At 73.1% G+C, this 54694-nt stretch carries 58 protein-coding genes (2 of these 58 cut by a window edge); 32 read left to right on the forward strand and 26 right to left on the reverse strand.

All coding sequences use genetic code 11. The annotated features are described in order from the left end of the window. The 3 genes from ACZ7LV_RS00525 to ACZ7LV_RS00535 form a co-directional block, all read right to left on the reverse strand. A protein-coding gene (locus ACZ7LV_RS00525) for a VOC family protein (protein WP_471934599.1) crosses the window boundary here: on the reverse strand, positions 1 to 353 show its 5' portion. 121 nt of this gene lie to the left of the window's left edge; the window shows 353 of its 474 coding nt (coding positions 1–353); it begins with the start codon at positions 351 to 353; its stop codon lies beyond the left edge, outside the window. A gap of 770 nt (positions 354 to 1123) precedes the next feature. Next, positions 1124 to 2014, reverse strand: a complete 891-nt coding sequence (locus tag ACZ7LV_RS00530) for a LysR family transcriptional regulator (protein ID WP_471934600.1) — start codon at positions 2012 to 2014, stop codon at positions 1124 to 1126. 57 nt (positions 2015 to 2071) lie between these two features. Then, entirely contained in the window at positions 2072 to 2554 is a 483-nt protein-coding gene (locus tag ACZ7LV_RS00535) for an MEKHLA domain-containing protein (RefSeq protein WP_471934601.1), read from the reverse strand. 185 nt (positions 2555 to 2739) lie between these two features. Between ACZ7LV_RS00535 and ACZ7LV_RS00540 the strand changes: the two genes are divergently transcribed. The 5 genes from ACZ7LV_RS00540 (at position 2740) to ACZ7LV_RS00560 (ending at position 6574) form a co-directional block, all read left to right on the forward strand. Further along, on the forward strand, positions 2740 to 3846 hold the full coding sequence (locus tag ACZ7LV_RS00540) for a CapA family protein (RefSeq protein ID WP_471934602.1): 1107 nt from the start codon (positions 2740 to 2742) through the stop codon (positions 3844 to 3846). 69 nt (positions 3847 to 3915) lie between these two features. Continuing rightward, a complete protein-coding gene (locus ACZ7LV_RS00545) occupies positions 3916 to 4368 on the forward strand; it encodes a YbhB/YbcL family Raf kinase inhibitor-like protein (RefSeq protein WP_401666817.1) in 453 nt (150 codons plus the stop codon). A gap of 59 nt (positions 4369 to 4427) precedes the next feature. After that, positions 4428 to 5111, forward strand: a complete 684-nt coding sequence (locus ACZ7LV_RS00550) for a helix-turn-helix transcriptional regulator (protein WP_471934603.1) — start codon at positions 4428 to 4430, stop codon at positions 5109 to 5111. Then, positions 5108 to 6085 carry a pyridoxal-phosphate dependent enzyme gene (locus tag ACZ7LV_RS00555; RefSeq protein WP_471934604.1) on the forward strand — a complete coding sequence of 326 codons (978 nt, stop codon included), beginning with the start codon at positions 5108 to 5110 and terminating at the stop codon, positions 6083 to 6085. The genes ACZ7LV_RS00550 and ACZ7LV_RS00555 overlap by 4 nt, the downstream gene beginning before the upstream one ends. 129 nt (positions 6086 to 6214) lie before the next feature. Continuing rightward, positions 6215 to 6574, forward strand: a complete 360-nt coding sequence (locus ACZ7LV_RS00560) for a cupin domain-containing protein (RefSeq protein ID WP_471934605.1) — start codon at positions 6215 to 6217, stop codon at positions 6572 to 6574. Positions 6575 to 6631: 57 nt separating this feature from the next. Here ACZ7LV_RS00560 and ACZ7LV_RS00565 read toward each other — a convergent pair whose 3' ends face one another. After that, positions 6632 to 7606 carry an NAD(P)-dependent alcohol dehydrogenase gene (locus ACZ7LV_RS00565; protein WP_471934606.1) on the reverse strand — a complete coding sequence of 325 codons (975 nt, stop codon included), beginning with the start codon at positions 7604 to 7606 and terminating at the stop codon, positions 6632 to 6634. Between the two features lie 187 nt (positions 7607 to 7793). Here ACZ7LV_RS00565 and ACZ7LV_RS00570 point away from each other — a divergent pair, with 187 nt between their 5' ends. Beyond that, positions 7794 to 8495 carry an SDR family oxidoreductase gene (locus ACZ7LV_RS00570; RefSeq protein WP_471934607.1) on the forward strand — a complete coding sequence of 234 codons (702 nt, stop codon included), beginning with the start codon at positions 7794 to 7796 and terminating at the stop codon, positions 8493 to 8495. Here the strand turns inward: ACZ7LV_RS00570 and ACZ7LV_RS00575 are convergent, their stop codons facing one another. Continuing rightward, positions 8496 to 9848 carry a VWA domain-containing protein gene (locus tag ACZ7LV_RS00575; RefSeq protein ID WP_471934608.1) on the reverse strand — a complete coding sequence of 451 codons (1353 nt, stop codon included), beginning with the start codon at positions 9846 to 9848 and terminating at the stop codon, positions 8496 to 8498. Then, on the reverse strand, positions 9845 to 10702 hold the full coding sequence (locus ACZ7LV_RS00580; RefSeq protein WP_471934609.1) for an AAA family ATPase: 858 nt from the start codon (positions 10700 to 10702) through the stop codon (positions 9845 to 9847). Before ACZ7LV_RS00580 ends, ACZ7LV_RS00575 begins: the two co-directional genes overlap by 4 nt. Before the next feature lie 145 nt (positions 10703 to 10847). Between ACZ7LV_RS00580 and ACZ7LV_RS00585 the strand changes: the two genes are divergently transcribed. Next, the gene (locus ACZ7LV_RS00585; protein WP_471934610.1) at positions 10848 to 11420 is read left to right on the forward strand and encodes a TetR/AcrR family transcriptional regulator; all 573 of its coding nucleotides are present in this window, start codon (positions 10848 to 10850) and stop codon (positions 11418 to 11420) included. Between the two features lie 120 nt (positions 11421 to 11540). On the opposite strand, the gene ACZ7LV_RS00590 is transcribed toward ACZ7LV_RS00585, so the two are convergent. After that, positions 11541 to 12851, reverse strand: a complete 1311-nt coding sequence (locus ACZ7LV_RS00590; protein ID WP_471934611.1) for an FtsX-like permease family protein — start codon at positions 12849 to 12851, stop codon at positions 11541 to 11543. Positions 12852 to 12854: 3 nt separating this feature from the next. Next, entirely contained in the window at positions 12855 to 13640 is a 786-nt protein-coding gene (locus ACZ7LV_RS00595; RefSeq protein WP_471934612.1) for an ABC transporter ATP-binding protein, read from the reverse strand. A gap of 167 nt (positions 13641 to 13807) precedes the next feature. On the opposite strand from ACZ7LV_RS00595, the gene ACZ7LV_RS00600 reads away from it, so the two are divergent. Genes ACZ7LV_RS00600 through ACZ7LV_RS00610 form a run of 3 tightly spaced genes read left to right on the forward strand, consistent with a single transcriptional unit; the run spans position 13808 to position 16091 of the window. Then, positions 13808 to 14485: an ABC transporter permease gene (locus ACZ7LV_RS00600; protein ID WP_401666843.1), complete on the forward strand. Its 678-nt coding sequence runs from the start codon at positions 13808 to 13810 to the stop codon at positions 14483 to 14485. Further along, positions 14482 to 15153: an ABC transporter permease gene (locus ACZ7LV_RS00605; protein ID WP_471934613.1), complete on the forward strand. Its 672-nt coding sequence runs from the start codon at positions 14482 to 14484 to the stop codon at positions 15151 to 15153. The genes ACZ7LV_RS00600 and ACZ7LV_RS00605 overlap by 4 nt, the downstream gene beginning before the upstream one ends. Then, complete coding sequence (locus tag ACZ7LV_RS00610) at positions 15150 to 16091, forward strand: ABC transporter substrate-binding protein (RefSeq protein ID WP_471934614.1); 942 nt, start codon at positions 15150 to 15152, stop codon at positions 16089 to 16091. The genes ACZ7LV_RS00605 and ACZ7LV_RS00610 overlap by 4 nt, the downstream gene beginning before the upstream one ends. A gap of 7 nt (positions 16092 to 16098) precedes the next feature. On the opposite strand, the gene ACZ7LV_RS00615 is transcribed toward ACZ7LV_RS00610, so the two are convergent. From ACZ7LV_RS00615 to rhaI, 7 genes are all read right to left on the reverse strand, one after another. After that, on the reverse strand, positions 16099 to 17253 hold the full coding sequence (locus tag ACZ7LV_RS00615) for an ABC transporter ATP-binding protein (protein WP_471934615.1): 1155 nt from the start codon (positions 17251 to 17253) through the stop codon (positions 16099 to 16101). A 94-nt stretch (positions 17254 to 17347) separates the two neighbouring features. Further along, a complete protein-coding gene (locus tag ACZ7LV_RS00620; protein WP_471934616.1) occupies positions 17348 to 18016 on the reverse strand; it encodes a LutC/YkgG family protein in 669 nt (222 codons plus the stop codon). Beyond that, a complete protein-coding gene (locus tag ACZ7LV_RS00625) occupies positions 18013 to 19491 on the reverse strand; it encodes a LutB/LldF family L-lactate oxidation iron-sulfur protein (protein WP_471934617.1) in 1479 nt (492 codons plus the stop codon). Before ACZ7LV_RS00625 ends, ACZ7LV_RS00620 begins: the two co-directional genes overlap by 4 nt. After that, positions 19488 to 20243: a (Fe-S)-binding protein gene (locus ACZ7LV_RS00630; RefSeq protein WP_471934618.1), complete on the reverse strand. Its 756-nt coding sequence runs from the start codon at positions 20241 to 20243 to the stop codon at positions 19488 to 19490. Before ACZ7LV_RS00630 ends, ACZ7LV_RS00625 begins: the two co-directional genes overlap by 4 nt. 71 nt (positions 20244 to 20314) lie before the next feature. Continuing rightward, on the reverse strand, positions 20315 to 21703 hold the full coding sequence (locus ACZ7LV_RS00635; RefSeq protein ID WP_471936022.1) for a rhamnulokinase: 1389 nt from the start codon (positions 21701 to 21703) through the stop codon (positions 20315 to 20317). A 56-nt stretch (positions 21704 to 21759) separates the two neighbouring features. Next, positions 21760 to 23799, reverse strand: coding sequence for a bifunctional aldolase/short-chain dehydrogenase (locus ACZ7LV_RS00640; RefSeq protein ID WP_471934619.1), 2040 nt, complete (start codon positions 23797 to 23799; stop codon positions 21760 to 21762). Between the two features lie 116 nt (positions 23800 to 23915). Next, entirely contained in the window at positions 23916 to 25082 is a 1167-nt protein-coding gene (gene rhaI, locus ACZ7LV_RS00645; protein ID WP_471934620.1) for an L-rhamnose isomerase, read from the reverse strand. A 261-nt stretch (positions 25083 to 25343) separates the two neighbouring features. Between rhaI and ACZ7LV_RS00650 the strand changes: the two genes are divergently transcribed. The 10 genes from ACZ7LV_RS00650 to ACZ7LV_RS00695 all read left to right on the forward strand — a co-directional run bounded on the left by ACZ7LV_RS00650 (position 25344) and on the right by ACZ7LV_RS00695 (position 35513). Next, positions 25344 to 26858 carry a sugar ABC transporter ATP-binding protein gene (locus ACZ7LV_RS00650; RefSeq protein WP_471934621.1) on the forward strand — a complete coding sequence of 505 codons (1515 nt, stop codon included), beginning with the start codon at positions 25344 to 25346 and terminating at the stop codon, positions 26856 to 26858. Between the two features lie 91 nt (positions 26859 to 26949). Beyond that, positions 26950 to 27990 (forward strand): ABC transporter permease, encoded by a 1041-nt coding sequence (locus ACZ7LV_RS00655; protein ID WP_471934622.1) that lies wholly within the window; start codon positions 26950 to 26952, stop codon positions 27988 to 27990. Further along, complete coding sequence (locus ACZ7LV_RS00660) at positions 27983 to 28954, forward strand: ABC transporter permease (protein WP_471934623.1); 972 nt, start codon at positions 27983 to 27985, stop codon at positions 28952 to 28954. Before ACZ7LV_RS00655 ends, ACZ7LV_RS00660 begins: the two co-directional genes overlap by 8 nt. Before the next feature lie 82 nt (positions 28955 to 29036). Beyond that, positions 29037 to 30119, forward strand: coding sequence for a rhamnose ABC transporter substrate-binding protein (gene rhaS / locus ACZ7LV_RS00665; protein ID WP_471934624.1), 1083 nt, complete (start codon positions 29037 to 29039; stop codon positions 30117 to 30119). Between the two features lie 16 nt (positions 30120 to 30135). Next, positions 30136 to 30456: an L-rhamnose mutarotase gene (locus tag ACZ7LV_RS00670; RefSeq protein WP_471934625.1), complete on the forward strand. Its 321-nt coding sequence runs from the start codon at positions 30136 to 30138 to the stop codon at positions 30454 to 30456. 91 nt (positions 30457 to 30547) lie between these two features. Beyond that, entirely contained in the window at positions 30548 to 31585 is a 1038-nt protein-coding gene (locus ACZ7LV_RS00675) for a LacI family DNA-binding transcriptional regulator (protein WP_471934626.1), read from the forward strand. A 157-nt stretch (positions 31586 to 31742) separates the two neighbouring features. Next, on the forward strand, positions 31743 to 33044 hold the full coding sequence (locus ACZ7LV_RS00680; RefSeq protein WP_471934627.1) for an alpha/beta fold hydrolase: 1302 nt from the start codon (positions 31743 to 31745) through the stop codon (positions 33042 to 33044). Positions 33045 to 33080: 36 nt separating this feature from the next. Further along, positions 33081 to 33824: a PIG-L deacetylase family protein gene (locus ACZ7LV_RS00685; protein WP_471934628.1), complete on the forward strand. Its 744-nt coding sequence runs from the start codon at positions 33081 to 33083 to the stop codon at positions 33822 to 33824. A gap of 41 nt (positions 33825 to 33865) precedes the next feature. Next, positions 33866 to 34696, forward strand: a complete 831-nt coding sequence (locus tag ACZ7LV_RS00690) for a pentapeptide repeat-containing protein (RefSeq protein WP_471934629.1) — start codon at positions 33866 to 33868, stop codon at positions 34694 to 34696. A 91-nt stretch (positions 34697 to 34787) separates the two neighbouring features. After that, positions 34788 to 35513: a DUF2470 domain-containing protein gene (locus ACZ7LV_RS00695; protein ID WP_471934630.1), complete on the forward strand. Its 726-nt coding sequence runs from the start codon at positions 34788 to 34790 to the stop codon at positions 35511 to 35513. On the opposite strand, the gene ACZ7LV_RS00700 is transcribed toward ACZ7LV_RS00695, so the two are convergent. From ACZ7LV_RS00700 to ACZ7LV_RS00710, 3 genes are all read right to left on the reverse strand, one after another. Further along, positions 35481 to 36677, reverse strand: coding sequence for a lactonase family protein (locus ACZ7LV_RS00700; RefSeq protein ID WP_471934631.1), 1197 nt, complete (start codon positions 36675 to 36677; stop codon positions 35481 to 35483). The genes ACZ7LV_RS00695 and ACZ7LV_RS00700 overlap by 33 nt on opposite strands. A 157-nt stretch (positions 36678 to 36834) precedes the next feature. Continuing rightward, positions 36835 to 38088 (reverse strand): FUSC family protein, encoded by a 1254-nt coding sequence (locus ACZ7LV_RS00705; protein ID WP_471934632.1) that lies wholly within the window; start codon positions 38086 to 38088, stop codon positions 36835 to 36837. Positions 38089 to 38186: 98 nt separating this feature from the next. After that, positions 38187 to 38681, reverse strand: a complete 495-nt coding sequence (locus tag ACZ7LV_RS00710) for an FBP domain-containing protein (RefSeq protein ID WP_471934633.1) — start codon at positions 38679 to 38681, stop codon at positions 38187 to 38189. 238 nt (positions 38682 to 38919) lie between these two features. On the opposite strand from ACZ7LV_RS00710, the gene ACZ7LV_RS00715 reads away from it, so the two are divergent. The 3 genes from ACZ7LV_RS00715 to ACZ7LV_RS00725 all read left to right on the forward strand — a co-directional run bounded on the left by ACZ7LV_RS00715 (position 38920) and on the right by ACZ7LV_RS00725 (position 41123). Next, on the forward strand, positions 38920 to 39375 hold the full coding sequence (locus tag ACZ7LV_RS00715) for a PPOX class F420-dependent oxidoreductase (protein WP_471934634.1): 456 nt from the start codon (positions 38920 to 38922) through the stop codon (positions 39373 to 39375). A gap of 116 nt (positions 39376 to 39491) precedes the next feature. Beyond that, positions 39492 to 40778: an ROK family protein gene (locus ACZ7LV_RS00720; RefSeq protein WP_471934635.1), complete on the forward strand. Its 1287-nt coding sequence runs from the start codon at positions 39492 to 39494 to the stop codon at positions 40776 to 40778. A gap of 87 nt (positions 40779 to 40865) precedes the next feature. Beyond that, positions 40866 to 41123 (forward strand): hypothetical protein, encoded by a 258-nt coding sequence (locus ACZ7LV_RS00725; RefSeq protein ID WP_471934636.1) that lies wholly within the window; start codon positions 40866 to 40868, stop codon positions 41121 to 41123. A 161-nt stretch (positions 41124 to 41284) separates the two neighbouring features. On the opposite strand, the gene ACZ7LV_RS00730 is transcribed toward ACZ7LV_RS00725, so the two are convergent. The 3 genes from ACZ7LV_RS00730 to ACZ7LV_RS00740 all read right to left on the reverse strand — a co-directional run bounded on the left by ACZ7LV_RS00730 (position 41285) and on the right by ACZ7LV_RS00740 (position 44458). Continuing rightward, positions 41285 to 42313 carry an SDR family oxidoreductase gene (locus ACZ7LV_RS00730; RefSeq protein ID WP_471934637.1) on the reverse strand — a complete coding sequence of 343 codons (1029 nt, stop codon included), beginning with the start codon at positions 42311 to 42313 and terminating at the stop codon, positions 41285 to 41287. Between the two features lie 320 nt (positions 42314 to 42633). Then, the gene (locus ACZ7LV_RS00735) at positions 42634 to 43299 is read right to left on the reverse strand and encodes an HAD family hydrolase (protein ID WP_471934638.1); all 666 of its coding nucleotides are present in this window, start codon (positions 43297 to 43299) and stop codon (positions 42634 to 42636) included. Positions 43300 to 43423: 124 nt separating this feature from the next. Then, positions 43424 to 44458 (reverse strand): PHP domain-containing protein, encoded by a 1035-nt coding sequence (locus ACZ7LV_RS00740; protein ID WP_471934639.1) that lies wholly within the window; start codon positions 44456 to 44458, stop codon positions 43424 to 43426. A 192-nt stretch (positions 44459 to 44650) separates the two neighbouring features. On the opposite strand from ACZ7LV_RS00740, the gene ACZ7LV_RS00745 reads away from it, so the two are divergent. Continuing rightward, positions 44651 to 44887, forward strand: coding sequence for a hypothetical protein (locus ACZ7LV_RS00745; protein ID WP_471934640.1), 237 nt, complete (start codon positions 44651 to 44653; stop codon positions 44885 to 44887). Positions 44888 to 44903: 16 nt separating this feature from the next. On the opposite strand, the gene ACZ7LV_RS00750 is transcribed toward ACZ7LV_RS00745, so the two are convergent. Both ACZ7LV_RS00750 and ACZ7LV_RS00755 read right to left on the reverse strand, forming a co-directional pair. After that, on the reverse strand, positions 44904 to 46133 hold the full coding sequence (locus ACZ7LV_RS00750) for a ricin-type beta-trefoil lectin domain protein (RefSeq protein WP_471934641.1): 1230 nt from the start codon (positions 46131 to 46133) through the stop codon (positions 44904 to 44906). 129 nt (positions 46134 to 46262) lie between these two features. Continuing rightward, positions 46263 to 46709 (reverse strand): VanZ family protein, encoded by a 447-nt coding sequence (locus tag ACZ7LV_RS00755; RefSeq protein ID WP_471936024.1) that lies wholly within the window; start codon positions 46707 to 46709, stop codon positions 46263 to 46265. A 468-nt stretch (positions 46710 to 47177) separates the two neighbouring features. Between ACZ7LV_RS00755 and ACZ7LV_RS00760 the strand changes: the two genes are divergently transcribed. From ACZ7LV_RS00760 to ACZ7LV_RS00785, 6 genes are read left to right on the forward strand one after another with little or no spacing between them, the layout of a single operon-like run. Continuing rightward, positions 47178 to 47360 carry a hypothetical protein gene (locus ACZ7LV_RS00760; protein WP_471934642.1) on the forward strand — a complete coding sequence of 61 codons (183 nt, stop codon included), beginning with the start codon at positions 47178 to 47180 and terminating at the stop codon, positions 47358 to 47360. Then, positions 47357 to 47809, forward strand: coding sequence for an MrpF/PhaF family protein (locus tag ACZ7LV_RS00765; protein ID WP_471934643.1), 453 nt, complete (start codon positions 47357 to 47359; stop codon positions 47807 to 47809). Before ACZ7LV_RS00760 ends, ACZ7LV_RS00765 begins: the two co-directional genes overlap by 4 nt. Then, the gene (locus ACZ7LV_RS00770) at positions 47802 to 48062 is read left to right on the forward strand and encodes a hydrogenase subunit MbhD domain-containing protein (RefSeq protein ID WP_471934644.1); all 261 of its coding nucleotides are present in this window, start codon (positions 47802 to 47804) and stop codon (positions 48060 to 48062) included. The genes ACZ7LV_RS00765 and ACZ7LV_RS00770 overlap by 8 nt, the downstream gene beginning before the upstream one ends. Continuing rightward, on the forward strand, positions 48059 to 48796 hold the full coding sequence (gene mbhE, locus ACZ7LV_RS00775) for a hydrogen gas-evolving membrane-bound hydrogenase subunit E (protein ID WP_471934645.1): 738 nt from the start codon (positions 48059 to 48061) through the stop codon (positions 48794 to 48796). The genes ACZ7LV_RS00770 and mbhE overlap by 4 nt, the downstream gene beginning before the upstream one ends. A gap of 5 nt (positions 48797 to 48801) precedes the next feature. Further along, positions 48802 to 49152 carry a sodium:proton antiporter gene (locus tag ACZ7LV_RS00780; RefSeq protein WP_401668821.1) on the forward strand — a complete coding sequence of 117 codons (351 nt, stop codon included), beginning with the start codon at positions 48802 to 48804 and terminating at the stop codon, positions 49150 to 49152. Continuing rightward, the gene (locus ACZ7LV_RS00785; protein WP_471934646.1) at positions 49152 to 50912 is read left to right on the forward strand and encodes a complex I subunit 5 family protein; all 1761 of its coding nucleotides are present in this window, start codon (positions 49152 to 49154) and stop codon (positions 50910 to 50912) included. Before ACZ7LV_RS00780 ends, ACZ7LV_RS00785 begins: the two co-directional genes overlap by 1 nt. On the opposite strand, the gene ACZ7LV_RS00790 is transcribed toward ACZ7LV_RS00785, so the two are convergent. The 3 genes from ACZ7LV_RS00790 to ACZ7LV_RS00800 all read right to left on the reverse strand — a co-directional run bounded on the left by ACZ7LV_RS00790 (position 50913) and on the right by ACZ7LV_RS00800 (position 53211). Further along, on the reverse strand, positions 50913 to 51563 hold the full coding sequence (locus ACZ7LV_RS00790) for a DUF4230 domain-containing protein (RefSeq protein ID WP_471934647.1): 651 nt from the start codon (positions 51561 to 51563) through the stop codon (positions 50913 to 50915). Between the two features lie 118 nt (positions 51564 to 51681). Further along, positions 51682 to 52131 carry an anti-sigma factor antagonist gene (locus ACZ7LV_RS00795; protein WP_471934648.1) on the reverse strand — a complete coding sequence of 150 codons (450 nt, stop codon included), beginning with the start codon at positions 52129 to 52131 and terminating at the stop codon, positions 51682 to 51684. A 129-nt stretch (positions 52132 to 52260) separates the two neighbouring features. Then, positions 52261 to 53211 carry an NADP-dependent oxidoreductase gene (locus ACZ7LV_RS00800; RefSeq protein WP_471934649.1) on the reverse strand — a complete coding sequence of 317 codons (951 nt, stop codon included), beginning with the start codon at positions 53209 to 53211 and terminating at the stop codon, positions 52261 to 52263. Between the two features lie 71 nt (positions 53212 to 53282). Between ACZ7LV_RS00800 and ACZ7LV_RS00805 the strand changes: the two genes are divergently transcribed. Continuing rightward, positions 53283 to 54230: a GlxA family transcriptional regulator gene (locus ACZ7LV_RS00805; RefSeq protein WP_471934650.1), complete on the forward strand. Its 948-nt coding sequence runs from the start codon at positions 53283 to 53285 to the stop codon at positions 54228 to 54230. Positions 54231 to 54297: 67 nt separating this feature from the next. Next, positions 54298 to 54694, forward strand: the start of a protein-coding gene (locus ACZ7LV_RS00810; RefSeq protein ID WP_471934651.1) for a hypothetical protein. 455 nt of this gene lie beyond the right edge of the window; the window shows 397 of its 852 coding nt (coding positions 1–397); it begins with the start codon at positions 54298 to 54300; its stop codon lies beyond the right edge, outside the window.

Here is a 54694-nt window from a genome sequence, read left to right on the forward strand (position 1 = left end):
TGCCCGGCGCCGGTGTGCGTGGCGTCGCCGGCCTCGTGGCCGTGGTGGAGGAGTCCTCCGGCGTCGTGGAACACCTCGCTCACCTCGATGCCGCGGTCGACGAGTTCCGCGCGGGCCTGTTCGACGTCCGAGACGATGAGGTACAGGCCCTGGAACGAGCCGGGTTCGGCAGCGATCGTGCCTTTCCCGAAGATGACCGAGCACTGGGAGCCGGGCGGCGTGAGGTGCACCAGCCGGTAGTCCTCGCTGAACGTGTTGTCGACGTCCGTGCGGAACCCCAGCGACTCGTAGAACTCCTTGGACCGGTCGACGTCGGAGACGGGCAGCACGACGACTTCGAACTTCAGGTCCATCTCGATCACCTTCGGGAGCGGGGGGTCCGGGAGTCCGGGATCAGGTGGGTGACGCGGGGACGGGACCGCGCGGGCCGCCGGTCGACGGGTCGCCGCGGCGCGGTCGGCGAGCCGGTTCTCGACGAGACCCTCCAGATCCCCCGTAGTGCCTCGCCACTGCTGAAGGGGCCGGGAACGCGGCCGATGGTCGCCCTGTCAGTGTCTCTCCACCGCCAAAGGGGCGCACTCCGGGGCCCGTCAGCGTGCCGTGCCGCCCGAGGGGTCGCGCTGCCCGCCGCGTCCGGCGCCTTCTCGCTGAAGAGCACCTGTACCAGGAACTCCACCGGGACCGTGATCCGCGCGGCGTCCCCGCCCGAGGCCGAACGACCGGCAGGGGCCGGGTGGCACAGCCCGCTGCGATCCGCTCCCGGAGGCTCCCCACACTTCCGACCCCGGCCGCCGGGAGACCGCGCCCCCGAAGGGCGGCACACCCCCGCCCCTCGGACGCAGGTCAACTCGGCCCCGGACGGACCGGACACCCCCTTGCCCGAGGAGCCGGGTCCGCCCGCACCCACGGGCCTGGACGCGTCCGCACCCAAGGGCCTGGACGCCTCCGCTTCCGAGAGCCTTGGCCCGTCCGCTTCCGAGAGCCTTGGCCCGTCCGCTTCCGAGAGCCTTGGCCCGTCCGCTCCTGAGGAAGAGGAGCCGGACAGCTTCGCCGCCGTGGACCAGCCCTCGTTGATCTCCGACGCGGTCCGGCAGCTCGGCCACGTCGGTGCCGGCCCGGTGGGCTATCGGGGAGTATCGAGCTCGCCGGACGCGGTGAGTGTCATGACGAATTCGTCCAGGTCGGCCCCGAGAGGGGTCTCGCAGTCCCAGACGGCCTCGTACGCGATCTCGACGGGCTCCCCGGCCTGGAGCAGGGGGCGGCAGCCGGTGTGCTCATGGGTGATCTTGGAGCGGGGCAGGAGCGCCGCTCCGAGGCCCATCGCCGCCCACTCGTCCACCGCCCGGAAACTGGCGGCCTCCCCGGGGTACGTGATCAGCGGAAGGTCCTGGTCGCGGAAGAGGTCGGTGGTGAAGGTGGTCAGACCACAGGCGCGCGGTCCGAGGATGTAGGTCGCGTCCGCCACGTCCTTGAGCTCCACCGGGCTGTCGTTTCCGGCCGCGGCGGGGTCGACGACGATCATCGGCTCGCGGGCGATGACGCGGTGCCGGAACGTGGGCAGCCCGGGCACGGCGGGGACGAGGAGGATGTCCAGGCGGCCCGCCTGGAGGTCGCCGCTCAGCGGGCCGAGGTTCGCCTCCCTGAGGATCAGGTCGCGTGGGCGCGTCAGGGTGCGGGCGGCCTGGAAAGCCCGGGCGACCAGCTCGGGACCGATCAGCGGAGACACGCCCATGCGGATCGTCTCCGTGCCCGGGTGGGCCAGCCGTTGGGCCTCGGCGACCAGCTTGTCGAGGGCGTTCAGGACCTGGTCGATGAGCGGCAGGGTCTGCGCGCCGTGCGCGGTCGGACGCACGCCCCGGGGTGAGCGGTCGAAGAGCTTGACACCGAGTTCGTCCTCCAGCCGGGCGACGCCGTTCGACAGCGCCGGCTGGGTCACCCCGTAGGCCCGCGCGGCGGCGCTGAAGGACTTCGTGCGGGAGACGGCCTGGGCGTAGCGCAACGCCTCGATGTTCACGCTGACGATTATCCCCTCGGGGCGCACCCGGGGTCGACCCCCGCGGCGCCCCGCCCCTCAGGCGTCCGACCAGGAGCGGAACAGGGCCGCCTGGCCGTGGAGGGTGCCGTCCGCGTCGACCAGGTCCCACATCGTGACGTCCCTTATCCGGAACCGGTGTCCGGACCTGCTGATACGCACGCCCTGGTAACCGGTGACGTAGTGGTGGAGGGCGACCTGGTGCAGCAGGGCCTCGCGGTCCTCCTGGGCGGCCGGCTCGGCCGAGAGCCGGGAGGGGAGCCCGACGAACGCGTCCCAGTCGTACGCGAAGCACCGCAGGGCGGTCCGGTTCGCGTAGACGAACACGGGGTCGGCGGCGGTGTCGTGGGCCAACAGGCCGAACGGGGCGTCCTCGTAGAGCCACCGGGCGGCCTCCGCGTCGGACGACGCCCGGAGCGACGGCCAGGGATCGGCGCCGACGAGGCGGCGGTGGGTGTCGCGCAGGAGTACGGCGAACCCGGGGTCGCGGCGCGGATCGGGCGGCCGGGGCGGCTCGCTCATCGGCGTAGGCAGGGTCGGCGCGGTCGTCCGGACTCCCGTGTCCCCGCCCCACCGTCTTCGCTCATATGCACCATTCCTCCCGCTTCGTCAGGATAACAACGAGGGTGAAACGGCTCGGCGCTCGCGCTCCGCGGGGCTCCGGCGGCCGAGGCGGCAGCCGCGACCGCGGCACCTACGCTGGAGGTGTGGGCGGCGGTGTCGTGACGCTGTTCCTGTGCGGGGACGTGATGCTCGGGCGCGGCGTCGACCAGATCCTCGTGTACCCCGGCGACCCGGGGCTGCGGGAGGGGTACGTCAAGGACGCCCGCGACTACGTGGCGCTGGCCGAGGCGGTGAACGGCCCGATCCCCGTGCCGGTCGGTCCCGCGTGGCCGTGGGGCGAGGCGCTGCCGTCGCTGGACGCGGCGGCTCCGGACGTCCGGATCGTGAACCTGGAGACGGCCGTGACGAGCGGCGGCACGTTCGCGCCCGGCAAGCAGGTGCACTACCGCATGCACCCGGCCAACCTGCCCGCCCTGAGCGTCGCGCGCCCGGACGTCTGCGTGCTGGCCAACAACCACGTCCTGGACTTCGGCCCGTCCGGCCTGAACGAGACCCTGGACGTGCTCGAAGGCGCCGGTCTGCGGACGGCCGGCGCCGGCCGGGACGCCGAGGAGGCGCGGGCTCCCGCCGTGGTCCCGCTGGACTCCGGCGGGCGCGTCCTGGTCCTCGCCCTGGGCTTCCGCTCCAGCGGCATCCCGCCGGACTGGGCGGCGTCCGGGGAGGGCCGGCCGGGTGTGGCGTACGCCCCCGGCCCCTCACCGGGCGCGGCCCAAGCCCTCGTCCGGTGCGTACGACGGGTCAGGCGCGCCGGTGACCTCGTGGTCGTCTCCGTGCACTGGGGCTCGAACTGGGGCTATCTCGTCCCCCGAGACCAGGTCCGCTTCGCGCACGCCCTGGTGGACGGCGGTGTCGACCTCGTCCACGGTCACTCCTCGCACCACCCCCGCCCCGTGGAGGTCTACCGGGACCGGCTGATCCTCTACGGCTGCGGCGACTTCGTCGACGACTACGAGGGCATCCCCGGCCACGAGGAGTACCGCGACGACCTCCGCCTCGCCCACCTCGCCACGCTGGAGGCCGGCACCGGGCGGCTGACCGGCCTGCGCATGGTGCCGCTGCGGGCCCGGCGGATGCGGCTGGAGGCTGCGCCCCGGCGGGACCGCGGCTGGCTGTGCGGCGTCCTCGACCGGATCAGTCCGGGCGTCCACGTGGACCCGGCCCGCGACGGGACGCTCACGCTGGTGCCATGAGCCGGCGCGGGCCGTCGCGTGCCCCGGGCCGCATGTGAGGACCGGCTTCACCGCGGTTACTCGGGCCCCATGGCTGACATCGACATCAGAAGTAGCGCATTCGACGACCACTCCTTCATCGCGCGCCGCTACGCGTACGAGGGGGAGAACGTCTCGCCCCCGCTGGCGTGGAGCGGCGTCCCGGACGACGCGGCCGAGCTGGTGCTGCTGTGCGAGGACCCCGACGCCCCCTCCGGCACGTTCGCGCACTGGATCGTGGTCGGCATCGATCCCCGTAGCGAGGGAGTCGGCGCGGGCGAGGTCCCGCCCGGCGGCACCGAACTCGTCAACGGCTACGGCGAGCGCGGCTGGGGCGGACCGCATCCCCCGCCGGGCGACGACGCCCACCACTACGTCTTCCGGCTCTACGCCCTGTCGGAGCCGTGCGTGCTCCCCGACGCGCCGAACGCCGCCCAGGTGCACCGGACGCTCGGGGAACGGGAGGTCGCCGACGGGACGTTGGTGGGCCTGTACCGGCGCTGAACGGGATGGTCTTAGACTCGGAGTCCAAGTGCTGGATTTCGAGTCCAATGAGGTGGCCGATGCCCGAACAGGATCCGGAGGGTGAGCGGAACGCGATCCTGGCCGCGCTGGTCCCGGTCGCCGAGGGCATCGCCGCGACCTTCGGGCCGGTGTGCGAGGTGGTGCTGCACGACTACCGGCGGCCGGAGAACTCCGTGGTCGCCGTGGCCGGTTCGCTGACCGGGCGCGCGGTGGGCGGGGCGATGAGCGAGATCGGCATGCGCGTGCTCGCCCGCGGCGACGAGGCCCGCGACGAGCTGAACTACGTCACCCGCACCGGCGCCGGACAACTGCTCAAGTCGTCCACGATGGTGCTGCGCGACTCCACGGGCGCGGTCTTCGGCGCCCTGTGCGTCAACCTCGACGCCGGCGCGGTGCAGCAGGCGCAGGCGCTGCTCGCCGCGCTCGCCGGTACCGGCGAGTCGGTCCAGGCGCCCGTCACCACCTTCGGCAACGACATCGACTCGGTGGTCGACGCCATCCTCGACGCGCACCCGTCGCGCCGCCACCAGAACTGGGCCGGCCTCGGCCGCGCCGAGCGCCTCGCACTCTTCCGCGGCCTCGACGAGCAGGGGGTCTTCGCGGTCCGCCGCGCCGTCGAGCACGTCGCCGGGCGCCTCGGCATCTCCCGTGCCTCCGCGTACAGCTACCTCTCCCAGGCCCGCGCCACCTCAGCCCCCGCCTCCGAAGGAGCCTGCCCGTGACGACCTCCACCCCGCCCGTCACCCTGGACGACGTCCGGGACGCCGCCGTCCGGCTGAAGGGCGTCGCCCACCGCACGCCGGTCCTGCGCTCCCGCGCCCTCGACGCCCGGGTCGGCGCCGAAACGTTCCTGAAGTGCGAGAACTTCCAGCGGGTCGGCGCCTTCAAGTTCCGCGGTGCCTACCACACCGCCTCGCGGCTCTCTCCCGGTCGACTGGCCCGTGGCATCGCCGCCTACTCCTCCGGCAACCACGCCCAGGCCGTCGCCCTCGCCGCCCGTGAGCTCGGTACCACGGCGGTGATCGTGATGCCCGAGGACGCCCCCGCCTCGAAGCGGGCCGCCACCGAGGGATACGGCGCCGAGATCGTCACCTACGACCGCTACACCGGCGACCGGGTCGCCCTCACCGAGGCGCTGGCCGCGGAGCGAGGCCTCACCGTCATCCCGCCGTACGAGCATCCGCACGTGATCGCCGGGCAGGGCACGGCGGCACTCGAACTCCTCGAAGAAGTGGGGGAACTGGACGCGCTGATCGTCCCGGTCGGCGGCGGCGGGCTGATCGCCGGCAGCGCCACCGTGGCCAAGGGGCTGCGTCCCGGTATCCGGGTGATCGGTGTCGAGCCGGAGGCCGGCGACGACACCAAGCGGTCGCTGGAGGCGGGCCGGCGCGTCAGCATCCCGGTGCCGCACACCATCGCGGACGGGCAGGCGCTGCACACACCGGGGGAGTTGACCTTCTCCCTCAACCGGCGGCTGGTCGACGCCGTCACGCTCGTCTCGGACGACGAGATCCGGGCCGCCATGCGCTTCGCCTTCGAGCGGCTGAAGATCGTCGTCGAGCCCAGCGGCGCCACCCCGCTGGCCGCGCTGCTCTCCGGCCGCGTGGAGCGCCTGCCACGCCGGGTCGGCGTCATCGTCTCCGGCGGCAACGTCGACGCCGACCGCTTCGCCCGCCTGTGCGCGGGCGCCGCCTGAGCGCTGGGTGGCGGGGCGGGGCCGGGCGGGCGGACGATGAGAGGGAGGGTCCGGCCGTCGCCGGTGCCGCTCACGAACTCCCCGAGCGGGCCGCGCGGACCGGCACCCCGGCCGGAAGGAGGAGCGGTCATGCTAGAGGTGAAGACGATCGACAAGCCGGACGAGCGACGCGACTTCCCGCGTGGCCACCTGGAGGCGGTCCACCTCTCGGGGCTGGACTTCGCCGTGGCCACGTTCGAGCCGGGCTGGCACTGGACGGAGTCCGTCGGACCCCTCGCGGGCACCGACACCTGCCGGATCCACCACAACGGCTATGTCCTCCAGGGCAGGATGCGGCTGCGCATGGACGACGGCGCCGAGCAGGAGGTCGGCCCCGGTGACGTCTTCGTCTGCACGCCCGGGCACGACGCCTGGGTCGTCGGCGACGAGCAGGTCATCCTCTACGACTTCGCGGGCTCCATGGCCCGGGACTACGCGAAGGGCCAGTAGGGCGGACGGGGGCGGCGCGGTGGGCGCACGGACCTCGTGCGCCCGCCGCACCGGCCCTCACACCACCACGACTATCTTCGCGCGGGCGTGCTCCTCCTCCAGGTGCCGTATCGCGAGCGCGGCCTCGGACAGCGGATAGGTGCGCTCGACGACCGGCGTGAGCTGTCCCGACTCGACGAGGTCCCGTAGCGCCGCGAGGTTCTCCTTGGCCGCCTTCGCCGGGAGTTCGAGCAGCCGCTGCCCGACGAACGGCGCCACCAAGCGCCGCCTGAGGAAGAGGGTCATCGGGCCGAGGAGACTGCCGCCCTCGTAGAAGCCGCCGCCGGACAGGACGAGGGTGCCGTCCGGGGTCAGCGCGCGCCGGAGGTCGCCGAGGGACCGGTTGCCCACGAGGTCGAGCACGACGTCGTGGCGCCGTCCGGCGCGGGTGAAGTCCTCCCGTGTGTAGTCGACGACATGGTCCGCGCCGAGCGAGCGGACCAGCTCCGCGTTCCGCGTGCTGCAGACGCCGGTGACCTCCGCGCCGTACGCCTTGGCGATCTGCACGGCGAACGTGCCCACTCCGCCCGACGCGCCGTTGACCAGCACCGTCCCTCCCGCCCGCACCCCGGCCACGTCGCGCAGGCCGACGAGGGCGGTGTTCGCGGCCAGCGGCATCGCGGCGGCCTGCTCGAAGGTGAGGCGGGACGGCTTGCGGTCCACCGCGCCGTCCGCCACGCGGACGAACTCCGCGAAGGCCCCGTCGGCCTCGCCGTACACCTCGTCGCCGGGCGCGAGCCCGCTCACCGCGCCGCCGACGGCCTCCACCACGCCGGCGAAGTCCCGGCCCCGGACGGCCGCCTTCGGCCGGCGCAGCCCGAACGCCGCGCGGGCGATCTTCGGGTCGCCGTGCATGTAGTGCCAGTCGTAGGCGTTGACCGAGGCCGCGCGCACCCGCACCAGCACCTCGCCCGCCCCGGGCACCGGCCGCTCCACCTCCCGGAACTCCAGCGTGTCCCATCCGCCGTACCGGTCCTGGACCACTGCCTTCATGGGTCCCCCCTCCGTTGTGGCGAGCCTAGGGAAACCCGGGGCCGCGCACATCAGGGTCGCACCCGGAACTACTTCCGGGGGACCCAGGACTTGCCCCGGGAAACCGATCGGTTTACAGTCGTCGAGACGGAGGAAACCGATCGGTTTCCCCGTCGCCTCCTGACACCGAGACGGCAAGGACAGACCCATGACCTCCCTCGAAGGCTCCGTCGCCCTGGTCACCGGCGGCAGCCGTGGCATCGGCAAGGCACTGGTGGCGGCCCTGTACGAGCGCGGCGCGAAGAAGGTGTACGCCACCGCCCGCGACCCCCGTACGATCACCCACCCCGACGCCGTGCCGCTCGCCCTGGAGGTGAGCGACTCCGCGTCCGTCGCGGCCGCCGCGGCGCAGGCGCAGGACGTCACGGTCCTGATCAACAACGCGGGAGCCTCGGTGAACGCCAACTTCCTCGACTCGCCGGTGGAGGACGTCCGCCGCGAGTTCGAGACCAACTTCTACGGACCGCTCCTCGTCACCCGAGCCCTCGTCCCGGTCCTGGAGCGCAACGGCGGCGGCCACATCCTCAACTTCCACTCGGTGCTGTCGTGGATCGGCCTCGCGGGGTCCTACAGCGCCTCCAAGGCCGCCTTCTGGTCCCAGACCAACTCTCTGCGCCTGGACCTCAGGCCGCGCGGTATCGAGGTCACCGGCCTGCACGTCGGCTACGTCGACACCGACATGGCGGCCGAGGTCGACGCACCCAAGTCCACGCCCGAGAGCGTCGCGGCCCAGGCCCTCGACGGCATCGAGTCGGGCGCGTTCGAGGTGCTGGCCGACGACATCACCCGTCAGGTCAAGGCGGGCCTGTCGGCCGACCTCGCGGCGCTCTACCCGCAGCTCGCCGCCTGATCAGACCGGCAGCAGCCGGGCGATCAGCCCGCTGAGCTGCCGGGCGTTGCGGCACTCGTGCATCTCGACGAGTGCGGCGTAGGCGGGCGCGGCGGAGTCGCCGGTGCCCCACTGGGAGCGCGGCTCGGGGTTCAGCCAGTGGACGCGGCGCGCCCGCCCGCCGATCCGCCGCAGCGCGGCCACGTTCGGGTCGCTCATGTTCGTCCGGGCGTCGCCGAGGACGAACACCGTCGTGCGCGGGCCGACGGCGTCGCCGTACCGCTCGGCGAACTCGCCGAGCGCGACGCCGTAGTCGCTGCTGCCGTGCCAGCCGGTGAGTGTCGCCTCGGCGCGGATGCGCGCGCTCAGACCCTCCGCGTCGGCGGCGCCGTGCACCAGCAGCCCGGTCACCTCGTCGATCCGGTTGACGAAGGCGAAGACGCGCAGCTTGCTGAACTCGTCGTGCAGCGCCTGCACCAGCAGCATCGTGAAGTCCGAGAAGCCGGACACCGAGCCCGACACGTCGCACAGCAGCACCAGTTCGGGCCGGACCGGACGCCGTCTGCGCAGCACCGGCCGCATCGGCACGCCGCCCGTGGAGAGCGAGCCGCGCAGGGTGCGCCGCAGGTCGATGCTGCCCCGGGCGGCGCGCCGGCGCCGGGCGGCCAGCCGGGTGGCGAGCTTGCGGGCGAGCGGCCGTACGGCCCGGCGGAGTTCCGCCAGCCGGTCCTTGCCGGCGTAGAGGAAGTCGACCCGGTCGGCGGTGGGCGCCACCGCGCGCCGCGCGATCTCGTCCCGGTCACGCCGCTCGGCCACCCGGCGCCGGGCCTCGGCCGCCACCAGGGCGCGGAAGGCGTCGATCCGCCGCCGGATCTCGTCGTCCAGCAACCGGTCCGCGAACCCCGGCGTGCGCGGCCGGCCCCGCACCTCGGCGCGGACCCGGGCGAGCAGGGTCTGCGGGCGGATCCGGTCCAGCGTCTGGTACGCCGACCAGCCGTCGGACCCCGGTGAACTGCCGTACCCGCCGAAGCCGTCGACGGCCTCGATCGCCAGCCGGCCCAGCAGCGCGCCGTCGTCGGCGCTGAGCGCCGCAGCGAGCCGCTCGCGCAGGTCGTCGCGGTCCGCCGTCGCGCCGTCCGGGCCGCCCACGGCGCGCGGGAAGTACAGGTCGAAGACCGGGTCGAACACCGGCCGTTGACCCGTGGTGTGCAGCAGCGACGCGGCCAGCCCCTCGCGCAGCAATTCGCGGTCGGCCAGTCCCAGCGCCTCCACCGCCCGTGCCGCGTCCACGGTCTCGCCGGTGCCGACGCGGATGCCGTGCGCGCGCAGCGCGGCCACGAGGTCCGTCAGCCGGGAGGCGACGTCGGAGGTCATACGGCGTCCAGGTCCAGCTTGGCCGCGGCCTTCAGCACGTCGTCCTGGTGCTTGAGGAGCACGCCGAGGGTGTCGCGCACCACGTCCTCCTCCAGTGTGGCGGCGCCCAGCGCCAGCAGCGTCCGGGCCCAGTCGACGGTCTCGGCGACCGACGGGGCCTTGCGCAGGTCCATCGCGCGCAGCGCGCCCACGACCCGGACCACCGACCCGGCCAGCGCCGCGTCGATGCCCGGCACCTTCAGCCGGACGATCCGGCGCTCCAGCTCCTCGTCCGGGAAGCCGATGTGGAGGAACAGGCAGCGCCGGCGCAGGGCCTCCGACAGCTCTCGGGTGGCGTTCGAGGTGAGGACCACGAAGGGGCGGCGCGTGGCGGTGACCGTGCCCAGCTCCGGGACGGTCACCTGGAAGTCGCTCAGCACCTCCAGCAGCAGTCCCTCGACCTCCACGTCGGCCTTGTCGGTCTCGTCGATCAGCAGCACCTTGGGGTCGTCACCGCGGATGGCGGTGAGCAGGGGCCGCGGCAGGAGGAACTCCTCGCTGAAGATGTCGGTGCGCGCCTCGTCCCACGTCTCGTCGCGGCCCGCGCTGATGCGCAGCAGCTGCTTGGCGTGGTTCCACTCGTACAGGGCCCGGGACTCGTCCACGCCCTCGTAGCACTGGAGCCGTACCAGCCGGGCGCCGGCGACCTGGGCGACGGCCTTGGCGAGCTCCGTCTTGCCGACGCCCGCCGGGCCCTCCACCAGGAGCGGCTTGCCGAGGCGGTCGGCGAGGAAGACGGTCGTGGCGACCGCGGGCGACGCCAGGTAGCCGGTCTCGGCGAGGCGTGCGCTGACATCGTCGACGGAAGTGAACAACCGGGCCTCCGGCGGTGGCGGCGGACGGGATCGGACCCCTATCTAAGCGCTTGTTCAGCGCTTCTGTCACCCCATGGCTCCCGGTCGGCCCCGGCCTGTATACCGATCGGTTTCCACCGCGGCGTCCGCGCGGTAACCTCGCGGTATGGCCACGACAGACAAGGTGTCCCCCCGCGACCGGCTGCTCGACGCCGCCGCCCTGCTGTCCTACCGCGACGGCGTCTCCATCGGCGTGGAGGCTCTGTGCCGGGCGGCCGGGGTGTCGAAGCGGTCGATGTACCAGCTCTTCGACAGCAAGGACGAGATGCTCGCCGCGAGTCTGGAGCGCCGGCTCCCGCGCTACGAGGCACAGCTCCTCCCCGGGGACGAGGACGCCGGGACGCCCCGGGAGCGGATCCTCAGCGTCTTCGCACTGCTGGAGAAGGCCTCCGCGCAGGCCGATTACCACGGCTGCCCCTACCTCGCGGCACTGGTCGAGCTGAAGGACCCCGAACACCCCGCGAGCGTCGTCGCCGCCGCGGCCAAGGAACGACTGAAGAGCTTCTTCCGCACCCAGGGCCGGCAGGGCGGCGCTGCGGATCCCGAACTGCTCGCCCGGCAACTGCTGCTGGTCTTCGACGGAGCGAGCGCCCGCGCCGGAGCACACGTGGAAACCCTCGACGACGGGCTGACGACGGTGACCGCGGGCGCACTCCTCGACGCGGCGGGCGTGCGGTAGCCGTGCGACGGCTGCGAAGGAGCGGCACCGGGGGAGCAGCGTGACACCCTCGGCCGCCAGTCCCGCGCCGAAACCGCAGCGGGCGGCCGCCCGAGGCGCCGCCCGCTCCGGTCCCGTCCCTCATGCCGCGACCGCCACCGCCCCCACCGCCGGTGTCCGCAGCACCCGGCGGGCCGTCAGCAGACTCGTGCCCAGCGTCGCGGACGCCGCGACAGCGAGGACGCCCGCCCAGATGCCGAGCGTCTGTCCCGGCAGCACCTCGTCGGTGCGGACGACGGTGAACGGGATGATCCCGGCCAGCGCCGCAAGGGTGCCGAAGAAGGCGCCCGTGAGCGTCACGACCACCCCCTCGACGGCGACCGTCGCCAGCACCTGCCCCGGCGTCGCCCCCGCGAGGCGCTGCTGCCCGAACTCACGGGTGCGGTAGGTGGTCGCCGCGTACAGCGAGTTGACCAGCATCACGCAGACGAACACCACGACGATGCCGACGACCGTGTAGTTGAGCGTCTGAAGGTTCTTCGCGTCGACCGACTTCACGAGCCCCGAGGCCTCGATCGCCTCGCTCTCCACGGCCTGCATGGTCAGGGTCGCCGTGGACACCGCGGTGAAAAGGATCAGCGACACCAGGGTCCCGGCGAGCCGCGCGGCGCGTTCGCGCAGATTGCGCACCGCCAGCCAGCCGCTCGCACCGCGCGGCGACAGCCCACCCAGCACGAACCTCAGCAGCCGCGGCGACAGCGACGCGAACCCGACCGACAGCAGGATCGCCCCCTGGGCGCACGGTGCCATCAACACCTCGTCGGTCGCCGAGAAGGCGAACGCCGACGTCACCGACGCGGCACCGGCCAGCAGAGCGCCGTACGCGAGGAACGTCCGCGCCCGGCCCCGCGGTTCCCGCCGCCCGGTGGCCCGCCGTACCGCGAGGAGGGCCGCGCCCGCCGCCGCGAGCAGCGTGGCGCCGACGCCCGAGGACAGGGCGACCGGCCCGAAGGCGGCGTCGACCGACTCGGCGACCTGACCGCTGCTGCGGAACATCTCCAGCAGCGCCCGCCCGCCCAGCACCGCCGGGCCGATCGCCAGGGCGGCACCTGCCAGGGCGACGGCCACCGCCTCACCGACCACCATGCGCCGCAGCTGCGCCGGGGTCGCCCCCGAGCAGCGCAGCAGTTCCAGCTCGGCGGTCCGCCGGCGCACGTCGACCGTCAGGGTGGAGGCGACCGCGAAGAAGACGAGCAGCGCACCGTATCCGCCGACCACGCTCGCCGAGACGGTCAGCGTCTCGGCACTCACCGGGTCCACGCCCGGCCCCGCGGCCGTGTCGTGCAGTGAGTGGAAGGTCATGATGACCGCCGCGCCCAGGAACGCCGCCAGCAGCGTCGCGAGGAACCGCCCGGGACGGTGCCGGATCGACCGCATCGCCAGTACGAACATCGCTCACACCCCCACCGCGACGTCGTCGCCCAGGTGCGCCATCCGCTCGGCGACCGCGTCCGGCGTCGGCACGTCCAGCCGTCCGGCGAGCCGGCCGTCGGCCAGGAACAGCACCGAGTCGGCGTAGGAGGCGGCGACCGGGTCGTGGGTCACCATCACCACGGTCCGGCCGTGCACCCGCACCGCGTCCCGCAACAGCCGCAGCACCTCCCGGGCACTGCGGGAGTCCAGCGCGCCTGTCGGCTCGTCCGCGAAGATCACCCGAGGTTCCGTCACCAGCGCGCGGGCGATCGCGACCCGCTGGCGCTGACCGCCCGACAGCTGGGCGGGCCGGTGCCCGAGCCGGTCGCCCAGCCCCACCGCCGTCAGCACCTCCTGGGCCCGCCGGCGGTCCACCCGCCGCCCGGCCAGCCGCAGCGGCAGCACCGTGTTCTGCGCGACGGTGAGCGTGTCGAGCAGGTTGTACTGCTGGAAGACGAAACCGACCCGCGCGCGCCGGAACCTCGTCAGCTCGGCCTCCGTCCTGCCGGTCATCTCGGTGCCGTCCACCTGCACGATGCCGCTGTCCGGCAGATCGAGCCCGGCCGCGCACTGCAGCAGCGTGGACTTGCCCGAACCCGACGGACCCATCACCGCCGTGAACGTGCCGCGCGCCAGCGTGAGCGTCACACCGTCCAGCGCGGTCACCGCGCCCTCACCGCTGCCGTAGGACCTGGTCACCTTGACCAGTCGCAGCGCCTGTGCGGCGGCCCCGGTGCCGGGTCCCTGTCGTGAACCGGTGCGAAACATCGTCGTCCCCCTCCCTGCGGCACTCCCTGTGCCTCGTCCACGACGCTACGGGCGGCTCCGGCCGGGCACACGGGGCGCAGAACCCGTATCGCGGGGTGTACCCGGCGACACCCCGGACGGGTCACCAGAACGAGGCGACCCGGCGGGCCGCCCGATGCAATGGACGGGTGACCGCGCCCCCGGACGACTGCCTCGCGCGCAACGAGTGGATCTGCGGCGACTATCTGAGCACCCGCCGCGAGATCCTCCTCGACGCCGTGGGCCAGCACCTCCAGCTGACGTCCGTCTCGGTGCTGATCGGTCTCGCCCTCGCCCTGCCGCTCGCGGTGCTGGCCCGCCGCTGGGGCTGGGCGGCAGGTCCCGTGCTCGGTGTGACGACGATCCTCTACACCATCCCGTCGCTGGCGATGTTCTCGCTGCTGCTGCCCGCGTACGGGCTCTCCGCGACCCTCGTGATCGCCGGGCTGGTCCTCTACTCGCTGACCCTGCTGGTGCGCAACATCCTCGCCGGGCTGCGCGCCGTCCCCGAGGAGACCCGGCAGGCCGCCCGCGGCATGGGCTACGGACCGGTCCGCCTCCTGCTCACCGTCGAGCTGCCGCTCGCCCTGCCGGCCGCCATGGCCGGGCTGCGCATCGCCACCGTGTCCGCGGTCTCGCTGGTGACGGTGGGCGCCATCGTCGGCTTCGGCGGGCTCGGCAACCTGATCTACGCGGGCATGAACACGTTCTTCAAGGCGCAGGTGCTGACGGCGTCCGTCCTGTGCGTCGTCATCGCGGTCGCGGCCGACCTGCTCCTGCTGGGCGTCCAGCGGCTGATCACCCCCTGGACGAGGGCCCGCACGTGAACACGCTCACCGAGACCTGGGACTGGCTCACCGACCCCGCGCACTGGTCGGGCGCCGACGGCATCTGGCAGCGACTGCTCCAGCATCTCGTGCTCACGGTGGTCTGCCTGGTCGTCAGCTGCCTGATCGCCCTGCCCGTCGCGGTGGTCCTCGGCCACCTCGGCAGGGGCGGGGCGCTCGCCGTCAACATCTCCAACGTCGGCCGCGCCGTCCCCACCTTCGCGGTGCTGGTTCTCCTGCTGCTGACGCCCGTCGGCGCCTGGGGCGAGGGCCCCACCGTCGTCGCCCTGGTGCTGTTCGCCGTGCCTCCCCTCCTGACCAACGCCTACGTCGGCATGCGCGAGGTCGACCGCGGCACCGTGCAGGCGGCGCGCGGCATGGGCATGACGGGCCGCCAGGTGATGCTCCAGGTCGAACTGCCCCTGGCGTCCCCGCTGATCCTGAACGGCATGCGCATCGCCGCCGTCCAGCTCGTCGCGACCGCCACCATCGCAGCCCTCGCGGGCGGGGGCGGCCTGGGCCGCATCATCACCGCCGGGTTCAACCTCGCCAGTACCCCGATGGTGGTGGCCGGAGCGGTGCTGGTCGCCGCGTTCGCCCTGGTCGTCGAGGGCCTCTTCGAGATCGCCGAGCGTCTCGCACCGGCGTGGGCCAGGGGCACGCCGTGAACCGCCGCGCCCCGTCGGTGGCCGCCCTGCTGCTCCTGGCGACCGCCTGCTCCACCGGCCCCTCCCTGGAGAGCCAGGGCGAGGTCACCGCCTCGCCCGGGGACAGCCACCATCTGACCGTCGGCTCGGCGGGATTCACCGAGAGCGACCTGCTCGCCCAGATGTACGCCCTGCTCCTGGACCAGGCCGGCTACCGGACCTCCCTGATCACCGTCGCCAACCGCGAGCTGTACGAACCCGCCCTGGAATCGGGCCAGATCGACGTCGTACCGGAGTACGCGGCCACCTTCGCCGACTGGCTCAACGCCAAGACCAACGGCCCCGACGCGCCGCCGGTCGGCTCACCCGACCTCGACGCCACCATGAAGGCACTGCGCGCCCTGGCGACACCGCGCGGCCTCACCGTCCTCGCCCCCGGCCGGGCGGTCGACCAGAACGCCTTCGCGGTGAGCGCCTCGTACGCACGTCGGCACCACCTCAAGACCCTCAGCGACCTCGGCAGGTCCGGCCTGAAGGTACGGCTCGCGGCCGGCGACGAGTGCGTGCAGCGGCCCTACTGCGCCCCCGGCCTGCGCAAGGTCTACGGCATCGACATCGTCGCCGTCGACCCCAAGGGCGTCGGCACCACGCAGGCCAAGAGGGCGGTGCAGAGCGGCCATGACCAGATGGTCCTCACCACCACGACGGACGCCACCCTCGACGAGTTCGGCCTGGTGCTCCTCGCCGACGACAGACACCTCCAGAACGCCGACTACGTCGTCCCGGTCGTCAACCGCGCCCGCGCCGGCGCCCCCCGCGTCGCCAAGGCCCTCGACAAGCTCAACGCCGTCCTCACCACGGCCGACCTCGCCGCCATGAACCAGCAGGTGGACAGCTGGCGCCGGCTGACCACGGACGTGGCCCGGACCTATCTGGAGGACAAGGGCCTGCTGAAGTGACACCGCCTCACGCGTCCGCCACCGAGTCGAAGTCCACCTCTTCCCGCGGCACGCCCTGGGCGTCCGCGTCCACCGAGCGGCGCAGGGCCTCGTGGAGCTTGGCCGGGGTGAGGACGCCGAGGAACCGGGAGCCTTCGAGCACCGCGACCCAGCCGGCGTCGTGCTGGAGCATGACGCCGAAGGCCTGTTTCAGCGGGGCCCCCACCGGGACCCAGGCGTTCATGCGGTGGGCGAGGTCCCCGACGGAGGCGCTGGTGCCGAGTTCGTCGAGCCCCACCCAGCCGTGCAGGTCCCCGCGCGCGTCCAGGACCACCGCCCACCGGGCGCCCTGGGCGCGCAGCCGCCGCGCCGCGCCGTCGGACGGCTCGTCGAGGCGGGCGACGGGCGGCTGTTCCAGGTCGCCGCGCTCGATCGCGGTCACCGACAGCCGCTTGAGCCCCCGGTCGGCGCCGACGAACTCGGCGACGTAGGGGGTCGCCGGCGTGCCCAGCACCGTCCCGGGCGTGTCGAACTGCTCGATCCGCCCCTGCCCGTAGACGGCGATCCGGTCGCCGAGCCGGACCGCCTCCTCGATGTCGTGCGTCACCATCAGCACCGTCTTGCGCACCGCCGCCTGCATCCGCAGGAACTCGTCCTGCAACTGCTCGCGCACCACCGGGTCGACCGCCCCGAACGGCTCGTCCATCAGCAGCACCGGCGGATCGGCTGCCAGCGCCCGCGCCACCCCGACCCGCTGGCGCTGACCGCCCGACAGCTGGTGCGGGTAGCGCGGCCCGTACGTCTTCGGGTCCAGACCCACCAGGTCGAGCAACTCCGCCGCCCGGGTCCGCGCCTTCGCACGCTTCCAGCCGACCAGCGAGGGCACCGTCGCCGTGTTGTCGAGGACGGTGCGGTGCGGGAAGAGGCCGACCTGCTGGATGACGTAGCCGATGCGCCGCCGCAGGCGGACCGGATCGACCGCGGCGATGTCCTCGCCGGCCACCAGGATCCGGCCCGCGGTCGGCTCGATCAGCCGGTTGACCATCATCATGGTCGTCGTCTTGCCGCAGCCCGAGGGCCCCACGAGCGTGACGAGCTCCCCCTCGGCCACCTCGAAGGAGAGCGCGTCCACCGCGGTCGTACCGTCCGGGTACCGCTTGGTGACCTGCTCGAACCGGATCATCACCTCACGCTAGCCGCGGCGCCGCGACCGCGCTCCTTCGTGCGGCCCGGCACCTGCCGAACGGCTGAGTCCCTCGCGTGGCGGTCTCCTGCCCCTACGAGGTGACCTCGGCGCTCGGCCGTTCGCCCACCAGCACGACCTCCAGGGTGCGCGGACCGTGCACCCCCTCGACCCGGTCCAGCTCGATGTCGCTGGTCGCCGACGGACCGGAGATCCAGGTCAGCGGACGGGCCGGGTCGAGGCGTTCGAGGGCCTGCGGGACGGAGGCCACCACCTGGTCCGGAACGCGTACGACACAGATGTGGTGGTCCGGGACGAGCGTGATGCGGCGCCTGCCCTGGTCGGGGCCGCCGTCCAGGACGAGGGTGCCGGTCTCGGCGATGGCGAGCGCGCAGCCGGTGACCACGCTGTCGATCCGGTCCAGCTCGTCAGGGGTGCTCCCGCTCCGGTCCGGGATCAGCTCGGCCTCGGCCGCCGCGAGCCACGACGGGTCCAGACCCGGCGGCACCAGCACCGTCTTCGCGCCGCGCGCGGCCAGCAGCCCGGCGAGCGTCGCGGCAAGGTCGGCCGCCGCGCAGCGGTGCACGATCGCCCGGTAGTCCGCCAGGTTCTCGGCCAGCAGATCCGCCCGCCGCGCGCCATCGAGTCCGCCGTGCTCGCGCAGGTAGTCCCGGACGACCGCCCGCTCGTACGGCGCGTCGTCCTCGGGCACGTCCGCGAGCGCGCGCCGCACCCGGCCCAGGATCCGGTCCCTGCTGCTCACTTCGCGCCGTCCTTTCCCCCGTGGGTGCGCTGCCACCAGTCCCGGAAGGGCTCCGGCGGCACCGGGGGCAGGGCCCGGGTGTCGCTCCATGCCCGGCCGGGCCCCGGCAGGGTGCGCGGGTGGAAGCGCCGGGTGCGCGAGGCCAGCCGCTGGCCGGTGCGCACGGCGCCGGGGTGGGCGAACGCCCAGCCGGCCGCCCGCATGGCCGCCCGCTCGGCGGCATGCCCCTTGGCCGGCTTCAGCACGACCTTGTTGCCGCCGCGGACCACCGGGCCGCCCGCCACGACCCGCTCCCGCAGATGCACCAGCACCTCGGGGATGTCGATGGCCACCGGGCAGACGTCGTAGCAGGCCCCGCACAGCGAGGACGCGTACGGCAGCGAGGCGTCGATCTCGCTGTCCGTGCCGCGCAGCTGGGGGCTGAGGATGGCGCCGATGGGGCCCGGGTAGACCGAGCCGTACGCGTGACCCCCCGCCCGCTCGTAGACCGGGCACACGTTCAGGCACGCCGAGCAGCGGATGCAGCGCAGGGCCTGGCGTCCGACCTCGTCGGCGAGGGTGTCGGTCCTTCCGTTGTCGAGCAGCACCAGGTGGAAGGCGCGCGGCCCGTCCCCGTCCGTCGTGCCGGTCCACGTGCTCGTGTACGGGTTCATGCGCTCGGCCGTCGAGGAACGGGGCAGCGTCTGCAGGAACACCTCCAGGTCCCGCCAGGTCGGCACCAGCTTCTCGATGCCGACGACCGAGATCAGCGTCTCGGGGAGGGTGAGGCACATCCGCCCGTTGCCCTCCGACTCGACGACCACCAGCGTGCCCGTCTCGGCGACCATGAAGTTGGCGCCGGAGACGCCGACCTTGGCGCGCAAGAACTTCTCCCGCAGGTGCAGCCGGGCGGCCTCGGCCAGTTCCGCGGGCGTGTCGCTGAGACCGGCGGGCGCCGGGCGCCCCCACTCGGCCATCTCGTGAGTGAAGATGTCCCGGATCTCACCGCGGTTGCGGTGGATCGCCGGGACCAGGATGTGCGAGGGCCGGTCCTTGCCCAACTGCACGATCAGCTCGGCGAGATCGGTCTCGTACGCCCGGATGCCCTCCGCCTCCAGCGCCTCGTTGAGCCCGATCTCCTGCGTGGCCATCGACTTGACCTTGACGACCTCGCTCTCGCCGGTCTCCTTGACCAGGCCGGCGACGATCCGGTTGGCCTCGTCGGCGTCGACGGCCCAGTGGACGGTGCCGCCCGCCGCCGTCACCGACTCCTCCAACTGCACCAGGTACCGGTCGAGGTGACGGAGCGTGTGGTCCTTGATCTGCCGTCCCGCCTCGCGCAGCCGCGCCCAGTCCGAGACCTCGGAGACCGCCTTCTCGCGTTTGGCGCGGATGGTGTGCGTGGCGTGCCGCAGGTTGCCGCGCAGGGTGGCATCGCGCACCGCCTCGCGCGCCGCCGCCGGAAAGGCCGGCATCCCGACAAAGGTTCCGCTCACAGTGCCGGTTCCTCCTCCGTGCTCGCCAGGATCTCCGCGAGGTGCACCGGTCGCATCCCCGTGCCGAGCCGGGTCATCGTGCCGCCCAGGTGCAGCAGACAGGAGTTGTCCGACGCGCACAGCACCTCGGCGCCCGTGGACTCGGCGTTGCGCACCTTGTCGGCACCCATCGCCGCCGACACGTCGGCGTTCTTCAGCGCGAACGTGCCCCCGAACCCGCAGCACTCCTGCGCGCCGGGCAACTCGGCCAGCTCCAGTCCCTTCACCGCCGCCAGCAGCCGCTGCGGCCGGTCGCCCAGCCGCAGCCCACGCAGCCCGTGGCAGCTGGGGTGGTACGTCACCCGGTGCGGGTAGTACGCGCCGACGTCCGTCACCCCCAGCACGTCCACCAGGAACTCGGTGAGTTCGTACGTCTTCGGCACCACCGGTGCCAGCGCGGTCGCCAGCGTGCTGCCCCGTCCCTCGGCCCGGGCCCGCGCGCCCATCCGGGGATACAGTTCCCGCACCATCGCCCCGCACGACCCGGACGGCGTCACGATCGCGTCGTACTCCCCGAAGACATCGGAGAAATGCCGGGCCAGCGGCTCCGCCTCACGCCGGTAGCCGGTGTTGTAGTGGGCCTGCCCGCAGCAGGTCTGCGCCATCGGGAAGTCGACCTCGACGCCCAGTCTGGTCAGGAGTTTCACCACGGCGCGCCCCGTGTCCGGATAGAGCGTGTCGTTGACGCAGGTCAGGAACAGGGCGACACGCATCGCGGCTCCTTGGGGTAGATCATCCGATGAGTGCAGGGTAGTGCGGAGGCGCGGTCCGGGCGAGACCCCTCTCACGCTCCGGCGAGCCCGGCAGCGGCGGCACGCCAGGCTGCCGTGCCGCCCCGCGGCGCGTAGCGGGTGAGCGGCTGGGTGCGGGCCAGCAGCCGGCGCATGTCCGAGCGGTCGCCGACGAGCCCGTGGGCCCGCGCCTGCACCAGCACGTTGCCGAGGGCCGCCGCCTCCGCCGGGCCCGCCACCACCGGCAGCCCGCAGGCGTCGGCGGTCAGCTGGCACAGCAGCGCGTTGCGCACCCCGCCGCCCACCACGTGGACGACGTCCACGGCGTGCCCGGACAGCCGCTGGGCGTCCTCCACCGCCCGCCGGTGGGCGAGGGCGAGCGAGTCGAGGATGCAGCGCGTGATCTCGGCCGGCGTGCCGGGCACCGGCTGCCCCGAGGCACGGCACGCCTCGGCGATCCGCTCCGGCATCCGCCCGGGCGCGAGAAACGCCTGGTCCCCGGCGTCCACCACCGACCGCAGCCCCGGCACGGCGGCCGCGGCCCGCAGCAACTCGGCGAGATCGGGCTCGCCCCAGACCCGCAGGCACTCCTGGAGCAGCCACAGACCCATGATGTTGCGCAGATGACGGACCGTGCCGTCCAGCCCCAGCTCGTTGGTGAAGTTCGCGGCCCGGCTCTCCTCCGTCAGCACCGGCGCGTCCAGTTCCAGCCCCACCAGGGACCAGGTGCCGGTGCAGATGTACGCGAAGCGCTCCCCGGACGCGGGCACGGCGGCCACCGCGGACGCCGTGTCGTGCGAGGCGACCGTGGTCACCGCGACGGGACCGTCGAGCCCCGTCTCCTCCAGCACCTCGGGGCGCAGCACCCCTGCCGGGTCGCCGGGGCGCCGCAGCGGAGCGAACAGGCTCAGGTCGACGCCGAGCCGCGCGGCCACCTCCCGCGACCAGTCCCGCGTCCTCGGATCGACGAGCTGGGTGGTCGAGGCGTTGGTGAGCTCGGTGCCCTGCTCCCCGGTGAGCCAGTACGACAGCAGGTCGGGGATGAGCAGCACGCGTCCGGCCCGGTCCAGATGACCGGCGGACCGGGCGGCCACCAGCTGGTACAGCGTGTTGAAGGGGGCGTACTGCACGCCGGTCGCGGCGTACAGCTCGGCGGCCGGCATGCGCGCCCACACCCGCTCGGCGACGCCCTCGGTGCGCCCGTCGCGGTAGTGCACCGGATTGCCGAGCAGCGCCCCGCCGGCGTCCAGCAGACCGTGGTCCACGGCCCAGCTGTCGATGCCGACGGAGTCCACCGGGCCCGCCGCCCGCAGCCCGTCGAGGACACCGGCGTACAGCCGAAGCACGTCCCAGCGCAGCCCCTCCGGGACCCGCACCGGCCGGTTGGGGAAGCGGTGCGCCTCGGTCAGCTCCAGCTCGTGCCGCCCGACGCGGCCGACCATGACACGTCCGCTGGAGGCACCGAGATCGACCGCGGCGTACGACCGCACGGCGCCGCTCACCGCAGGAACGCGGCGGCCACGCCGGCGTCGACCGGGACGTGCAGTCCCGTGGTGTGCGTCAGCTCCCCGCCGGTCAGCGCGAACACGGCCGCCGCCACATGCTCGGGCAGCACCTCGCGCTTGAGGAGCGTCCGCTGCGCGTAGAACTCCCCGAGCTTCTCCTCGGGCACGCCGTAGACCGCCGCCCGCTGTGCTCCCCAGCCGCCCGCGAAGATCCCCGAGCCGCGCACGACGCCGTCCGGGTTGACGCCGTTGACCCGGATCCCGTGCTCACCCAGCTCGGCGGCCAGCAGCCGGACCTGATGCGCCTGGTCGGCCTTGGTGGCGGAATAGGCGATGTTGTTCGGCCCGGCGAACACGGCGTTCTTGGAGGCGATGTAGACGATGTCACCGCCCAGACCCTGAGCGGTCATCACCCGCGCCGCCTCCCGGGAGACCAGGAAGGAGCCGCGCGCCATGATGTCGTGCTGGAGGTCCCAGTCCCGCACCGACGTCTCCAGCAGCGGCTTGGAGATGGAGATGCCCGCGTTGTTCACGACCAGGTCGACACCGCCGAAGGCGAGCAGCGCGGCCCGGAACGCCTCGGCGATCTGCTCCTCGGAGGTCACGTCGACGGTCACGGCGACCGCCTGGTCGGGGCCGCCCAGTTCCTCGGCGACCCGCGCGGCGCCCGCGGCGTCGAGATCGGCCACCACCACACACGCGCCCTCGGCCACCAGCCGGTGCGCGATCGCCCGGCCGATCCCGCTGCCCGCGCCGGTCACCAGCGCCACCCGCGTCGCGAGCGCCCGGGGCTTCGGCATCCGGCGGAGCTTGGCCTCCTCCAGAGCCCAGTACTCGATCCGGAACTTCTCCGCCTCCTCGATCGGCGCGTACGAGGACACGGACTCCGCGCCGCGCATCACGTTGACGGCGTTGACGTAGAACTCGCCGGCGACCCGGGCCGTCTGCTTGTCCTTGCCGAAGCTGAACATGCCGACCCCCGGCACCAGGACGACGGCGGGGTCGGCGCCGCGCATGGCGGGGGAGTCGGGCAGGGCGTGCCGGGCGTAGTAGGCGGCGTACTCCTCCCGGTAGGCGGCGTGCAGTTCCCGCAGCCGTGCGACGGCCTCGTCCAGCGGCGCGGTCGGCGGCAGGTCGAGGACCAGGGGCCGGACCTTGGTGCGCAGGAAGTGGTCGGGGCAGGAGGTGCCGAGCGCGGCGAGCCTCGGGTGCTCGGCGCGCGCGAGGAAGTCGAGCACGACGTCGGAGTCGTCGAAGTGCCCCACCTGCGGCCGGTCCTGCGAGGCGACGGCGCGGACGTACGGCGCCAGCGCGGCCGCCCGCTCCCGCCGCGCGTCCTCGGGCAGCGCCTCGTACCCCTCGACGACCGGGCCGAACGGCTCGGGCCTGCCCCGCTCGGCGAGGAACGCCTCCGCGGTCCGGATGATGTACAGCGAGTTGCGCTCGCACTCCTCGGCGGTGTCGCCCCAGGCGGTGATGCCGTGCCCGCCCAGGATCACGCCGACCGCCCGGGGGTGGTCCGCCTTGACGGCGGCGATGTCCAGGCCGAGCTGGAACCCGGGCCGTCGCCACGGCACCCACACCACGCTGTCCCCGAAACACTCGGCGGTCAGCTTCTCGCCGTCCGCCGCGCAGGCCAGCGCGATCCCGGAGTCGGGGTGCAGGTGATCGACGTGCGCGCAGTCCACGAGCCCGTGCATCGCCGTGTCGATGGAGGGCGCGGCGCCCCCCTTGCCGTGCAGGCAGTAGTCGAACGCAAGGACCATCTCGTCCTCCCGCTCGACCCCGGGATACACCTCGACGAGCGCGAGGAGCCGGTCCAGGCGCAGCACCGCCAGCCCGGACTCGGTGAGCGTCCCGAGATCGCCCCCGGAACCCTTCACCCACATCAATTCCACCTCACCCCCGGTCACGGGATCGGTCGCGGTGCCTTTGGCGGACGCGTTGCCCCCGGCGAAGTTGGTGTTGCGGGGGTCGGAGCCGAGCCGGTGGGAGCGGGCGAGCAGGGCGGCGGCCTCGGGGTGGGTCGACATGGATGTCCGGTCCTTTCAGGAAGAGGTGCGGGTGTCGTGCCTTCGAGGGGCGCGGGGAACTGCGCGACCGGCCACACACGGCCCGCACCCCGCGAGGAACAGCACCGGGCGGACGCTCACGCGCCCCATCCGGCCTGCTGTCCGCCGACGCGCTCGGCGACGATCTTCTCGGCCCACCCGGACCGGGCGTACGCGGCCTGCGGATCGGCGTCGAGTCCCATCTCCTGCCGCACCTCACGGAGCAGCGGCCGCACATCCGTGTTGTAGGCGTCCATCAGCACGGCGTTGGCCCCGAGCACGTCCCCGGCCCGCTGCGCGGCCGTCAGCGCGTCCCGGTCGACCAGCAGCGCCTTCGCCGTGGCCTCCTGCACGTTCATCACCGAGCGGATGATCGCCGGGATCTTCGCCTCGATGTTGTGACACTGGTCGAGCATGAACGCGACGCCGGACCCGGCGTCGATCCCGCCCCCGCGCACGACCTCGTACATGATCCGGAACAGCTGGAACGGGTCCGCCGCCCCCACCATCAGGTCGTCGTCCGCGTAGAAGCGGGAGTTGAAGTCGAAGCCCCCGAGCCGCCCCTCGCGCAGCAGCGTCGCCACGATGAACTCGATGTTGGTCCCGGGCGCGTGATGCCCGGTGTCGACCACGACCTGCGCCTTCGGCCCGAGCTTGAGGCAGTGCGCGTACGCCGTCCCCCAGTCCGGCACGTCCGTCGTGTAGAAGGCGGGCTCGAAGAGCTTGTACTCCAGCAGCATCCGCTGCTCCTCGCCGAGGCGCCCGTACACCTCGGCGAGCCCCTCCGCGAGCCGGTCCTGCCGCTCGCGCACATCGTCCTGTCCCGGGTAGTTCGTCCCGTCGGCGAACCACAGCTTCAGATCCCGTGACCCGGTGGCGTCCATGATGTCGACGCACTCCAGCAGGTGATCGACGGCCTTGCGCCGCACCTTGGCGTCCGGGTGGCAGATGCTGCCGAGCCGGTAGTCGTCGTCCTGGAAGGTGTTGGAGTTGATCGCGCCCAGCCGCACCCCGCGCTCCTCGGCGTGCTGCGCGAGCGCCGCGTAGTCCTCGACCCGGTCCCACGGGATGTGCAGGGCGACGGTGGGGGCGACACCGGTGAACTCGTGCACCTTCGCCGCGTCGTCCAGTTTCTCGCGCGGATCGCGGGGCACGCCCTGCTGGGCGAAGACCTTGAACCGGGTCCCCGAGTTGCCGTACGCCCACGACGGCGTCTCGACTGCCTGGGTCCTGAGCGCGGCCTTCACCGCGGCGAGATCGCTCACTGCTGGGCTCCTGTTGCTTCACGGCGTGATGAAACGATTCAGACCCGCAAGCTATGAGCCCTTCACGGGGGTGTCAAGCGGTCAGGGCGACCCTGTTTCCGTGAATTCTTGCTGGCCCTCGGCCATCAAAAACTTTTCGCCACCCACCCATTGACGTGACGCTCTCGGCCCGCCTAACGTCCCGGCAATCCAGTTGAAACCTTTCACGACATGGTCCGGGCCGCCTCGCCGTCCGCGCGCCGCGTCGTCGAGGAGCCCCTCATGACCCACCCGTCCGACACGGGGCCGGCCCCGGTAGTGGCGCTCAAGGGCATCTCCAAGTCCTTCGGCGCGGTCCGCGCCCTGCGGGACGTGTCCCTGGAGCTGTACCCCGGAGAGGTGCACGCCCTCGCCGGTGAGAACGGCGCGGGCAAGTCGACCCTCATCAAGACGCTCGCCGGGGTGCACCGGCCGGACGCCGGCCAGGTGCTGCTCGACGGCGAGCCCGTCGTCCTGCACGGCCCCGGCGACGCCCGTGACGCCGGTATCGCCGTGATCTACCAGGAACCCACGCTCTTTCCCGACCTGTCGATCGCCGAGAACATCTTCATGGGCCGCCGGCCCCGGCGCTCGCTCGGCCGCATCGACCACAAGGCGGTCCACGCGGCGACGCTGGACCTGATGCGGCGTCTGGGCGTCGCACTCGACCCCGACCGCCCGGCCCGCGGACTGTCCATCGCCGACCAGCAGATCGTGGAGATCGCCAAGGCGCTCTCCTTCGACGCCCGCGTGCTGGTCATGGACGAGCCGACGGCCGCGCTCACCGGCAGTGAGGTGGCCCGCCTCTTCGGCGTCGTGCGCACGCTCCAGGAGCAGGGCGCCGCGATCCTGTTCATCTCGCACCGCCTGGAGGAGATCTTCCGGATCGCGCGCCGGGTCACCACCCTGCGCGACGGGGCCTGGATCGCCTCCGAGCCCCTCGACGGCATGACCGAGGACGACCTGGTGCGCCGGATGGTCGGCCGCGACCTCGACGAGCTCTACCCCAAGCAGGACGTCCGCCCCGGCGAGGTCGCCCTGAGCGTGCGCAGGCTGACCCGCGAGGGAGTCTTCACCGACGTCTCCTTCGAGGTGCGCAGCGGCGAGATCGTCGGACTCGCGGGCCTTGTCGGCGCCGGGCGCACCGAGGTCGCGCGGACCGTCTTCGGCATCGACCGCCGTGACGCCGGCGAGGTCGAGGTGGACGGGCGGGCGCTGCTCAACGGCGCCCCTTCCGCCGCGATGGCCGCCGGACTCGCCCTCGTTCCCGAGGACCGGCGCGCCCAGGGCCTGGTGATGGGCATGTCCATCGAGCGCAACATCGGCCTGACCGGTCTGCGCACCACCGTCAGGGCCGGCCTGATGGACCGCGGCGCCGAACGCAGCCGCTCGCTCGACTGGGCCGTCCGGCTCCAGGTCAAGTACGCCCGGATCGCGGACGCCGTCGCCACGCTGTCCGGCGGCAACCAGCAGAAGGTCGTCCTCGCCAAATGGCTCGCGACCCGGCCGAAGGTGCTGATCGTCGACGAGCCGACCCGTGGCATCGACGTCGGCACCAAGGCGGAGGTGCACCGGCTGCTGTCCCAACTGGCGGCCGACGGCGTGGCCGTGCTGATGATCTCCTCCGACCTGCCCGAGATCCTCGGCATGGCCGACCGCGTGCTGGTGATGCACGAGGGCCGGCTCACCGCCGAGATCCCCCGCGCGCAGGCCACCGAGGAGAGCGTGATGGCCGCGGCGACCGGGAGGGCCGCGTGAGCGAGGCACGCGCGGCGGCCGGCCGCCGCACCACCACGACGCCCGTCCCCGCCCGCCACCCGGGCGAAGAAACGAACAGGAGGGGCACCGCATGACGGTGACCACCCCGCCGCCGGCCCCCGTCGCCGAGGTGCCGAGGTCGAGCGGCACCCGCCTGGTCGACCGCGTCTTCAAGATGCGCGAACTCGCCATCCTCGTGGTCTTCCTGGTGATGATCGCCGTCACCCAGGCGGGCAACAGCGCGTTCCTGTCCGAGCAGGGCGTCAAGGACCTGCTGCTCAACGCGACGATCCTGGTCCTGGTCGCCACCGGTCAGTCCCTCGTCGTCATCACCCGCAACGTCGACCTGTCCGTCGGCTCCACGCTCGGCATCAGCGCCTTCGCCGCCGGCACCTACCTCCAGGGCGGCGGGTCCCCCGTGGTGGGCGTGCTGCTGGCGGTGCTGACGGGCATCGGCTTCGGCCTGCTCAACGGCCTGCTGGTCAGCCTCGGCCAGGTACCCGCGCTGGTGGTCACCCTGGGCACGCTCTACATCATCCGCGGCATCGACTCCCTCTGGGTCGGCTCCCGTCAGATCACCGCCGCCGACCTGCCCGGCGGATTCGTCGACTTCGGCTCCGGCGGCATCTCGGCGGTGCCCTACCTCGCGCTGATCGCCCTCGTGGTCCTGGTCGCCACGGCCTACTACCTGAGGCACTACGGCGGTGGCCGGGAGCTGTACGCGCTCGGCTCCAACCCCGAGGCCGCCCGGCTCGCCGGCATCCCGGTCAGGAAGCGGATCCTGGCCGCGTACACCTTCTGCGGTGCGCTCGCCGGGCTGGCCGGCGCCCTGTACCTGGCCCGGTTCGGCAACGTCGACTCCGGCACCGGCAGCGGCTACGAACTCACGGTCGTCAGCGCCGTCGTCGTCGGCGGCGTCGTCTTCACCGGCGGGTCCGGCAGCGTCTACGGCGCGGCCCTGGGCGCACTGCTGCTGACCTCGATCAACAGTGTGCTGCCCGCGCTCGGCGTCAGCTCGGTCTGGGTGCTCGCGATCAACGGCATCCTGCTCATCCTCGCCATCGCCGTGGACCGTGTGGTCGCCCTGCGTGTGGCGTCCGCCCTGAAGAAGAGGAACGCCCGCCATGCCTGAGTCGTTGACGCGCGCCGTCCGCTGGGACACGGTCGTCGGCGCCCTGCTGATCGTCGTCCTGCTGCTGTCGTTCGGCTTCGTCGACGGCTTCGGGAACGCGCTGAACCTGTCGTTCCTCATCGGCAACACGCTGCCCATCGCGCTGATCGCGCTGCCGATGACGCTGCTCGTCGTCTCCGGCGAGATCGACCTGTCCGTCGCCTCCACCGCCGGGCTGTCCGGCGCGGTGATGGGCGCCCTGTGGAACCAGGGCATGACCATCGAGACGATCATCCCGCTGTGCCTGCTGCTCGGCGTGGTCTGCGGGCTGGTCAACGGCCTGCTCGTCACCCGGCTCGGGCTTCCGTCGCTCGCCGTCACCATCGGCACCCTCGCCGCGTACCGGGGCATCGCGCAGATCGTGCTCGGCTCGGACGCGGTGACCGACTTCCCCGCCCCGTACCTGGACTTCGCGGCGGGACGGATCGGCGACACCTTCCTGCCGTACGCCCTCCTGCCGTTCCTCGTGCTGCTGGCGATCGCCGTGGTCACGCTGCACGCCACGCCGTTCGGGCGGTCCCTGTTCGCGACCGGCGCGAGCGCGGAGGCGGCGCGGTTCGCCGGAATCAGGGTGAAGCGGCAGAAGCTGATGCTGTTCACGATGACGGGGCTGATGGCGTCGCTCACCGGGATCTTCTGGGCGCTGCATTACGCGAGCGCGCGCTATGACAACGCCACGGGTCTCGAACTCTCCGTCGTCGCGGCGGTGTTGCTCGGCGGAATCGACTTCGACGGTGGAAAGGGGACGCTCGGCGGAGCGCTCGCCGGGGTCTTCCTGCTCGGCGCGATGCAGAACGTCATGAGCCTTCAGGACGTCTCCGCGCAGTCCCAGATCGTCGTCACCGGTGTGTTGCTCGTTCTCTCCGTCCTCGGGCCGCGGGTGGCCCGGCAGATCGCCGTCGTGCGTGCTCGATCGTCCGGCTGACGGTTGCCCGTGGCTGGTCGCGCGGTTCCCCGCGCCCCTGAAGGGGCGCTTCACCTCACCTTCGTGCAAAGGAACTCCCCTCATGCGTAGTTCATCCCTCCGCCGTACCTGCGCGGCCCTCGCCGCCGTCACCTCTCTCGCTCTCGCGGTCACCGCCTGCGGCGGCACGACCAAGGAGGACGTCAAGGACGAAGGCGCCTCCGCGGCCACCGCCGGCAAGGCGGACCCGAACGCCGAGCTCAAGAAGGGCCTGACCGTGGGCTTCCTGCCCAAGCAGGTCAACAACCCCTACTTCACCAGCGCCGACAAGGGCGGCGAGGCGGCACTGAAGGAGCTGGGGTCCGGCTACAAGGAGGTCGGCCCTTCCAGCGCCACCGACACCTCCGGCCAGGTCTCCTACGTCAACACGCTCACCCAGCAGCAGGTCGACGCGATGGCCGTCTCGGCGCAGGACCCGGGCGCCCTGTGCACCGCGCTCAAGCAGGCCATGAGCAACGACATCAAGGTCGTGACGTACGACTCCGACACCAAGCCCGAGTGCCGCAACGCCTTCGTCTCGCAGGCGTCCGCCGAGGACCTCGGCCGCACCGAGGTGCAGCTGCTCGCCGAACAGATCGACTACAAGGGCGAGATCGCGATCCTGTCCGCCGCGCAGACCGCGACCAACCAGAACACCTGGATCGAGTTCATGAAGGAGGAGCTCAAGGACCCCAAGTACAAGGACATGAAGCTGGTCAAGATCGCCTACGGCAACGACGACGCGCAGGCGTCCTTCCAGCAGACCCAGGGGCTGCTCCAGGAGTACCCGAACCTCAAGGGGATCATCTCCCCGACCACCGTCGGCATCAAGGCCGCCGCCCAGTACCTGTCCGGCTCGAAGTACAAGGGCAAGGTCAAGCTGACCGGCCTCGGCACCCCCAACGACATGCGCAAGTACGTCAAGAACGGCACCGTCGAGGCCTTCGAGCTGTGGGACCCGGCGAAGCTCGGCGAACTGGCCGCCCGTACCGCGGTCGCGCTGGTGTCGGGCCAGATCACCGGCAAGGAGGGCGAGACCTTCACGGCCGGCGCCATGGGCGAGTACACGATCGGCGCGGACGGCGTGATCAGCCTCGGCAAGCCCACGGTGTTCGACGCCGACAACATCGACCAGTACGACTTCTGACCGCCGGAGGCCGTCGATGCAGCGCGTGTGCTTCGTGCTGAAGGTCCGGGCGGACCGCCTCGACGAGTACCGCGAGCGCCACGCCGCCGTGTGGCCCGAGATGCGCGACGCGCTCTCGGCCACCGGCTGGCACAACTACTCGCTCTTCCTGCGCGAGGACGGTCTGCTCGTCGGCTACCTGGAGACCGAGGACTTCGCCGCCGCCCGCGCCGGGATGGAGGCCACCGAGGTCAACGCCCGCTGGCAGCGGGAGATGGCGCCGTTCTTCGAGTCGCCGGACGGCACCCTGCCCGACCGGGCGATGACACCCCTCGGTGAGGTCTTCCACCTCCCCTGAGCCACGGTGTGATCGCCGTTGTCCCGCCTCGGCGTGCGGGTAGTGTGAAGCCCTTCCCGTCGCCGCTCGTTCTCCTGGAGGTCGCTGCCCGATGGCCCAGTCGGTGGGTATCAAGGACGTCGCCCGCGCCGCCGGCGTGTCCGTGGGCACGGTCTCGAACGTCATCAACCGGCCGGAGTCGGTGGCCATCGAGACGCGGGCGCGCGTGCAGTCGGCCATCGACCGGCTCGGCTACGTCCGCAGCGAGTCCGCGCGCCAGTTGCGCGCGGGCCGCAGCAGGATCATGGGCCTGCTCGTCCTCGACATGGGCAACCCCTTCTTCGTCGACGTGGCCCGCGGCGCCGAGCGGGCCGCCCGCCAGGCCGGCCTGGGCGTGATGGTCTGCAACAGCGCCCAGGACGCCTCGGAGGAGGCCGACTACCTCTCGCTCTTCGCCGAGCAGCGGGTGCGCGGCGTCCTGCTCACCCCGGCCGACGCGACCGGGCGCAACATCGAGAGCTTCCGCCGGCACAACATCCCCTTCGTCCTCGTCGACCGGGTGGCGCAGGGCGCCACCGAGTGCTCGGTCTCCGTCGACGACGTGGCGGGCGGTGCCCTCGCGGTACGCCATCTGGTGGAGGCCGGGCACCGCTCCGTCGCCTACGTCAGCGGACCCCCTGGCCTGACCCAGGTGCGCGACCGCCGCACGGGTGCGCTGAACGCCCTGGCCGAGGCGGGCCTGGGCCCCGAGGCGTTGCGCGAGCTGCCCACCGAGCGGCTCGACGTCGCCGCCGGCCGGGACGCCGGTGCCCGGCTGCTCGGCCTCGCGGACCGCCCGGGGGCCGTCTTCTGCGCCAACGACCTGCTCGCGCTCGGCGTCCTCCAGGCGCTGTACGCGGCGGGCGTGAGCGTCCCCGACGACCTCGCCCTCGTCGGCTACGACGACATCGAGTTCGCCGCCGCGGCCGCCGTACCCCTCACGTCCGTGCGCCAGCCGGCCGTCACGATGGGCGCACTCGCCGCCGAACTCCTGCTGGAGGAGACGGAGGCGCAGACCGGGGCCCCGAACGGCGTGCCCCGGCACGAACACCGCCGGGTCGTGCTCCAGCCGGAGCTGGTGGTCCGCCGCTCCAGCCTGCCGGGCCGCTGAACGGCCGCGCTGACCGGGCGTTCAGCACCACCGCGATCCGGCCACTGAACCGTCGTTCAGCGGCCGTTCATGATCCCCGGCGGTGGCGGCCGGCCGGTGATGTGCTGAACTGGGACGCGGCCGCACCCTCGTCACCGTCGTCACCCCGGGAGCCCTGTTGAGCGCCAGCTACCGCCAGCCCGGCGTCGTCCTCACCGACCGCCGCTTCACCGTGCCCCTCGACCACGACGACCCGGCGGGGGAGACCATCGAGCTCTACGCCCGTGAGGTCGTCGCGAGTGACAAGACGGGGCAGGACCTGCCCTGGCTGCTCTACCTCCAGGGCGGCCCCGGCTTCGGGGCGAATCGTTTCGTCGGAAAGCAGGCCTGGCTCGGCCGGGCCCTGAAGGAGTACCGCGTCCTCCTTCTCGACCAGCGCGGCACGGGCCACTCCACGCCCGCGAGCCGCCAGACGCTGCCGCTGCGCGGCGGCCCCGCCGAACAGGCCGCCTACCTCACGCACTTCCGCGCCGACGCGATCGTGCGCGACTGCGAGGCCGTCCGGCCCGAGGTCACCGGCGGCGCGCCCTGGACCGTGCTCGGCCAGAGCTTCGGCGGATTCTGCACCGTGCACTACCTCTCGACCGCACCCGAGGGCCTGGCCACCGCCCTGATCACCGGCGGCCTGCCGTCCCTCGACGCGCACGCCGACGACGTCTACCGCGCCGCGTACCCGCGCGTCGAGCGCAAGGTCGCCGCCCACTACGCCCGCTACCCGCAGGACGTCGAGCGGGCCCGCCGGATCGCCGACCACCTCCTCAGTCACGACGTGGTGCTGCCGAACGGCTACCGGTTCACCGTCGAGGCCTTCCAGTCCCTCGGCATCGTCCTCGGCGGCAGCGAGGGCAGCCATCGGCTGCACCACCTCCTGGAGCACGCCTTCGTACGCACCCCGCGGGGCGCGGCCCTCTCCGACGCGTTCCAGGAGGAGGTCCAGGGTCTGCTGTCGTACGCCGGGCACCCGCTGTACGCGCTCGTCCACGAGGCCTGCTACGGCCAGGACCACCGCCCGACCGCCTGGTCGGCCGAACGGATCCGCGCGGACTTCCCGCAGTTCGACGCCGGCAAGGCGCTGACCGGCGACGGACCGCTGCTCTTCACCGGAGAAACGATCCACCCCTGGATGTTCGACTGCGACCCGGCGCTGCGCCCGCTGCGCGAGACCGCCGAACTCCTCGCCGCCCACACCGGCTGGCGGCCGCTGTACGACCCCGCGCGCCTGGCCGCCAACGAGGTGCCGGTCGCGGCCGCCGTCTACCACGACGACATGTACGTCGACACGGCCCACTCGCTGGAGACCTCCCGTGCCGTCCGCGGCCTGCGCACCTGGGTCACCGACGAGTTCGAGCACGACGGCGTGCGGGCCGGCGGCCCACGGGTCCTGGACCGGCTGCTGGCCCTGGCCCGTGACGAGGTCTGACGCCAAGGGGCCCTGGCCACGGGCTAGTCTGCGCGCATGACCGAGCCGACGCCCCCTCAGCTTGAGCCCATGCCCGACGACTGGCAGCGCGCCCTGGCCGTCGTGGCGCACCCGGACGACCTCGAGTACGGCTGCTCGGCGGCCGTCGCCGCCTGGACGGACGCCGGCTGCGAGGTGACGTACGTCCTGGCCACCCGCGGCGAGGCGGGCATCGACACGCTGGAGCCGGGGGAGTGCGGCCCGCTGCGCGAGCGTGAGCAGCGGGCGAGCGCGGAGGTCGTCGGGGTCACGGCGGTCGAGTTCCTCGACCACCGTGACGGTGTCATCGAGTACGGCACCGCCCTGCGCCGGGACATCGCCGCCGCCATCCGCCGGCACCGGCCCGAACTGGTCATCACCCTCAACCACCGGGACACCTGGGGCGGCGTCTCCTGGAACACCCCGGACCACGTGGCCGTGGGCCGGGCCACGCTCGACGCGGCGGGCGACGCCGGCAACCGGTGGATCTTCCCGGAACTGGTCGCGCAGGGGCTGGAGCCGTGGAACGGCGTCCGCTGGGTCGCGGTCGCCGGCTCCAGCAGCCCGACCCACGCCGTGGACGCCACGCCCGGAATGGAGCGCGCGGTGCACTCCCTGCTCGCCCACCGCACGTACATCGAGGCGCTGACGCAGCAGGATCCGGAGACGTACGTACGGGAGTTCCTGACCGGATACGCGCACCGGACGGGGGAGCGGTTCGCGGGACGGCCGGCGGTCGCCTTCGAGCTGTTCACCCGCTAGCACGCGACGAGAGGCGCCGGGACGGTCATTAGGCTGATGGTATGCACGATCATCCCGGCGACCTCACCGACCTGCGCGGAGACTGCGCGAACTGCTTCGGGCTGTGCTGCGTGGCCCTGCCCTTCACCGCCTCGGCCGACTTCGCGTTCGACAAGGCCGCCGGGAAACCCTGCTCCCACCTCCAGGGCGACCACCGCTGCGGGATCCACACCGAACTGCGGCAGAAGGGCTTCACGGGCTGCACGGTCTACGACTGCTTCGGCGCCGGGCAGCGCGTCTCGCAGATCACCTTCGCCGGGCAGGACTGGCGGACCGCCTCCCGGGAGCACGCCCGCCTGATGGCCGAGGTGTTCCCCGTCGTGCGGCAGTTGCACGAGCTGCTGCGGTACCTCACCGAGGCCCTCGCGCTGCCCGCCGCCCGGCCGGTCCACGCCGCCGTGCGCGACGCCCTGGAGGAGACCGAACGGCTGGCAGGGCAGACGCCCCAGGAACTCGCCGCGCTGGACGTCGGACCCCACCGGCAGCGGGTGGACGTCCTGCTCCTGAGGACCAGCGAGCTGGTCCGGGCCCGGACCCGGGGCCGGGGGAAGAACCGCCGGGGCGCGGACCTGGTGGGGGCCCGGCTCGCGGGCGCCGAGCTGCGGGGCGCGAACCTGCGCGGCGCCTGTCTCATCGCCGCCGACCTGACCGGCGCCGATCTGCGCGGTGCCGACATGATCGGCGCGGACCTGCGCGACGCCGACCTCACCGACGCCGATCTCACCGGGGCGTTCTTCCTGACCCAGCCGCAGGTCGACGCGGCCCGGGGCACGGCGGGCACCGCACTGCCGCGGACGGTGTCCCGGCCCGCGCGCTGGACGCCCCTGCACTGACGCACGGGGGAACCGGAGGGCCCCCGCTGGTTGGCGTGCGCCTGGATCTTCGATAGGTTAGGTGAGCCTTACCTAATAAGGAGGAACTGGGATGGGTGACAGCCAAGCCTGGGCGGCCGTGCCCGCCGCGGCGGAACAGGCCCGGTCGGTGCTCGCCGGCTCGTGGTCGTGCGCGGTGGCCGCGGAGGGCGTGCGCGAGGAACTCGTCGGCGCGCACACCGTGGCGGAGGACGGCCGGATCGTCCTGCACGTGCCGGAGGACAGCGCCCTGCTCGCGGCCACCCTCTGCGCTCCCCGGGGCGAGCCGTCCGCCGTCCTGGAGTTCGCCGACGTCGCGCCCGTCCCGATGCGCAACCGCATCCGCGCCCGGCTCTGGCTGGCCGGTTTCTTCACCCTCCAGGAGGGCCACCTGGCCTTCGAGGCCACCCGGGTGGTGCTGCGCCGGCCGTCCGGCGCCGTGGTGATCGACCTCGACGACTTCGCCGCCGCCGCGCCCGACCCGCTGGCCGGAGCCGAGGCCAGGCTGCTGACGCACCTCGCCGAGGCCCACCCCGACGCGGTCGAGAGGCTCACCCGGCTGGTCGAGCCGGGCAACCTGCACGGCGTGGTGCGCGTCCAGCCGCTCGCCGTCGACCGGCACGGCCTGACGCTGCGCATCGAACGCCGCCGCGCCCACGGCGACGTACGCCTGCCCTTCCACACACCGGCCGACGGGGTCGCGCAGCTCACCGAACGCATGCATGTGCTGCTCGCGCAGGCGAGCGCCGCCTCCTGCCCCCGCGCGCTACAGCGGCAGCGCACAGACGGCGACGGGTGAGGCGAACGGCTCACCGGCGAGCCGCAGTTCGCCGCTGCCGCCGTCCACATGGAAGACGCTGACGCTGCCGGAGCGCTGGTTCGCCGCGAACAGCAGCCGTCCGTCGGGCGAGAAGGCGATCTGCCGGGGGAAGTCGCCCCCGACGGCGACCGTGCCGAGCAGCCGCAGCCGGGCGCCGTCGCCCTCCACCGCGTAACGGGCCAGGCTGTTGTGGCCCCGGTTGGCGAGGAACGCGTACGAGCCGTCCGCGGTCACCAGGATCTGCGCCGGGTAGGAGGTGCCCCCACCGGTCCCGGTGGGCTGCGGCTCGCCGATCGTCAGGCGCCCCGTCGCCGGTTCGTAGGCGCAGACGGCGACCGTGTCGTCGAGTTCGTTCGCGAGATAGGCGTACCGGCCGCCGGGGTGGAAGGTGAGGTGCCGCGGGCCCGCCCCCGGCCGGGTGCGCGCCTGGGCGACCTCGCGCAGCGTGCCCTGGCGCTCGTCCAGGCGGTAGGTGTGGACGGTGTCGGTGCCCAGGTCGACGGCGAGGACGTGACCGCCGTCCGGGCTCGTGACGACCTGGTGGGCGTGCGGGCCGTCCTGGCCGGGGCCCGGCCCCGGACTCGTGTGCGGGACGAGGTCGGTGCGCTCGCCGAGCGCGCCCGAGGACCCGATCGGGTGCACGGCGACGCTGCCGGAGGTGTAGTGGGCGCTGAGCAGCCAGCGTCCGCTCGGGTGCACGGACAGATGGCAGGGCGCCGCGCCGCCGGTGCCGCGGCTGCCGAGGATCGCGCGGTCGGCGGTCCGGACGGCGGTCACGGCGCCGTTCTCCCGCTCGCTCACCGCGTACAGCGTGCGGCCGTCCGGATGCACGGCCAGATAGGACGGGTCGGCCACCCCGGTGAGCGTCCCGGTCCCGGTGATGCGGCCCGTCACCGGATCGTAGGTCGCCAGGCCGATGCCCCGGCCGCCGCCCTCGACGGACGTGTAGGTGCCGATGTAGAGCGGGCGGGGGCCGGACGGCCTGGCCGCCGCCGTCGGGGTGCCGCGCTCGGCGGCGGCCTCGGGTGTCCTGGCGGCGGGCCGTGTCCCGCAGGCGGCCGACACGGGCAGCGCCGCGCCCGCGACCGCCCCGACGAAGCGCCGCCTGCTCCAGCCGCCGGCCGCCCGCGCGTGCCCGTTCATCTGTGCACCTCAGCTCGTCGTCCGCACCAGGACTCGTCGGTGGTCCCGCGCGTGACAGCCACCTTCGCGCGGATCACCCGCCAAGTGCAAGAACGGCAACAGCCGTTGCGCGGCATGCAAGAACGGCCCGCCGCCGTCCGTCCGGCACCGGCCCTTGTCACCAGGAGCGCCCGCCGGCGCCGGTGCGGTTCCGCCACAGCTGCTCCTGGACGCCGAGGCGTTCGCGCAGCCGGGTCAACCGCGGCATGCGCTCGCGCTGCTCCCGCGTGTGGCGGTCCAGCTCCTCCAGGAGCCGGCGCGAGCGGTGCTCGGTGTCGAGTTCGTCGAGGATGCGGTTGACCTCCGTGAGGACCGCGCCGTGGAGCTGCCACTCGTGGCTGTCCCGCCGGACCTCCTCCAGCAGCATCTGGGCCAGCTTGTCCCGGGTGGCCGCCGCCGTCTGGAGCTCGGCGGCCAGCCGGTCCTCGGCCGACTCGGCGCTGGCGCTGACGCTGCTGGTGACCAGCACCGCGAAGCTCACCACCGCGTCGCCGATCTCCGACAGCAGCTGTTCGACGACTTTCCCCGTCTCGCCCTCGAACAGGGTCCGCGGGTCACGCGCCTTCGCCAGGTCCGTGAGGGTGCGCGTCAGGACCCGCAGGACCACGGTGCAGATCTCCAGGGTGTCCAGCCCCGTGCGCAGCACCACCCGGTTCAGCAGTCCCTCCCGCACCCGCGGGTTGAACCGCAGACTGTCCTCGGCCTGCCGCAGCGCCGCGTCGACCTGCACGATGTCGTGGTCGAGCCGGCGGGCCTCGTGCAGGCGCTCCGCCGCGTACTCGACGGGGGTGCGGCCTCCGGCCTCCTCACCGACCCGCAGCATCAACTGCCGCATGCGCCGGGCCAGCCCCTCGATCGACGCGCCGGCCTCACCCACCCACACCGGCGGTGCCAGCAGCAGATTGCAGGACAGGCCGACGACCGCGCCGATCAGCGTCTCCACGATCCGCGCCCAGGCGGTGTCGCCGACGGTGGTGACACCGAGCACCAGCATGGCGCTGATCGCCACCTCCGGCACGTATTCGTGGACCCGGACGAGATGCCCCACGGCCAGCGCCGCCAGGATCACCAGGGCGAGGCTCCACCAGGTCAGGCCGACCAGCAGGCTGAAGGCGATCGCCACCAGCACGCCGGCCACCACCGAGTTCACCCGGCGGATGCCGTTGGTGAGCGTGGCGTAGAGGGTCACCTGGACGACCAGCAGCGCGGTCAGCGGCGCCGTCAGGGGCGCGGCCTCGGGGCTCAGACGCAGCGCGATGACGTACGCGAGGGTCGCCGCGAACGTCGACCGCAGGGTCTGGACGACCACGGGGTCCCGTCGCCATTTCCGCAGGCGGGCGCGGTGGGCCGGCCAGTCTCGTTCAACTCGCATCCCTTGGCCTGTTCCCCGTCACCTGCGGCATCGAACGTCACGCCGGTATCGTCCGGCCCACGGCGCGGCGGCGCGTGCGGGCGCGGCCCGCCACCGCCTCAGTCGGTCAGCCTGTCGAGGAACGCGGACAGGTTGCCGCGGGTCCGGGCGATCTGTTCCGCCGGCGTCAGGCTCTCCTCGAAGCGCGCCCCGGACTCCGAGATCTTCTTGCCGCGGACGTAGAGCGAGCAGGCGAGGTCCGCGCACATGTACAGGCCGACGGAGTTGCCCTCGCGGCCCGCCGCGCCGGCCTTGCGGGCCGTCATCAGGCAGACGCCGCCCCGGGGATGGCCCGTCAGACACAGGGAGCACAGGCTGCGGTGCAGATAGCCGCGCTGCGGGGGCGGGAAGCGCAGGGTGATCCCGATGAGCCGCCCCCGCTGTTCGGCCACCAGGTAGCTGCGGTCGGGCGCCCCGGGATCGCGCCAGCCCAGGAAGTCCAGATCGTCCCAGGGCCGGTCGGCGAGGTCGCGGGGGACGGCCAGCCGCTTGGCCTCGCCCTTGGAACAGTTGATGAAGGATTCACGGATGTCCTGCTCGGTGAGCGCTTGCACGAGGTGCCTCCTGGGGGGCGCCGGGCACGGCCTCCGGAACGCCGGAGCCATGACCGTAAGCTAGTGGTCCTAGGTTTTTGCCTAGCTTAGATAGGCTGAACGGGGTGGAGCCACTGGTTTTCCCGTCCGCCGACCGCGCCTGGGCCGTGCCGCTCTCGCCGCCCGTCGCCGGATCGGCGGGCAGCGACTAGCTTGAGGGGCGGACGGTGTCCGTCGAACGGAGCCGGAAGGGGCGTGCGTGTCGTTCACCGAGGAAGAGATCGCCTATCTGAGAGCGCAGCCGCTGGCCCGCCTCGCCACGCTCGGGGCGGGGGAGCAGCCGGACGTGATGCCGGTGGCGCTGGAGTACGACGGGACCCACTTCTGGGTCGGCGGGGGCCCGACCGTCGTGCGCACCCGCAAGGTCCGCAACGTGGTCGCGGGGCGGCGCAGGGTCGCCTTCGTCGTGGACGACATGATCTCCTTCGACCCCTTCGTCGCCCGGGGGATCCGCGTGTACGGCGAGGCGGAGGGGCCCTTCGAGCGCGTCGGCATGGTGGGGCCGGGCCACTATCTGCGCATCACCCCGTCGGACTCCTGGAGCTGGAACATGGCGGGGGATCCGGTGGGTGACGCCTGGTACGGGGCCCGGCGGGCCGTCCACGCCCGGCCCGCCGCGCCCGACGGGCCTGCCGGTCCCGACGGGGCGTACTGATCACCATCTGATCTCCGCACCGCTTAGCTCATACCCTGAATTAAGGGTTGGAGTAATATCCCCTGGGTGGCCCGGCCGGTTGTGTCGCCGGTCGGGCAGGGTTCGGAAGGAGCCACATGGCGGGGCGGAACGGGCGCACGGTGCGTGACCTCAGGCGGGCCAACCGGACCGCGGTGCTGCAACGGCTGTACTTCGACGGACCGCTCAGCCGCTTCGAGCTGGGCCCGGCGACCGGCCTGAGCTCGGGGTCGGTCAGCAACGTCGTCGCCGACCTGGTCGCCGACGGTCTGGTCGAGGAGGCCGGCAGCGTCGACTCCGACGGCGGCCGCCCGCGCACGCTGCTGCGGGTGGCGCCCGGCAGCGGCCACATGATCGGTGTCGACGTCGGCGAGACCCGGGTGCGCATCGAGCTGTTCGACCTCACCCTCACCGAACTCGCCCGTGCCGAACGGCCGCTGGAACACCAGCGGTACGACGTCGAGGTGATCGTCGGCCACATCCGCGACGGCATCACGGAGGTGCTCGCCGCCGCGGACGTGGCCCCCGAGCAGTTGCTCGGCGTGGGGATCGGCGTCCCCGGCATCGTCGAACGCACCCCGGACCGGGGCGCCGTCGTGCACGGCCAGACGATCGGCTGGGAGGCGGTCCCGCTGGAGGCGCTGCTCCGCTCCACCTCCCGCCTCCCGGAGGGCGCCGCGTACTTCATCGACAACGGCGCCAAGACGCTCGGCCAGGCCGAGATGTGGTTCGGCGGCGGGCGCGGCGCCCGCAACGCCGTCGTCGTCCTGTTCGGCTCCGGTGTCGGCGCCTGTCTGGTCACCCCGGAGGTGGACCACGGGCGGGCCGTCGAGTGGGGCCATCTGACCGTACGGGTCAGGGGGCGCCGCTGCCGGTGCGGGGCGCTCGGCTGTCTGGAGGCCTACGCGGGCGCCGAGTCGCTGCTGGAGCGCTGGCGCGAGGAGGGCGGGCAGCCGCCCGACGGCACCGACGAGGAGACCGCGCTGACCGCGATGCTGGCCGCCGCGTACCCGTCCGGAGGCGACGCCGACCCGGTGGCGCTCGCCGTGCTGGAGGAGACCGCCGAGTACCTGGGCGCCGGGCTGTCCGACCTGATCAACCTGTTCCAGCCGGAGCGGATCCTCATCGGCGGCTGGGCGGGCCTCCAGCTCGGCGCCGGGTTCCTGCCCGCCGTACGCCGGCACGCCGTGGCGTACGCCCTGCGGCATCCCGCGGAGAAGGTCACCGTCGAGCTGGGCAGGCTCGGACCCGACGCGGTCACCGTCGGGGCGGCGATCCTGCCGCTGGCCGACTTCTTCGCCCGCGGCGGCCGCCGCCCCGAGCCCGCGCCCGAGGGGCCGACCCCGGCCTGGCGGGCGGTGCTGGAGGAGCGCGCCCCGCACTGACCTCGCGGCGGCGTGCGGGACGGCGGTTTCGCCGCCCCTTGGGGAGGTACTCGCGTGTGCTCCGGACGCCCACGAAGGGAGCACGCCGTGACCGACCATCGCCATGAGGAGCCGGGCCGCAGCCCCGACCCCGTGCCGCGTGACCTGCCCGACCAGCAGGCGGCGACGGACGAGGAGGACGCCCTGGAGGTGTCCCCCTCCGGGAAGGACCGCGCCGACGAGGGCGCTCAGGGGGACGCCGCCGACGTGCCGGACACCGACGAGGCGGGAACGGGCAGGCAGGGGGCCCCGCAGCCCGCCACGGTCCACCCCGAGCACCCGACACCGGACGAGTCCCCGGACTGAACGCGCCCGGGCCCCGCGAGGGCGGCCCGGCGTCGGGCACGGCCCCCGGGGCTGATCAGCTCCGCCCGCGCCGCCGCGCGCACCTTACGGCCCGGGCTTTCCGGGCGCTCGGCTCCGGCGGATTCCCCGTGGGGGCAGCACACCCCCCGGTGCGGGGCCGGTCAGCCGACCTTGCGGCCTCGCATCGGTTCCGTGTGGGCGCCCGCGCCCTGCTGGAGGCCGTGCAGGAACTCCTCGATCACCTCGGGCGCCGTCCGCGTCGGGTGCCAGTCCAGTTCTGTGCGGGCGCGCGTGCAGTCCATCAGCGGCAGCCGCAGCACCGCGTCGAAGAGGTGCGGAGAGGCCGGCAGGAGATGCAGCCCCCACGCCGCGGCGATCGCCGAGCGGGCCGCGGTCCGGGGCAGCCGTACCGGGCGGCTGCCGAGCAGCTCGGCCAGCAGTGCGGCGTCGACCGGCGGATCGGCGGCGAGGTTGAAGGCGCCCCGCACGTCCGACCCCACCGCCTGCCGGTACGCCCTGGCCGCGTCGTCGGTGTGCAGCGCCTGCACCCGCAGACCCGGGATGTCCGGCAGGAACGGCAGCAGCTCGGGACGCGCCAGCGGCCCCGGCAGGAACTTGCCGGCGAAGATCCGCCGCTGCTCGCTCGCCGACTCCCGCTTGAACAGGAACGCCGGCCGCATCCGCACCACGCGGACCCCGGGATGGTCCCGCTCGAAGGTGTCCAGGGCGCGTTCCAGATAGGCCTTCTCCCGGCAGTACGCGGCGTCCGGCCAGCCGTGCGTCGGCCAGGACTCGTCCACGGCGTGGTCCTTGGGCCCCGGTGAGTACGCGCCCACCGAGGAGGCGTGCACGAGGGTGGGCACGCCCGCGGAGGCGGCCGCGTCGAACACCCGTATGCTGCCCAGCACGTTGGTGCGCCAGGTGCGTGCGGGATCGTGCGTCGGCTGGAAGGCCCAGGCCAGATGGATCACGGCGTCGGCGCCGAGGAACTCCTTGACGAGATCGGCCTGTTCGGAGGCGACGTCGACCGCCGCCCACTCGGTCTTCGGCGGCGACCACGCGGGAAGCCGGCGTGCCAGCCCTCGCACCGACCCGACCTGCGGATCCTCGGACAGGAGACGCACCACGCTGGTACCCACGTTGCCCGTGGCACCCGTGACCACGATCCTGCTGCCCGCTTCGATGCTCACGTCGGTCTCCTCTCGGGCGTATGCCAGTGGTGGAGCGCTCCGAGTACCCGGCCACGACGGCCCGCACGCCCACGCGAGGGCAGGGCCGTGACAAAAGAGAGCCCCGACCGGACGGGGGATTCCGGTCGGGGCCGCGTGTGGGTGGGCGCGGATGGCGGTCGCCTCTCGGCGAAAGGCTCCACAGGGCTTCAGCCGAACGATCGTCCCTGTGGGCAAAAGGTGAGGCCCGGGGACACTGTCCCATCCGCACCCACGTGTGGTTCAACGGGCAACCGCCCCCGGGTGTTCCACCACGCCCACCGGGACGGGCGTGACCTCCGTCACCCGGCCGTACCGCCGCCGAGTTCCGGAAGGGACGCCAGCAGGTGCGCGGGGTCGTCGTAGACGGCGTCCGCCCCGGCCTCCTCCAGGTCGGCCCGGGGGATCCCGCCGCACAGCACGCCCACGCACCGCACCCCGGCCCGGCTGCCGGCCTGCATGTCCCACACGGTGTCGCCGACGAACACCGCGCGCTCGGCCGGTACACCGGCGAGTTCCAGCGCCTGCTCGACGGGCTCAGGCGCGGGCTTGCCCTGCTCGACGTCGTCGGCACTCGCCGTCGCCGTGATCGCCTCGTCCGCGTCGATCGCGCGGCGCAGCGCGCTCAGTTCGGCGCCGCCCGCCGAGGTCGCGAGGACCACGGCCCAGCCGTCCCGGTGCAGCCGGCGCAGCAGCCGCCCGGCGTCGGCCAGCGCGGGCAGCCGGTCGAAGTACTGCCCGTAGAGGACCTTGTGGGCGGTGCTCAGCTCGTCGTCGCGGTCCTTGTCCCGGTCGTCGCCGAGCAGATGCGCGATCAGGTCCGAGGAACCCAGGCCCACCGCCCGGTGGATGGCGTGCGTCGGGACCCGGTGCCCCGCCTGCCGGAATGCCTCCCACCAGGTCACGACATGCAGATGATTGGTGTCGACGAGCGTCCCGTCGACGTCGAACACGGCGGCGCGATCCATGGTGTCCCTTCCGCTCCCTTCCTCACCGGCCCCCCGTCGGGCTCCGTCGGCTCCGGTCGGTCCACTCGTCGGTCCCTGCCGGCCGCCCGGGTACCACGGGGGCGGCCCGGTAAGCGAGGCGGCCTCATCCCACCCCGGCCGGCACCCGCCCCTCCCGTGTCCAGGCCAGCAGTTCACCGGCCGACCAGGTGGTCACGACGCGTTCCGCGGGGACGCCGCACTCCTCGGCCCGGGCACAGCCGTTGATCTGCCAGTCCAGCTGCCCCGGAGCGTGCGCGTCCGTGTCGATCGACAGCAGCACACCGGCCGCCACCGCCCGGCGCAGCAGCCGGCGGGGCGGATCGAGGCGTTCGGGGCGGCTGTTGATCTCCACCGCGGTGCCGGACTCGGCGCACGCGGCGAACACCTCGTCCGCGTCGAACTCCGACTCCGGTCGCCCCCGCCCGGTCACGAGCCGCCCGGTGCAGTGCCCGAGGATGTCGGCGTGCGGATCGCGCACCGCCCGCACCATGCGGCGGGTCATGGCGCGCGCGTCCATGCGCAGCTTGGAGTGCACGGACACCACGACCACGTCCAGCCGCGCCAGCAGCTGCGGATCCTGGTCGAGCGAGCCGTCGTCCAGGATGTCGCACTCGATGCCGGTGAGCAGGCGGAACGGTGCCCAGGTCTCGTTCAGGGCGGCCACCACGTCCAGCTGCTCGCGCAGCCGCTCGGCCGACAGCCCGCGGGCCACGGTGAGCCTCGGGGAGTGGTCGGTCAGCGCCGTCCACTCGTGGCCGAGCGCCGCGGCGGTCCGGCCCATCTCCTCGATCGGGCTGCCGCCGTCCGACCAGTCGGAGTGCACATGGCAGTCCCCGCGCAGCCGCGCGAGCAGTGCCGCACCGCCGCGTTCCGGCCGCTCCCGTCCGGACTCGGCCTCCAGCTGTGCCAGGTACCCCGGCACCTGCCCGGCCAGTGCCTCCCGCACCACCTGCGCGGTCTTCGGGCCGATGCCCTTGAGGGACTCCAGCGACCCCGCCGCCACCCGCGCCCGCAGCTCGGGTGCGGGCAGCTCGGACACCACACGGGCGGCGGTGCGGAAGGCGCGGACGCGGTACGTCGGCGCCAGCGACCGCTCCAGCAGGAAGGCGATCCGGCCCAGTGCGTCGACGGGATCCATCGCCACCTCCTCCGGGTCACCCTCCAGGGTTCCCCAGCCGCACGGGGGCCGCACGGCGGCACCGGGTGTTTCGCCGGGCGCACGGCGGGGAAGCGCCCGGCGGCGGCGCCCCCGCGCCGCCTGGGCCCGGGGCGCCGCCACCGGCCACCGCACAACGGTCGCGATGGCCGGATCCGCTCTACGCTCTATGTCATGACCGAAATCGCGAGCCCCTACATCTCCCATCCGCGGATCATGGTGCTCGGCGTCCAGCCCGGCAGCCCCCCGTTTCGCATCATGGAGATCGACGGTGAGGTGGTCGGTGCGGCGCGCGCCGTCACCGACGTCCTGGAGACTGCCGCCGCCTTCGGCATCACCGTCCACGACCTGGACGACCCCGACGTGGTCCGCTGGGTCGGCGGCGACAAGTTCCACTGGACCCCGCGTTAGGGCCGGACCTCGCGGGTCAGCCGACGGTCCACTTCTGGTTGGCGGCGCCGGTGCAGGTCCAGATCTGCAGCCGGGTGCCGTTGGCCGCGTTGTTGCCACTGACGTCGAGACACTTGTCGGCCTGCGGATTGACGATGTCGCGTGCCCCGGTGACCACCCATCTCTGGGCGGCGGAACCGTTGCAGTCCCACAGCTGGACGACCGTGCCGTCCGCGGTGCCGCCGCTCGCCACGTCCAGGCACTTGCCGAGCGCCCGGATCGTGCCGTCGCCGCCCACCGCCCACTGCTGGGCCGCGCTGCCGTTGCAGTCGTAGAGCTGGACGGGGGTGCCGTTGGCGGAACTCGCCCCGGCGACGTCCACGCACTTGCCGGCCAGGCCCCGGATCGCTCCGCCCGTGGGGGAGTCACTGGTGGACACCGTCACGTGGTCCACCACCAGCTGCTGCGGGAAGACCGTCGAGCCGTTCGGGTCGCCCGGCCAGTAACCGCCGACCGCCAGGTTGAGGATCAGGAAGAACGGCTTGTTGAACACCCAGGACCGCCCGCCGAGGTCGGCGGGGGTACGGCGCTGGTACACGTTGCCGTCCACGGACCAGGTGATCGAGTCGGGCGCCCAGTCGACGGCGAAGGTGTGGAAGCCGTCCGCGAAGGCCTGCCCGTTCGGCAGCGAGTACGCCGCGCCGATGCCGCCGGCGCCGGAGTAGCCCGGGCCGTGGATCGTGCCGTGCACCGTGGAGGGCTCGAAGCCGACGTTCTCCATGATGTCGATCTCGCCCGAGTCGGGCCAGTTGACCGGGGTTCCGAGCATCCAGAACGCCGGCCACATGCCCTGTCCGCGCGGGATCTTCATCCGGGCCTCGATGTGCCCGTACTGCGCGGTGAACTTGCCCGCGGTGTTGAGCCGGGCCGAGGTGTACTCGCAACGGCCGTACCAGCACTGGTAGTTCGCCGGGTTCTCCCGCTTGGCGGTGATCACCAGATGGCCCTGGCCGTCGAGGGCGGCGTTGTTGGTGCCGGACGTGTAGTACTGCCGCTCGTGGTTGTTGACGTTGTCGCCGGTCTCGATCTGCCACTTCGAGGAGTTGACCCCCGCACCGGCGGGACCGTCGAACGTGTCGGAGAAGGTCACCGCCTGCGCGCCCGCCGGCTCCGCCTGGGCGGCGGGCGCGGCGACGGCGGCGGAGGCGACGAGTACGGCGGACAGCGCGCCGAGCAGGCATCTGCGGAGCAGTCGTGGGGAAGCCACGGCCTTCCCTTCCGGCGGCGCTCCGCGCACGGGAGCGCCGACTGAGGTGGGGGGTGAAGGATTCCCCTTGATTTAAGGGATGAGGTAAGGACGCGTCAATACCTTGGCCCAGACCAGGAGTTGAGGTCCTCAGCGCCGCGCGTGCACCGCCCGGCCGAGCCTGCGCCCCACCAGCAGATACCCGGCCAGCGCCCCGGCCGTGTTCAGGATGACGTCGTCGATGTCGAAGGCACGGCCGGTGATCATCGCACCCTGCACCAGCTCCACCGCCAGCATCACGACCGCGGTGAGCAGGGCCACCCGCAGGATTCCCCGGGCGCGCGGCGCGAGGACGGGTACCAGCACACCGAACGGCACGCCGAGCAGCAGGTTCCCGCCGATCTGCTTCACCGCGTCCCGCAGTTCCGGCTGATTCAGATAGGCCTGCAGGGAGTCGCCGGGCTGCAGGTTGGTGTGCGTCAGCGCCTCCGAAGCGGGTGAGGGTTGCAGCGTCAGCTTGGCCAGCACCACGGCGAAGGCCACCATGAAGGCGAAGGCGCAGGTCATGGCCAGCGCCCGGCCGATCGCGGCGAGCAGTGAGCGCTTCGGCTCGGCACCCTTCTCGGCCCGCGGTCCGGCGGAGCGCTTGGCGGATGTCTTGGTGGACGTCTTGGCGGGCCGCTTGCCGGATGCCGGGGCGGACCGCTTGGTCGACGTTTCGGCGGACCGCCAGGAGAAAGCCTTGGCGAACCGTTCGGCGGCGGACGGTTTGGCGGTCCGCCCGGCGGCGGGCCGCTTGGCGCCCCGCTCGGCGCGCTGCTTGGCAGGTCGCGGGCGGGTCAGAACGCGGGACAGCAATGCTGCACGGGCCACTCGGTCCTCCAGACTTCAACTTCCCTCGGCCATCAACGCGATTACCCCCGGACCCCGCAGAGATGCGGTGGCGGTTTGCCTTTGTCCTGCGGGGGCACCCCGCCCGGGATCCGCGCGCCGCCCCGCCCCCGCCCGGTGCCGGTGCTTTGATGACGCGCAGTGACCCGAGGAGCCCGCGGAGGTGGCCGCCCGATGACCCGGCGTACGAGGCTGCTCGCCGTGGCCGAGGTGCTGACCTGGTGGGTGCTGCTCGTCGCTCTGTGGCTGGCTCTCATCAGCACGGTCGACACCCTGGAACTGGTCGTGGGCGCGAGCGCCGCAGCCCTGGCGGCGCCGGCGGCGCGGGCCGCCCGCCGGGCGGTGACCGACCGGTGAACGGCTGGCTGCTCGCGGCGGCCGTCACCCTGGGTGGCGGACTCGCGGCCACCTTGTGGGGCGTGGCCACCGGCCCGCTCGCCCGCCGGGTCGTGGCGCAGAACCTCGCCACCGCCGTCGCCTGCCCCTGCCTGCTCCTGCTCTCCCAGGCCTACGAGCGTCCGGCGTACGTCGACGTGGCCCTGGTCCTCGCCCTGCTGGGCCCGGTGGGCACCCTGGTGTTCGCCCGGCTGCTCGCCGACGAACTGGCCGCGCACCCACCGCGTCTGTGGGGGCCGACCTGGGCGACGGCCGCCCTCGGCACGGCCGTCGTGCTCGCGCTGTGCGTGGTGACCGCGCCCGGCCGGGCGACGGTCAAGCTCCTGGTGGTCGGGGCGCTGCTGGTCGGCGGGAACGTGGTCGCCACCCGCGCGCTGACCGGCGGCATCCGGGGGGTGCGCGGTGGCTGACCCCGTGGTGGTCGTGGCGCTGCTGCTCGTGGCAGGCACCGCGACCCTCGCCGTCGCGGTCCGTGACCCGGTGCGCCAGGCGCTCGTGCTGGCCGTGCTCGGCGTCGTGCTCGCGGTGCTGTTCACCGCCCTCCAGGCTCCCGACGTCGCCCTGTCGCAACTGGCCGTCGGCTCGGCCGTCACCCCCCTGTTGCTGCTGCTCGCCGTGCGCAAGGCCAGACGCCGCGGTCGGCGCGAGGAGCGTGAGCGGTGAACCGGCGGCTGCGGCTGTGGCTGCTGGTCGTCGGCGGCGCGGGACTGGCCGTGCTGCTCGTCGCCGCCTGTCTGGAACTGCCCGCCTTCGGCGGCGCCTCGCACCCGTACGGGGACCGGGCCGTGCGCGCCTCCCTCGCCCGGCGCACCGCCAACACCGTCTCCTCGGTCAACTTCGACCAGCGCGCCTTCGACACCCTCGGCGAGATGACCATCCTGTTCGCCGCCGTGCTGGGCTGCGTGGTCCTGCTGCGCCAGACCCGCGAAGAACACCGCGCCCGGCCGGAACCGGCCGACGTGGAGCCGCCGGTACGGCGCTACGCCCTGGTCGTGCTGCCGGTCGCCCTGCTCGTCGGCCTCTACGTCGTGGCGCACGGCCAGCTCAGCCCCGGCGGCGGCTTCCAGGGCGGCGTGGCCGTCGCGACCGCCCTGCACCTGCTCTACCTCGGCGCGGACTACCGGGCCCTGGAACGCATCCGCCCGGTGGCCCTCTACGAGGTCGGCGACGCGGTCGCCGCCTGCGCCTACGTCGTGCTGGGGCTCGCCGGCGTGCTCGCCGGCACCGCCTTCCTGGCCAACACCCTGCTGCCGTACGGCACCTTCAACACCCTGTCCTCCGGCGGCCTCGTCCCGCTGCTGAACGCGGCCATCGGCATGGAGGTCGCCTGCGCGGTCGTCGTCCTGCTCGCCCGCTTCCTGGACCAGGCCGTCGAGATCGAGGAGGAGCGCACGTGAACGAGTTGCCGGCCGTGCTGCCGTATCTGGTCGCCGTGTGGGTCTTCCTGGCCGGGTGCTACGGACTGGCCACCAGCCGCAACCTGATCCACGCGGTCGGCTGCCTGTCGGTCTGTCAGGCGGCCACGTACGTGCTGCTGCTCGCCGTCGGCTACCGGGACGACGCGACCGCCCCCGTGTTCTCCGACATCGAACCGGGCTCCCGTCCGGTCGTGGACCCCGTCGTGCAGGCGCTGGCCCTCACCGACGTCGTGGTCGGCGCCACCGTCACCGCACTCCTGCTCGCGCTGGTCGTGCAGATCTCCAAGCGGCACGGCACGGTCGACCCCGACGAGCTGTCGGAGCTGCGTGGCTGATGCACCACCTGCTGCCGCTCCTCGTCGCCGTCCCGCTCCTCGGCGCCGGCCTGCTGGTCGCCGTGGGCCGGGCCCTGCCCCGGGTCGCCGCCGACACCGTCGGCTGCGCCGTCTCGGCGGGGACCGCCGCGCTCGCCGTCCTGCTGCTGCTGAACTGCTCGCCGCCGCGCACGGAATGGGTCGGCGGCTGGACGCCCGTGGACGGCCGTGGCATCGGCATCGTGCTGGTGGGGGACGGCCCCGGGCTCGGCATGGCCGCGCTCGCCTCGGTGCTGACGCTGGCGGCCCTGGCGTACTCCTGGCGCTACTTCGAGGAGCCGCCGCGCCGGCACGCCGGCTCGTTCCCGGCCCTGATGCTGCTCTTCCAGGCCGGCATGTGCGGCTTCGCGATCGCGGGCGACCTGTTCAACGCGTTCGTGTTCTTCGAGCTCATGAGCGTCGTGGCGTACGCGCTGACCGGCTACCGCGTCGAGGAGGCCAAGGCCGTACAGGGCGCGCTCACCTTCGGCGTCGTCAACTCGCTGGGCGCCTACGCCGTGCTGATGGGCATCGCCCTGCTGTACGCGCGCACCGGTGAGCTGTCGATGTCGCTGATCGGCCGGGGGCTTGACGCGCACGGCGGGCCCGACGCGCTGGTCCTCGCGAGCTTCGTGCTGGTGCTCACCGGCCTGCTGGTCAAGTCGGCGGCCGTGCCCTTCCACTTCTGGCTGCCGGACGCCCACGCCGTGGCCCCCACGCCGGTGTGCATGCTGCTCTCCGGTGTCATGGTCGAGCTGGGGGTCTTCGGCGTCTGGCGGGTGTACGGGACGGTCTTCGCCGGACCCGGCGGGATCCCCGCCCCCGACCTCGAACGGGTCCTCGTCGTGCTCGGGGTGCTGACGGCCGTCGTCGGGGCCGTCATGTGCTGGTACCAGCGCCACATCAAGCGGCTCCTGGCGTACTCGACCGTCGCCCACACCGGCCTGTTCCTCATCGGCATCGGCGTGCTCACCCCGCAGGCCGACGACGGGATCGCGCTGTACATCCTCGGCCACGCCGGTGTGAAGGCCGCCCTGTTCGCCTGCGCGGGCATCCTGCTGGACCGGTACGGCAGCGTCGACGAGCACGCCTTGCACGGGCGGGGCCGCGACCTGCGCACCGTGGCCGTGCTGTTCGCCGTGGGCGGCCTGGCCCTCGCCGGGCTGCCGCCGTTCGCCGGGTCGCTCGGCAAGTCGGTGGCGGAGGAGGCGACGGGCGGGGCGCTGGCCGGGCTGTACGTGGTCGCCTCGGCGCTGACGGCGGCCGCGGTCCTGCGGGTCGCCGGGCGGGTCTTCCTGGGCCTCGGGCCCCCGCCTCCGGAGGCGGGGGAGTACGAGACGACCGGCTCCGGGGAGGAACCGGAGACCCGGGGACGCCTCGGCGCCGTCCCCGACACCATGACCGCCGTCCCGGCGCTGCTGCTCGCCGGCGCGCTCGTCGCCGGGGTCGTCCCCGGCTTCGCCGAGGCGGTGGCGCACGTGGTGAACGAGGCGGGCTCCGGCGGCGCCGTCGTGCCCGTGCACTGGACGCCGCTCGGCGACGTGCTGGGCCTCGTCTCGACGGCGCTCGCCGTGGGGCTGGCCGCGGTGGCCGTGGCCCGTCCGAGGCTGCTCGCCGCCCCGGACCGGGCGCTGCCGCTGCGGCGCCTGCAGTCCGGGCACGTCGGGGACTACGTGGCCTGGCTGCTGGTGGGCTCCACCCTGCTCGGCGCCCTCGCCCTGCCCGGAGTCCTCGGCACCTGATCAGGTGCCGTAGGTGACCTTGACCTCCTTGAAACCGAGCGAGCCCAGCAGTCCTTCGAGCATGCCGGTGGTGTTGGTCTCGGCGCGCCGGGTCAGTTCGCTCTCCTCGGCCGCGTCCCGGATGTGGCGCACCGCGAGCTGCTGCACGGCCTGTTCACCGTTGGGGTTGTCCGAGAAGAGGTCGCCGAGCCGGTCGAACAGACCGCGCTGCTTGGAGACGGCGTAGGAGCGGTCGGGGTCGAGTGCGGGCTTGCCGAGTGCCGCGTGCGGCAGCCGCAGCGTGGCGGACGTCCGGTCCTCGTTGACCGTCACGTCGTCCTCGCCGAGCTTGCCGAGGTCGACGTAGGCGTCGACGGTGCCTGCCCCGATGTACAGGGTGCGGGTGCCGCGGATGGCGTCGGGCAGGTACTTGGTGTCCTTCTCCAGGTCCACGACGACCTGGAAGTTGCCGGACGCGGCGTCATAACGGCTCATGTCCTTTATCGACTTGAGCAGGGCCGGCCCCGAGCGGTCGTGGGTCTCCGTGCCGAACAGGTCCTTCAGGCCCGGCAGCACACTCAGCCGGGTCCCGGCGAACAGCACGGCGAGCACCACCACGACGGCGCTCAGTGCCTTCGCCCAACCGGGCATGCGCTTGATCGAAGTCGTCATGGGCGACGGTCCTCCTTCCTGCTCTCCCCCATGCCCGCCAAATCCCGCGCCAGTCCGATTGGTTGACCCGTGTACGACCGTTGGGGTGCGGAAGCGGAGACGGGGGACGGCGCGGGTGTCAGACCGTGGGGGTCCCGGGCCGCCGCAGGGCCTCGTCCAGGGTCGGCAGCGGCGGCAGCAGCCGGTGCAGTCCGGTGACCCGCAGCACGCGCAGGGTCAGGGGGTGGGCACACACCAGGTGCAGGCGTCCCTCGTGGGCGAGCACCCGGCTGTGCGCCCGGTACAGCAGACGCAGTCCCGAGCAGTCGAAGAACTCCACCGGGCTGAGGTCGATCACGATCCGGGCGCCGGGGCGCGCCGTCAGCTCGTCCAGGTGGGGGAGGATCTCCTCGGCCGCGGCGATGTCGATCTCCCCGCGGAACTCCAGGACGGTGTGCCCGCGCTCCCGGTGGACCCGCAGATGACGGGTGAGCGGCGCGGTGTTCCGCTCCACGTCGACCTCCCCACCGGTGCCGGTGGGCCCACAACTGCGGGCCCTGCCCTGCAAGTTACCCTCGATGGAAAGCATTGCAGCATGTTCGGTTGACATATGTCTTCGAAACACGACCGAGTTTCTTCGCTACTTGAACGAAGTGTTACGACAGGGCCCGCCAGATCCTGATGAGGTCCTGGCGGGCCGGCGGTCGTCGGGCGCGGGTCAGTCGCCCAGCAGCACCAGCTTGCCGGTGGTGCGGCCCAGGTCGCCGATCTCGTGCGCCTTGGCGGCCTCGGCCAGCGGGAAGGTCCCCGAGATCGAGGGCCGCAGCTTGCCCTCCTCGACGAGTTCCGCGACGGCCCTCATGCCGTGCTGGTCGGCGTCCACCAGCATCCGGACCGCCCGCACGCCGAGCCGCTCGGCCTCGGCGTGGAAGTCGTCCGAACCGACCGGCAGGATCGACACCACGATGCCGCCCGGGCGCAGTACGCGCAGCGAGCGCACGGAGTGGTCGCCGCCGATGGTGTCGAGCACGACGTCGACGTCCCGGACGGCCTCCTCGAAGTCGGTCGTCCGGTAGTCGACCGGCTCGTCCACACCGATCTCGCGCAGGAAGTCGTGCTTGCCCGCGCTCGCCGTGCCGATCACGTACGCGCCCCGGGCCTTGGCGATCTGCACGGCCACGTGCCCGACGCCGCCCGCCGCGGCGTGGATCAGCACCCGGCCGCCCGGACGCAGGTCCGCCCGCTCCACCAGCGCCTGCCAGGCGGTCAGGGAGACCAGCGGCAGCGCCCCCGCCTGCGTGTGGTCGAGCGCGGCGGGCTTCGGGACGAGGGCACGGGCCGGGGCGATCACGTACTCGGCGTGCGAGCCGTGCCCGAAGGGGTAGGGCAGCATGCCGAAGACCTCGTCGCCCGGCTGGTGGAGGGCCACGCCGACACCGGTCTCCTCGACGACGCCGGACACGTCCCAGCCGAGGGTGAAGGGCGGCGCGCCGAGGAAGCCGCCGGTGGCGCGGTGCTTCCAGTCGGTCGGGTTCACGCCGGCGGCCCGCACCCGGACCAGCACCTCGTTCGGCCGCGGGACCGGCCGCGGCACCTCCGTCAGCTTGAGGACCTCGGGACCGCCGAGAACGTCCTGGGTGAGGGCTCGCATGGTGTTCACAGTGCTCATGGTCACCCAGCCTGCCCGGATCCGCCCGCCAGGAAAATGGCACGAATGCCAACCTTCGATAAGATCGTGCCATGCAGCGTGTGCAACGGGTCGTGGTCCTGGCCCTCGACGGCGTGTACCCCTTCGAACTGGGCATCCCCAGCCGCATCTTCGGTGCGGCCGACGGCCGTTACGACGTCCAAACGTGCAGCGCGGACGGCGGTCCGGTGCGCACCAACGCCGACTTCTCGATCACCGTCGAGCGGGGTCCCGACGCCCTGGCCACGGCCGACACGGTGGTGATCCCGCCGGTCGGGCAGGAGTTCCTGACCGAGCACGTGCCCGACGAGGTGCGGGCCGCCCTCGCCCGGATCCGCCCCGGCACCCGCGTCGTCTCGATCTGCACCGGCGCCTTCGTGCTGGCAGCCGCCGGACTGCTCGACGGCCGCAGGGCCACCACGCACTGGCACCTCGCCGACCTCTTCCGGCGGATGTTCCCGCAGGTCGAACTCGACCCCGACGTCCTCTTCGTCGACGACGACCCCGTCCTGACCTCCGCCGGGGCCGCCTCCGGCGTCGACGTCTGCCTGCACCTCGTGCGCAAGGACCACGGCAGCCGGCTCGCCAACGCGGTCGCGCGGCGCTGTGTGGTGCCGCCGTTCCGGGAAGGCGGCCAGGCCCAGTACATCGAGCAGCCCGTGCCCGCCGCCGGTGCCGCGAGCACCGCCGCCACCCGCGTCTGGGCCCTCGAACACCTCGGCGAACCGCTGACCCTGTCCGATCTCGCCGCCCAGGCCCGGATGAGCCTGCGCACCTTCGCCCGCCGCTTCCACGACGAAGTGGGGGTCAGCCCCGGCCGCTGGCTCATCCAGCAGCGGGTCGCCCGCGCCCGGCACCTCCTGGAGTCCAGCGACCTCCCCGTCGACCACATCGCCGGCGAGGTCGGCTTCGCCACGGGCGCGTCCCTGCGCCAGCACCTGCACGCAGCCATCGGCGTCTCCCCGCAGGCGTACCGCCGCACGTTCCGCACCGCGCGCTGAGCGAACGTTCCGGGCGGCCGGCGCGTCCAGGAAGGGACGACGACCGACGCACGGCCCGAGGAGAGACATGCGCGGTGGAGCGAGGACGGCGGGCGCGGTCCTGCTGGCGGTGACCGTGACGGGATGCGCGGCGGACCGCGGCGACCGCGAGGACCTGGTGATCAGCGGTACCCCTCCGGCGCGGCCGTACGACGGGCCCCTGCACCTCCCCGCGCGTCCCACCGGCGATCGTGCCGCGCCCGCCCCGGACCTCGACGCCGGCGCCGCGGGCCGGGCGCTGGAGTGCGACGGCGAGATCTGGACCGGCGGCCCGAGCGGGGGCTGGGGCGAGGCCGACGGGGGAGCCACTCCCGAGGAGGGCCTCGCGGTCTACTTCGAGGTCGAGCAGGCCGAGGTGCCGGACCACGGCTACCGCGCGGAACGCACGAGCGCCGACCGCGTCCTGTACTCCTTCGACGTCGCCG

Source organism: Streptomyces sp. NPDC107562, from assembly GCF_055657325.1.

Coding starts and splice junctions, on each gene's coding strand:
- ACZ7LV_RS00535 (WP_471934601.1), bottom strand. CDS start 2,554: ATGAGCGAGCCGCCCCGGCCGCCCGATCCGCGCCGCGACCCCGGGTTC.
- ACZ7LV_RS00545 (WP_401666817.1), top strand. CDS start 3,916: ATGGCTGACATCGACATCAGAAGTAGCGCATTCGACGACCACTCCTTC.
- ACZ7LV_RS00550 (WP_471934603.1), top strand. CDS start 4,428: ATGCCCGAACAGGATCCGGAGGGTGAGCGGAACGCGATCCTGGCCGCG.
- ACZ7LV_RS00560 (WP_471934605.1), top strand. CDS start 6,215: ATGCTAGAGGTGAAGACGATCGACAAGCCGGACGAGCGACGCGACTTC.
- ACZ7LV_RS00565 (WP_471934606.1), bottom strand. CDS start 7,606: ATGAAGGCAGTGGTCCAGGACCGGTACGGCGGATGGGACACGCTGGAG.
- ACZ7LV_RS00570 (WP_471934607.1), top strand. CDS start 7,794: ATGACCTCCCTCGAAGGCTCCGTCGCCCTGGTCACCGGCGGCAGCCGT.
- ACZ7LV_RS00575 (WP_471934608.1), bottom strand. CDS start 9,848: ATGACCTCCGACGTCGCCTCCCGGCTGACGGACCTCGTGGCCGCGCTG.
- ACZ7LV_RS00585 (WP_471934610.1), top strand. CDS start 10,848: ATGGCCACGACAGACAAGGTGTCCCCCCGCGACCGGCTGCTCGACGCC.
- ACZ7LV_RS00590 (WP_471934611.1), bottom strand. CDS start 12,851: ATGTTCGTACTGGCGATGCGGTCGATCCGGCACCGTCCCGGGCGGTTC.
- ACZ7LV_RS00595 (WP_471934612.1), bottom strand. CDS start 13,640: ATGTTTCGCACCGGTTCACGACAGGGACCCGGCACCGGGGCCGCCGCA.
- ACZ7LV_RS00615 (WP_471934615.1), bottom strand. CDS start 17,253: ATGATCCGGTTCGAGCAGGTCACCAAGCGGTACCCGGACGGTACGACC.
- ACZ7LV_RS00630 (WP_471934618.1), bottom strand. CDS start 20,243: ATGCGTGTCGCCCTGTTCCTGACCTGCGTCAACGACACGCTCTATCCG.
- ACZ7LV_RS00635 (WP_471936022.1), bottom strand. CDS start 21,703: ATGGTCGGCCGCGTCGGGCGGCACGAGCTGGAGCTGACCGAGGCGCAC.
- ACZ7LV_RS00640 (WP_471934619.1), bottom strand. CDS start 23,799: ATGTCGACCCACCCCGAGGCCGCCGCCCTGCTCGCCCGCTCCCACCGG.
- ACZ7LV_RS00650 (WP_471934621.1), top strand. CDS start 25,344: ATGACCCACCCGTCCGACACGGGGCCGGCCCCGGTAGTGGCGCTCAAG.
- ACZ7LV_RS00655 (WP_471934622.1), top strand. CDS start 26,950: ATGACGGTGACCACCCCGCCGCCGGCCCCCGTCGCCGAGGTGCCGAGG.
- ACZ7LV_RS00660 (WP_471934623.1), top strand. CDS start 27,983: ATGCCTGAGTCGTTGACGCGCGCCGTCCGCTGGGACACGGTCGTCGGC.
- rhaS (WP_471934624.1), top strand. CDS start 29,037: ATGCGTAGTTCATCCCTCCGCCGTACCTGCGCGGCCCTCGCCGCCGTC.
- ACZ7LV_RS00670 (WP_471934625.1), top strand. CDS start 30,136: ATGCAGCGCGTGTGCTTCGTGCTGAAGGTCCGGGCGGACCGCCTCGAC.
- ACZ7LV_RS00675 (WP_471934626.1), top strand. CDS start 30,548: ATGGCCCAGTCGGTGGGTATCAAGGACGTCGCCCGCGCCGCCGGCGTG.
- ACZ7LV_RS00685 (WP_471934628.1), top strand. CDS start 33,081: ATGACCGAGCCGACGCCCCCTCAGCTTGAGCCCATGCCCGACGACTGG.
- ACZ7LV_RS00690 (WP_471934629.1), top strand. CDS start 33,866: ATGCACGATCATCCCGGCGACCTCACCGACCTGCGCGGAGACTGCGCG.
- ACZ7LV_RS00695 (WP_471934630.1), top strand. CDS start 34,788: ATGGGTGACAGCCAAGCCTGGGCGGCCGTGCCCGCCGCGGCGGAACAG.
- ACZ7LV_RS00700 (WP_471934631.1), bottom strand. CDS start 36,677: ATGAACGGGCACGCGCGGGCGGCCGGCGGCTGGAGCAGGCGGCGCTTC.
- ACZ7LV_RS00705 (WP_471934632.1), bottom strand. CDS start 38,088: ATGCGAGTTGAACGAGACTGGCCGGCCCACCGCGCCCGCCTGCGGAAA.
- ACZ7LV_RS00720 (WP_471934635.1), top strand. CDS start 39,492: ATGGCGGGGCGGAACGGGCGCACGGTGCGTGACCTCAGGCGGGCCAAC.
- ACZ7LV_RS00735 (WP_471934638.1), bottom strand. CDS start 43,299: ATGGATCGCGCCGCCGTGTTCGACGTCGACGGGACGCTCGTCGACACC.
- ACZ7LV_RS00740 (WP_471934639.1), bottom strand. CDS start 44,458: ATGGATCCCGTCGACGCACTGGGCCGGATCGCCTTCCTGCTGGAGCGG.
- ACZ7LV_RS00745 (WP_471934640.1), top strand. CDS start 44,651: ATGACCGAAATCGCGAGCCCCTACATCTCCCATCCGCGGATCATGGTG.
- ACZ7LV_RS00760 (WP_471934642.1), top strand. CDS start 47,178: ATGACCCGGCGTACGAGGCTGCTCGCCGTGGCCGAGGTGCTGACCTGG.
- ACZ7LV_RS00785 (WP_471934646.1), top strand. CDS start 49,152: ATGCACCACCTGCTGCCGCTCCTCGTCGCCGTCCCGCTCCTCGGCGCC.
- ACZ7LV_RS00790 (WP_471934647.1), bottom strand. CDS start 51,563: ATGACGACTTCGATCAAGCGCATGCCCGGTTGGGCGAAGGCACTGAGC.
- ACZ7LV_RS00795 (WP_471934648.1), bottom strand. CDS start 52,131: ATGCTTTCCATCGAGGGTAACTTGCAGGGCAGGGCCCGCAGTTGTGGG.
- ACZ7LV_RS00800 (WP_471934649.1), bottom strand. CDS start 53,211: ATGAGCACTGTGAACACCATGCGAGCCCTCACCCAGGACGTTCTCGGC.
- ACZ7LV_RS00805 (WP_471934650.1), top strand. CDS start 53,283: ATGCAGCGTGTGCAACGGGTCGTGGTCCTGGCCCTCGACGGCGTGTAC.